This is a genomic window from Chryseobacterium sp. JM1, assembly GCF_000737715.1.
Lineage (GTDB): Bacteria > Bacteroidota > Bacteroidia > Flavobacteriales > Weeksellaceae > Chryseobacterium.
The window spans coordinates 1-53,886 of sequence record NZ_JPRN01000022.1; the positions used below are offsets into that span (position 1 = coordinate 1).

Below are 53,886 nucleotides of genomic sequence, written 5' to 3' on the forward strand. Positions count from 1 at the left end.
AATTCCATAAAGTTTTTCCAACTGAGGAACACTGTAGCTGCCTTTTTCAAAGAGAGAAACAATTTCACGTTTAAAATCTGCAGAATAAATCCTGTTCTTTTTAATAAGTCTGATGTTAGCTTTCATAATAAATTGATCTTTTTTTGGTCAACTTATTTCAGGGACGTACATGATTCTTGGCTCTTGATTCTTGATTCTTGATTCTTGATTCTCTTCCCTGTAACAAACTATCACTTTCACCGACATATCGAATAGTTTTTACACAGTGTTTAATAAAACTTAAATTATTTTCATACTTTTGAAGCATGATTTTTAAGGAAAGCAGAAATCTGAAGAATTTTATTTCCAAACTTTTGTTTGGGATTTACTTCATTGCGCTGTTTTCCCAAAGTTTTCACCATCATGATGCTGTCGATTATTTTAAAAGTTTCCACTTTAAAAAGACAGAAAATACAATTGCTAAATCTTCAGCTAAAGAAAAGCCGGGCGACTGTCTGGCGTGTCACTTCTTAGCGACAGGAAATACATTAGTTCCGGACGAGTACAGTTTTACATTCGATCATTTTTCGCATGAGGTAAAACAGGTTATTGCTGTTCAGGAAAAAATATGGTCTCAGACCAAATTTACTTTTCAACTTCGGGGGCCTCCCGCAGTTTCATAAATCATAGATTTTTATGGGCTTTAATTGATGTTAAAGTTCAGTACTTTGGGTTTAAAGCTAATGGCTGATAGATGAGAATTTCGAGTTTCCGAATTCTGGTTTATCGAGGTTCAGGATACAGGTTTTGAGTTCGGTTTTTAAGACTGGAGATGGAAGAGGGAAGACAGAAGTCTCCGCAGGTCTTAAATGAAATATCATTTCTTGTAAACGGATTCAGGATGCGGAATTTGGGATTCAGGATTTAGGATGCGAGTTTTGAGTTCGGTTTTTAAGACTGGAGATGGAAGAGGGAAGACAGAAGTCTCTGCAGGTCTTAAGTGTGAGTATCATTTCTTGTGAACGGATTCGGGATTATCGAGTTAGGCGGTTTGAGATTATATGAGTGTAGAGTTGAGTTGTTGATTCAAAGCTCACCAAAACTTTATTACGGCAAAAGTCTCATGTCTCTAATCTCACGTCTGAAATCTAAAATCTCATCACTTACCATATCAGTCATTCCTACATTTTACATTGTACTTTTTACAATTTAAAATAAACCCCTTTAATAAATTTTTTACGAAAAAATGTACCTGAAACGGTACACAATCAATCTATAGACAATGAAATTGATATATAGTCTGATGTTGGTCTTTTGCGGACTGGCATTGATAAGTGCACAAAAAACGTACTCGGTGGAAGGAACCGTTCAGGATTTTCACGATAAAACCATGCTGGAAAATGCGGTGGTGAACATCGGCGGATTCACTGCGAAAACAGACACTAAGGGTAAGTTTACGTTTAACAAAATTCCTGCGGGAAAATATATACTCATTGCCAAACATCCTGATTGTAATGATTATACTGAAAATATAGCAGTTACTCAGGATGTACACTTGGTCATTACCCTGGAGCACCATATTAAAGATATTGAAACGGTTACGGTTCACGGCAGCCATAAGAACAATGGAAGTATGGTTGTGAAAACTATTGACAAATCCATGATTTCAAGGAATGTTAGTGAAAACCTGGGGAATCTATTAACAAATATTTCAGGTGTTAACGTTCTCAAGACGGGGAATAATATTACAAAACCTATTATTCATGGGCTTTATGGTAGTAGAGTTTCTATTCTTAATGATGGGGTAAAACTGGCCGAACAGGAATGGGGTGTAGAACATGCCCCTAATGTTGATGTCAATAATTTTGAACATATTGATGTCATAAAAGGCGCATCTGCCCTGAAATATGGTGGTGGAGCTGTAGGTGGAGTGGTTGTTTTACAGCCTCAGATCTTACCTAAGAAAGATACGATAATGGGAAGTATTTCTCTTTCAGGAATTTCCAACGGAAAAGGAGGTGATCTTAATGTAAAACTCTCTAAAACCTGGGAAAATGGCTGGGCCGTTAAAACCAATGGAAGTTTTAAAAAATTGGGGGATCTTGAAGCTCCGGATTATGGCTTGATGAATACAGGGCTTGAGAGCTCCGGATTTAATTTTGGAGTTCAGAAGATGACATTTGAGAAAGGTATTTCTTTTGATTATTATCTGACGAAGAGTACAATAGGGATTCTCAGAAGTTCTCATGTAGGGAACTCTGAAGACCTGCGTAATGCACTTACGGCACCGGAACCTATTTATCAAAGGAATTTTAGTTATGATATTGATAATCCGAAACAGGAAATCGAGCATCATATTGCTAAAGTTTCTGCTTACAAAAGGTTTGAAAATTTTGGAAAGATTACGGCGACTTACAGCTTCCAGTACAATCATAGAAAAGAATATGATATTAGACGTACCGATGAACTCAGTAAAAAACCGGCATTGGATCTTGAACTGATAACCAATGATCTGAGTGTGAATCACCTGATAGAAAGAGCGAAATGGAATCTTGAAACAGGAATTAATGCAGGATATCAAAACAACTATTCCAATACCCAGACCGAGGCAAGACGTCTTGTTCCAAATTATGACAGATATTATGCGGGAATTTATTCTGTATTTAAATATAAGATGACACCCCATTTGGATCTTGAGCTGGGAGGCAGATATGATTATGACCGTTATGAAGTCACAAAGTGGTATGATCTGAGTGACTGGAATAAAATGTATGCAGCGGATTATTCAGATTTTGTAGTAAGAACCAACCAAAACAGAATTCTGACAAACCCATCTTTAAGCTATAATAATATTTCGGTAAACGGAGGGATTGTCTATCATCCATCAGAATATTTTGATCTGAAATTTAATTATGCCAGAGTTTCAAGATCTCCGAATGTTGCAGAGCTTTTTGCAGACGGACTTCACCATTCTGCAGCTATTATTGAAAGAGGGGATATGAGAATGAAAAGTGAAACAGGAAACCAGTTTAATTTAGTTGCTGATGTAAAAGCAAATGTTTTAAAAGGATTGAATATTTCAGTAAACCCATACTTCTTTTATACTCAGAATTTCATCAATCAGATTCCTACAGGATACCAGAATACCCAATGGGGAGGGGCTTTTGTAGTCTATAATTATCAGCAGATCAATGCAAAAATGTATGGAGTGGATCTTGATGTTCAGCTTAATATTACAGATCATCTTACTTATAAGGGAAGCGGATCATATGTTTACGGACAGGATACAACGCATGATGTACCGCTTATTCTGATGATGCCTCCGAATTTTAATAATTCATTGGAATTCAACAAGAAAGAATGGAAGAACTTTTATGTTACGGTAAGTAACAATACCTATTTGAAACAAACAAGATTTCCGATTTATAATGTTCCCATCAGATTATTTGATTCAGATGGAAATGCTTATAATGAAGAAGTGGATATTTCTACACCTCCAAACGGATATTCGCTTTGGAACCTTCAGACAGGGGTGAATTTGTCTAAAAATTTCGGAATTGACTTTTCAGTCCGGAATGTATTGAATACGTCTTACAGAGATTATCTGAACAGGCTTCGTTTCTTTTCCAGCGAGATGGGAAGAAACTTTATTTTAACTCTTAAATATCAATTTTAATTACTTAAAATCAAAAAAATGAAAAATATTTTTAAAAATACTACATTTATTCTTGGACTTTTATTCCTAACAGTTTCTTTCAGTTTAACTTCATGTAACAGAAGCGATGATGAAGCGGATGACCTTCCTCAGGAAGAACTTTCAGATGTTCTGCTAAGAGTAACAGATGAGGCTACCGGAGTTCCTGCAGTGTATGATTACCAGGTGAATAGTACGACTAACCCGAATGTTAAACTAATCAACGGTCATACTTATAATGTAGAAGTCATTTTCAAAAATGGGAATGAAGATGCCACTCAGGAAATTAAAGATGCTAAAGATGAACACTTCCTGGTGTACAACTTTCCAAACTCTGATATTACTTTAACACGTACAGATGATGCGAGCTCAACAAGAGGAGACGGAAAACGTGTTGGACTGAAAACAAAATGGGTAGTAAATACTGCTGTAAAAAATGCTTCTGCAGCCAGCCAGTTGGTTCTTACATTATTCCACGAGCCGGTAACCGTTTCTGAAGCTTCTGCAGTAAGTGGAAACGGAGTCATTTATGGAACTCATACAGGAGGTGAAACAGACGCACAGGCAAATTATAATATTATTAATTAATATATCCTTTAATCTTGTAAACAAAAAACCACTGATATATTCAGTGGTTTTTTATTTATAGACATTTGAAGACTAAGAATTGATTAGAAGTAGGTTATTCTCATAAAATTTTCATATTTTTGCAACCTAAAATTTTAATCAATAATGAAGGTTACCGCACAAAACCATGATGACGTAAGTGCATTACTTACAGTGACATTGGAAAAATCTGACTACAAAGAAAAAGTAGAAAAGCAGTTGATTAATTATGCTAAAAATGCGCAAGTTCCTGGTTTCAGAAAAGGGAAAGTGCCTTTGAGTATGGTTAAAAAACAATATGAAGCAGGTATTGCATTCGAAGAAATCAACAAACAGGTTTCTGACGCATTGAACAACTACGTTAACGAAAACAAGTTAAGATTAGTTGGACAGCCTGTTCCTCAGCCAGTAAACCAATTGGACTACAACGCTGAACAAATTGAAGTTGGTTTCGAGGTAGGATATGAGCCTGAATTCACTATAGATTTAGCTAAATATGAAGCTCCTCATTATAAAGTAGAGGCTTCTGACAAGGAAATCACGAAGAGCATTGAGAACATGCAGAGACGTTTTGCGGAGCAGGTTCCTCAGGATAAAATCGGTAAAGATTCTTATATCGCTTTAGAGATTTCTCAGGTTGTAGAAGAAGATGCTGAAGGAGAGCACCACCACCACCCAAAGAATGCTACCATTACAGCTGAAAACAAAGAAGCTTTCAAATTGGTAAAAGCTTTGAAAATGGACGGTTCTGTAAAAGTATCTAAAGAAACTCTTGCATCTGACGAAGAATTAGCTAAAGAATTAGGATTCACTAAAGAAGAAGTTGAGCACTTACACCATGCTGAAGTAGAAGTTAAAGTAAAAGATTTCTATGCATTGAACTTAGCTGAACTGAACCAGGATCTATTCGACAAAGTATACGGAGAAGGAACAATCACCTCTGAAGAAGAGCTTAAAGAAAAAGTAAAATCTGAATTGGATGAGTACTTCCAGCAAAATGCTGACGTTCACTATGTGAATAAAGTATTGGAGCAGGTTACTGAGAAAGAAGAAGTGAAACTTCCTGAAAATTTCCTGGTAAAATGGTTAATATTCTCTAACCAGAATATTCAGTCTGAGGCACAGGCTAAAGAAATCCTTGAAGCAGAAAAAAGCCAGTTAAGATACCAGATCATTGAAGGTAAATTAATGACGGATAATGAGATCAAATTAGACTATGCTGATGTATTGGCACAGGCTGAGCAGTTGGTGAAAAACCAATTGGCGATCTACGGAATCCACCACCTAGGTGACGAAGAAATCCAGAAATACGCTGTTGAGATGTTGAAAGACCAGGAGCAGGTAAGACAAATTTCTTCTGAAGTAGCTATGGCTAAACTGAAAGATGTAATCCTTGAAAAAGGAGGAAAAAAAGAAACTAAAATCTCTCACGACGAGTTTTTAGAAGAACTTAAGAAATAATTTATTTCGATATAAATATTTGAAAACCTCTGGGAAACCGGAGGTTTTTTTATGTCCCATTTAAAGGAGTTTTTGTTTATTTAATCACAATGCAGGATAAGAGCTTTTTGTTTTAATGAGGATAAGAAAGTTAGAGATTATCCGGATTTGAGTGGTTCTGTTAACCAAGATTCAAAATCTTCACATGGTTACTTAAAGGTACAAAAGGAACTTCTGCCTTTCAGTAAAATCCCAATTTTCACCGGCTGTGATTCTATTTCGCAGCATCTTTTCACAAGCTTGTTTTCTTAAAAAATCCTAATGTATTATAATGTATTCCAATAAATATTCTTTGGCTTATTTCTTGTGACCATTATTCCTATATTTACATTTTAAAACTTATTATAGATATGAAAAAGATCATCATTCCGTTTTTCTGTGCCGTATTGTTTTCAGTTCCGGCAGCAGCTCAGCAGACCAGCGCAGCTCCCGCAAAGACGGAAGTCGTGAAATCTAAACTGACACCCAAAGAAATTGTTGACAATTACTTCAAAGCTTTGGGGGGTAAGGCAAAATTAGAAGCTGTAAAATCTACAGTGATTGATAACAGCCTTAGCGTTCAGGGGATGGATATCACCATGAGCACAACAAAAATGGGTAATAAATTCAAGTCTGTACAAACAGCAATGGGACAGACCATAAGCCAGGTTTTTGACGGTGAAAAAGGATATATAGACAGAGCGGGACAGAAAACAGATTTCCCTGCCGAGAATATTGCTGAACTGAAAAAAGGAACAACCGTTGAAGCTTTAGGCTTTAATGCTGCTAACTTTCAGACCGCTACAGTAGAGAAACTGGACGCTAAAGATTATAACGTATTATCTTCAGATAAAGGGAAATTTTACTTTGACGCTGCAACGGGACTTTTATATAAGTCTACGGTTGGACAGGGAAATGTCATTGTAAAAAATTATACTACAGTAGAAGGATTGAAATTCCCTTCTGAAGTAGATATTGATGGAAATGGCCAGAAAGTGACCATTAAAACGACAAAGGTTGTTTTAAATGCTCCCGTTTCTGATGCAGATTTTAAATAGAAACAATTATTTTTATAAGATTAAAGCCGGATATTCTCCGGCTTTTTTTTGGTCTGAATAATTTTAACTCAAATTTAACTATAATGAAAATTTTAGCATTTCTTCACGTGGTGAATAATTGATATTTTTAGCACGAAAATAAATTCAAATTATATGAAGAAAGTTTTATCATCATTTGCGGTCATCTTCCTGATGTCTTCAAATGTTTTCGGGCAGAATATCCCTGTGGATTCTTCCGTGAGAATCGGTACCCTTTCCAATGGAATGAAGTACTACATCAAAAAAAATACATTACCTGAAAAGAAAGTGGATTTCCGTCTGGCAATCAATGCCGGATCTATTCTTGAGGATGAAAACCAGAGAGGTTTGGCTCACTTTATGGAGCACATGAACTTCAACGGAACCAAGAATTTCCCGGATAACAAACTTGTCGATTTTCTACAGTCTATCGGGGTGAAATTCGGGCAACACCTGAATGCTTACACAAGCTTTGACGAAACCGTTTACATGCTTCCCGTTCCATTGGATAAACCCGGAAATCTGGATGCAGGACTGAAAGTAATGGAAGACTGGGCTTTTAATGCTACGCTTTCTGATGCTCAAATCAATAAAGAAAGAGGGGTTGTTCTGGAAGAACTGAGATTGGGTCTTGGGGCAGATAAAAGAATGGCAGATAAATATCTTCCTAAATTATTATACAAATCACAATACGCAGATAGACTTCCTATCGGTAAAAAAGACGTGTTGGAAAACTTCAAACCGGATGTGATCAGAAAATTCCACCAGGACTGGTACAGACCGGATCTGATGGCGATTGTAGTGGTAGGAGACATCAACGTGGATGAAGTTGAAAAGAAAATCAAAGATAATTTCAGCAAATATAAAAATCCATCCAAGCCAAGAGAAAGAAAAGTATTTGACCTGCCTAACCATAAAGAGACATTAGTAGCGATAGAAACTGACCCTGATGCTACCAATTCTATGGTTCAGTTCATTATGAAAGATGCTGATGCTTACAAGCCGGACGTAACGGTTGAGCAATACAACCAGACGATCGTCGAAGGCCTTTCTACAACGATGTTGAACAACAGACTGAAAGAACTGATCAATTCAAACAATCCGCCTTTTACATTCGGATCTGTATATCATGGAGGAACTTATGCCAGAAGCAAAGAAGCTTTTCAGGGATTTGCCATGGTAAAAGAAGGAAACCAGCTGAACGCTTTGAAAGTTTTGTTAGAAGAAGTAGAAAGAGCAAAGAGATTCGGATTTACACAAACTGAACTTGACAGAGCAAAATCGCAGATGTTATCCAATCTTGAAAGATCTTACAACAACCGTGACAAGACAGAAAGCGATATGCTGGTAGACGAATATGTAAGAAATTTCCTGGAGCAGGAACCGATGCCGGGAATCGCCTGGGAATATGATGATACGAAAGCTTTCCTTCCTAAAGTTACTTTGGCACAAACCAATGACGTTATCAAGAAAATGGTGAAGGATGACAGCAGAGTTATCGTGATCACCGGACCTAAAAAAGATAACGTGACAATGCCTACAGAAGCAATGGTTCTCAATACCTTTGAATCAGTAAAAATGGCGGATCTTAAGCCTTACGAGGAGAAAGCAGCCATCAAAAACCTGATCAAGCCTTTCAAATCTGAAGGAAAAATTGCTAAAACGGAAACCGATGCGAAATTAGGAACAACCACCTGGACATTGAGCAACGGAGCTAAAGTGACTTTCAAAAAGACAGATTTCAAAGATGACGAAATTGTATTTTCAGCAAGAAGCTTAGGAGGAAACTCTCTGATCTCTGATGCTGATTTTATCAAAACTCAGTTCGCTTTCGGAGCATTATCCGAAGCAGGCGTGGGCGGATTGTCAAAAGCGGATCTTACCAATTATCTTGCAGGTAAGCAGGTGAGTGTAAATCCAATGATTGGACCTTACTTTGAAGGGATTTCAGGAAGAACTTCCCAGAAAGATTTAGGAACTGCTATGGAGCTTACATATGCCTATTTTACGGGATTAAATTACAATCCTGCCGCATTCAATGCTTACAAAGAAAAGCAGTCTGCCATGCTGGATAACCTTCTGTCTAATCCTCAGGCGTATTTCTCCAACGAGCATGCAAAATTCATGAACCAGAAGAACCCGAGATTCATCGGACTGTTCCCAATGGAGAAAGACTGGGCGAATACAGACTATAAAAAAGCATACGATATCTATAAAGAGAAATTTGCCAATGCCGGAAACTTCCAGTTCTATTTCGTTGGAAATATAGACGAGGCTACGTTCAAAGAGCAGGTACTTCAGTACATCGGAAGCCTTTCATCAGCCGGTAAAACAGCAACGTTTAAAGATACAGGCTACAGACAATTGACCGGAGATTATTCGAAAGTGTACAAAAAAGGAAAAGATCCTAAGAGTATGGTAACGATCTCTTACAGCGGAGAAACACCTTACAACGAGAAAGAAGCCTTAGCTCTTGCAGCACTTGGAGAAGTAGCGACCATCAAAGTGATCGAAAAACTGAGAGAAGATGAAAGCGGAATCTACGGTGGTGGAGCGAGAGGAAGTATGAATAAAATTCCTTACAGCACTTACAATTTCAGCATTAGCTTCCCATGCGGGCCTGAAAATGCTGACAAGTTAACGAAAAGTGCCATTACCGAACTTCAGAAACTGATCGACAAAGGTCCGGAGCAGAAAGACCTTGACAAATACAAAGAAGGGGAATACAACGACAATAAAACAGAACTTAAGGATAATATGTTCTGGTTGAGTTCTCTTGCTAAAAACCAGTTAGATGGCAGCGATAAATACGACATCCTGAACTATCAGGAAAAAGTAAAAGCGCTTACCGTAAAAGATCTTCAGGATGTTGCCAAGAAATACCTTGCTAAAGGAAAAATTACAGCAACACTGATGCCGGAAGACGGATGGGAAAATACCAAAAAAGCTGATGCCAAACCTGCAGTGGTAGGCGCATCAGTCACTAAATAATATTTTTCAGAATAATTGATAAAAGAAAAACCGCAGATCAGTCTGCGGTTTTTTTGTTGTGTGATACTGTCAGTTCCTTTCTCTTCTGTTTCAATTAAATACGTCAAGTTCTGTCGTAATCAACGGCTAGCTTCGCTTCAGAGACATTTGAAAAAAAATAGTAATTGATAAAAACACAGCTTATGAAAAAATTATTTGATGATGATTGGAGTGATGATTTATCAGGGTTTAAGATCATTTCCACAGAAGATCTGAATAAAGGATTTGTGGGAGATCATAGTATTTTGAAAGATACTATAATCAACAATGATGATTCTCCTGATTACAGAAGTGTTTTCCATGATGACAGAAACACTCCTTTAGGTTATTCTTATCTCACGGATCATCCTGTATCCGTATTTGCTTCAACCGGTGTCAATGAAAAAGGCGAAAAAGGATATGAATATTATGCAGAAGTTCTGTCTTGTGAAACGGGCTCTCAGGTATATGGAAGCTATAAGGCTAATGAAAGAAAAAAACAGGCATTATTTCTGTTTTATGAGAAGCCGGATTCCAAAAAATCAAACTTTTCAGGAAATTTCTATATTGCCAAAATGGGAGATTATTTTGTAGATCTATTCAAAAGATTTCCCCAGCCATTATCTTCTAAAATAAACGGTCAGTTTTTCAGGGATATCACCTCTATGGAAGATGAAGCAGCTTACCTCACGCAGTTGGCGTATACTTTTGAAAAAGATAAGATTAATGCTGCTCTTGTTCATCAGGCTTTGATGAGAGAATATCAGTTTTATACCGGAGACAGAAGGTTTGAAGAGATCATCGGAAATATTTCTTCTATTCCGGCTGATGCTATCGGATGGTGTGCAGAACAGCTGGACAAATTAAAACCTGCGGAAAAGAATTATAATCCTGGATCTAAAGATTATGCACCATTAATTCCTTTTATCGGAGGGATTCCGGTTCCCGTTAATATCAATAAGGCAACACTGTTCTTTGAGGGGTTGGGAGATCATCCTTTTGTTCAGGGAGCCGAGGCAGCTTTTACAAAAGTATGGTCAATGGTCGAACGGGCAGCCGGAAAGATTGCAAATGCTTCGATAGACCACCTTCCGGATGCTTTTAAAAAGATGCTTAATAAAATCTCAGGAGTTATTACAGATATTAAATCTTTTCTCAGCAATGTAAAAGACGACCTCGATGACCTCGTCAAGTCGGGTTTGGAAATCCTTAAGCTCTTCAATGCTTTTTATTGTGGCATTCACAGTGGTCTTATCAGTCTTATACAGTGTCTGCTCTATATTTTAGAATTTCTTTTACAACCTACCACAGCTTTTTCGTACCAGCAATATCTGGAAAGAAGAGACCTGATGGAAAAAGCAGAAGATGTACTGGACTGGGTAGCAGAAAATGGTCCTAAATTCTTACAGGGAGTTAAAGATCTTTTCAAATCAAGTAGGAACCTTTCAGTCTCTGATATGGAAGGAATGCTGGATAAGATGAAGGAATATTTTGGGGATATTTCCCGTTACACCATAGCTTTTTTTACAGGTATTATTGCTTTTGAAGTACTGATTAATATTCTGCTTATCACCTTTACAGGAGGTGCCGGGAATATTGTAAAAGGGGAAACTTATCTGGCTAAAATAACGAGTCTGCTAAAAGTTATGGCCCGGGAAACTTTTTCTGTGGTCACGTTGGGAATTCCGGACCTGCTGGCTTTTCTTTCAAGATTTATTATTAGATTTGGAAAAGCTTGTACCAATGGCTTCAAAGGTTTTTTCAGGTTTATAGAGGAACTGATGCAGGGGGCGAAGAATGGTGCGAAGGCGGAGGATCTGGCAGATGAAGTTCATGATCTGGAAGAAGTAATCATCAGAGGAAGAAAACTTCAGAGAGGCGGCGGCGATCCAACTAAATCTTTTGCTGAAAATGCAGGAATCAGAATTGAACGATGGATAAGTGAAAATAAGGTCTTTGGACAATCTATGGATTATACATGTGTTTCAACTTCTTTAAGAATGGTATTGGATGATAAAGGAATTATTAAAAGTGAAAAGTATCTTGCTAGTGCTTTAAACACCACCACAGAAGGAGCAAGAATTAAAGACATTCCAGATGCACTATATAACAGCTATTTGGATGATGTGGTTGCTATAGCAGAAAATAAAATAGTTTTACCTAGGTTATTGGAGAAACTAAAAGATGGAGATAAGGCTATTATTAGTCTATATCAAAAAGAATTTGGTTATCATGCAGTAGTACTGGAAAAAGTTGAGAATGGACAAGTATTTTTACGTGATCCCTTGCCGATGAATCAAGGCACTTCTTATTCTATGAAGATAGAAGATTTTAAAAATATATTTAATAAGAAAGCAGTAATTATTAAAAAATAAAGTCATGACAGAATCAGGAAACATAAAATATAATACAAAAGGAGAGAAGCCATCAAAAGGCTATGAGGTAGTTAGAGTAAGAAATATAGTTAATGCAAAAGAGGTTTTAGATAATTTTAAAAATGCAGTATTAACATTCTTAAAGAACAAGAATATTCACTATGAAGATCCAAAGTGGAAAGAATTACTTCCTCAGGGAATTGTAAACAAAGTCAAACAGTTAGATGATGATGATTATGGATATGATGAATTGTTAGATGACATAGATATGGCTATCTATAACTTCCAAGATATTAAAAAATGGGAATGGTACAGTTCATTAGAAACCGAAAAAGGATTTGATATTATTGTAAAAGGTGATTTTAATGCTATGTTCATCAGCTTTATCCACTGCCAGAATGTTCCATTAGACAATATCAGGATCATAGATGCAGATAAAGAAGAAATTTATGAGTTGAAAACGATTAAAGATTATACCACCTATAAGATTTTGAAATAATAAATTCAAGCTACTCATGAGTAGAATATCAATCTGATAAAAGAAAAACCGCAGATCAGTCTGCGGTTTTTTATTGTTTTAAGAGCCATAAGCTTTTTTCCATTCATCGGCAGCTTCACTTAAAACACCGTAGAACGCTTCACCGTATTTTCTGGTGAGGGGCGTTTTCAGGAATTTATAGATAGGAACCTGCAGTTCTTTTCCCAGAGCGCACGCATCACTGCATACACTCCATTCGTGGTAGTTCAGGGCTGTGAACGTAGAATATTCTGTAACACGGATAGGGTAGAGGTGGCAGGAAATCGGCTTTTGCCAGTCTATAGCACCGTCTTCATACGCTTTCTCAATACCGCACTTCGTGATTCCTCTTTCATCAAAAGTTACATAAGCACATTCTCGGTCTTCTACCATAGGGGTCACATACATTCCGTCTTCCGGATCTGTAGTCCATGTTCCCTGTTCTTCAAGGGCTTTGATGCCTTCCTGGGTGAGATAAGGCTTTATTTTATCTAGAATACTGTCTAAAATCTCAAGTTCATCCTTATCCAGGGGAGCACCTACATCTCCTTCCACACAGCATGCACCTTTACATTTCGTAAGGTTGCAAACAAATTCTTCGGAAAATATATCCTCTGAAATCAATTTATCGTCTATCTGAATCATAATCTTTAAAATAAATCAAAATACGTACCTGCTTTAAAAGCAATCAAACTTATAATGATAAGCCATAAGCTTACCTCCTGCATCCAGTATTTAGGCAAGAATCTCATCATCCTGCTCAGGATAATGCTCGACGGAAATGCCAGAAGCAGTAAATACTCATAGTTTTTATTCATGTACAGAATAATAGTCACCAGCTGAGCCAGTGAGAAAACAAGCAGAAATGTATATTTATATCTGCTTATAGGGCTTTTCTTGTTATAGTTTGTGAAGTGGTCGTATACCGCATAAATAAGCATCAGCAAAATAGGAATCAGTGGAAAAAGATCCGTATAATCCGTCATCGGTTTCATTTTTCCAAACGGGAAATAATCTATATTCCACGTCGTAAAACTGAAAAAGAACATGATGGAAAAATAACTGAATGCAATTAATATAGTTCCTAAGAGAAATCTGAAGAGATTTAAGCTTATTTTTTGAGAAGTAGCGATCACGTGAACAATCACGAAAAGGGCCATGGGCCAGGTGGTGGGAAGGAAAATAAAATTCAAAGCTACAATAGCTCCTACCAGAACATACGACTTCTTTCTGATATCTTCATCCGCACTGGTGAGGAGCAGAAGCAGAAACGAATTGGTAAGCAGCGAAACGGCAATTCCGATGTCCAGATTTCCCGGATAAAGTCCGAAAATAAAAAATGTATACAGGAATAACGGCAGATGCGTCTGATAATTAAGCGCAATGCTGTGAAAACAAAAATATCCCAAAGCAATTCCCAGGAAAGTTACCCCGGCAATAATGGCTTCATAAGTATTGAAATTCAGTATGTTAAATATTATAACTACTAATAGAAGAAAACCAATATAAACAGGAATTGAAAAAATATTGCTTTCTTTTGAAAGTAATTTAAACATTTTTTATAAATTTGTACAAAGTTAATTTAAAAAAGGAAAATAATGACGTCTTTCTGGTTATTCTTAAGTAAAGTTTTCAAATGGGCCTTCGGTTTTTTTGATGCATTTGGAAATGTTCTGAACTGGATTTTATTTATCGTTTGCTGTGTACTGTTTACTTACTGGTGCTATGTATTGGTAGTAACTCTTGGTGGTGATAAAGATAAAGACTATTATTCTCCGACTGAGGGTAAGAACCCTTACTACGATCCTAAGATCTATAAAAAAGAAGGTTAATTAATTGGTTATATAGTAAAAAACCGATCGGACTTAGGTCTGATCGGTTTTTTTATTAACAGTTAAAATTTAATTTCTTCTAGTCGTGGATGGGAAGTACCAGCACCGGCACGGGTGAATCTTTTGTAAGCCCCTTCGTTAAGCTTCCTACAAAAACATCATAAATTCCACTTCTTCCGTGGGATCCCATGACGATATAATCTGCGTTTTTAGCCTTGGCATAGTCCAGAATGGTATCTTTGGCTATTCCCTGTTTTAAAAGATGCTCACAATCCACATCCTGTGCTATAATGCGCTGCTGAATTTTATTCAGCTCCACCAGTTCACCTCGGATTTCGTTGGCTTCTACCTCAGGAAAATATTGATATCCCATATCACCGATCGCAAAACCAATATCCGTTGGCGCTACGTGAATCAGAAAGATTCTGCCGTTTAACTGTTTTGCAAATTTTACGGCTCCTTCTACAAGCTGTTCTGTTTTGTCCCCAAAATCTACGGGTAGTACAATATTTATCATGACCTCTAATTTTGTTATTCTAAAGGTAAGAAAAAAATGCCAAAATTTTATGTTAAATACTTATAATATTCGGATGTCAAGAATTTTTTCTTCTTTCAGATAAGCTTCCAGAACGTCGTTTTCATTTACTTTCCCCACCCCTTTTGGAGTTCCTGTAAAAATAAGATCACCCACTCTCAATGTGAAATACTGGGAAGCAAAAGCAATGATGTCATCAATACTGAAAATCATATCTTTTGTATTGCCATCCTGAACTTTTTCTTTGTTTTGAAGAAGTGAAAACTGAAGTCCTTCCAGATCATAGCTCTCTTTGCTGAAAAAGTTTCCTACTACTGCAGAACCGTCAAAACCTTTGGCAAGTTCCCACGGAAGACCTTTGGATTTAAGGTCAGTCTGAAGATCTCTCGCTGTAAAATCTATCCCTAAGCTGATTTCCTCATAATGCTTGTGAGCCACTTGTTTCTGAATGTATTTCCCACCTTTTGAAATCTTTACAACCACTTCCAGCTCATAATGTACGTCATCTGAAAATTCAGGAATGTAAAAATCATTTCCTTTCAAAACCGCCGTGTCAGGCTTCATGAAAATAACCGGTTGTTCAGGAATTTCGTTTCCTAATTCTTTCGCATGCTCGCTGTAGTTTCTTCCAATACAAATGATTTTCATAACTCTTAATTATTGATGTTTTATGTGTAAAGATGAAGTAATCTCTAATTATTTTAAATCTTAAATCCTATTGATGCGTAAACTCATTCCCACAGTAGTAGCAGACAAACTTCTGACTGGACAAAATGGAGATTCCAAAGAAGCTCGTCGCTCTGTCGTCTCTGTAGATATGATTTGAACCACACTTCGGGCATACAAAATCAAATGCCGGATCCTTGATGGTATGTTCTACCTCCAGTGAATACGCCTCATTGTCATTGTAATCCTGCAGAATCTGTTTCGCTTTTTCCAGATCATCTTCAAAAACCTGAAGCTGAATGCCGCCCACAGCCTGTGAAAGCAGCCAGTCAGACTGGATGAGCTGTTCGTTCGCAATGAAACCGTTCACTCCGTTTTCGGCAAGGATCTGTTTGTCCCTGTTGGCTTCAAGAGCGGTTTCGTAAAATTTAAAACGGACCAGATCTGACATATATTAAAACTTGCTTGATAGTTGAATTTTGGTGAAGACTTTCTTCGTGTACAGCGGGAAATCCGCATTCTGAAGCCATCCGTAATAGCCTAAATCCTTCTGGAATACAGCTTTTACCACCTGACCTTTATATTTTCCGAAGTTGAAAACAGCTTCCGTTTTATCATTATACCCGATAAATCCGGCAAGGTCAGCATTTTTATTATGGAAGGTGAACTCGCTTAAAGGAGCAATCTCATTCGGGATATCGTCATATTTTCCAACCTGTGCATCCAGTACCTCGAAAGTTGCCATCACATCAGCTTCTGCAGAGTGGGCGTTTTCCAGAACCTTTCCACAGTAAAACTGATAGGCAGCTCCCAGGTTTCTTGGTTCTTTTTTGTGGAAAATAGTCTGTGCATCCACCAGTCTGAATTTACTTAAATCAAAATCAATTTCAACTCTCAGAAGTTCTTCAGCCAGAAGCGGAACATCGAAACGGTTGGAATTAAATCCTCCCAAATCGCTTCCTGCAAGCATTTCCATCACCTTTGGAGCGATATCTCTGAATGTTGGAGCATCTTTTACATCTGCATCATAAATTCCATGGATTAAACTGGATTCGTTGGGAATAGGCATTTCCGGGTTTACACGCCAGGTTTTGCTTTCTCTGGAAGCATCCGGGTTTACTTTTAAAATGCAGATTTCTACGATTTTGTCTTTTCCGATATTCGTTCCTGTCGTTTCAAGGTCAAAAATACAAAGGGGTTTATGGAGTTTTAAATTCATTTCTTTAATTTGAAAATAGGTTAATTTAATAATGTGCTGATGTGCTGATTTGATGATATGTTGATTTGATGATGCTGATGATATACTAATTTCTAACTTCTAGCCTCTAATTTCTAACTCAGCTGTCTTTGAAAAACCAGCGATACTAATATATAATAAATAACAAGCATCGGAATCCCTACAATCTGAAATATAATCAGAATAGCAATTCCGCCGCCTAATAAAATAACTTTCGGGTAATTGTCCTGCAGCTTTTTCGATTTGAATTTCATCGCCATCATCTTGATCGGGCTGATCAGAAGCCATGATGTGATAACCGTTAATACTACCAGAAACAATGAATTGTCAAATAAGAATCCAAATGTTCCGGTTTCTTTGAAAGCATAATACAGTCCAAACAGCAATACCGTGTTGGTAGGCGTATTCAGACCTTTAAAATAATAACGCTGCTCCTCATCAAGATTAAAAATCGCTAGTCTTAAGCATGAGAAAGTTGTCACGAGAAGACCTACATAACTGATGTCAAAAGGAAGGTGAAGTCCTAAAATTTCATTTCCGAACGGTTCCAGAGCTTTATACATTGTAAGACCGGGAATCAGTCCGAAACTCACCATATCCGCAAGAGAATCCAGCTGAAGTCCCAGATTGGAGTTTGATTTTACAGCGCGGGCCACAAACCCGTCAAAGAAATCGAAAATGGAAGAAAGAATGATACAGATGGCCGTTGTCTGGTAATCGCCCAGAATAAGATGTATCACCCCTATACAGCCCGCAAATAAATTGGCAAGGGTCAATAAATTGGCAAGATTATTTTTTATGAAATTCATGTCACAAAAATACAGTTTTTCCAAACTTTATACCGAAATATTAGGAAGGAAAAAATACATTAATCGGTTTTTGATGTAAATTTGCCGAATGAAATTTTTTAAAGAATTTAGAAAACAGGAAGTTCTGGCGCTTTTGTACCGGATTTTCTTAGCATACGTTTTTTATCAGATTGCCCGGCTTTTGTTTTGGTATTTCAATAAAGAACTCATCAAAGTGGACTCTGTTTCAGATTATTTCAACCTCGCGTTTCACGGGACGGCCTTTGATACCACGGCGATTCTATATGTGAACGCTTTGTTTATTCTGTTAAGCCTTGTTCCCATTGTCATCAATACAAAGAAAGGCTATCAGGCTGTTTTGTTCTGGCTGTATTTTATCACCAATGGTATTGCTTATGCGATGAATTTCGGGGATTTTATCTACTACAAATTTTCACAGGCAAGACTGACATCTACCGCTATGGAGGTGGCAAAACACGAATCCAATGTCTTTAAAGTATTCACAGTTTCTGTAGGGCAGCATCCATTTGTTCTGATATGGTTTGTTGTGCTAATGGCACTTTGGGTCTTCCTTTACAAAAAGGTGAAGGTGACAGAACAGAAACCTTTAAAACTTATTCCATACTTTATCTGGTCGGTACTCGTTCTTTGTGGGACCGCTGTTTTGGTGGTGGGAGGAATCCGTGGTGATTTCAAGCATAGCACAAGACCTATCAATTTGGTGGACGCCAACCGGTTTGTAGTCAATCCGCTTCAGGGAAATATCGTCTTGAACAGTACATTTTCGTTTTTCAGAACATTAGGAACCAATAATTTTAAAGAAGTTCATTTTGTAGACGAAAAATTTATTGCAGACAATGTTCAGCCTTATAAAATATATGACAGAAAGGTAGAAAACCGTCCCAATATTGTCATTTTTATCGTTGAATCTTTTGGGAGAGAATACTCAGGAGCTTTTAATAAAGATAAAAACATCAACGGTTACGTTTCCTATACGCCTTTTATAGACAGCCTTGCGGGACAGAGTTTAATTTTTCCCAATACTTTTGCTAATGGACGACAGTCTATTCATGGGATGAGCAGCGTATTGGCGGGAATTCCAAGTCTTACGGATGCATTTACAAGTTCGCCGTATTCCAACCAGAAAATCCAGTCTATTGTTTCGGTTTGTAATGATCTGGGCTATGATACCTCTTTTTATCACGGAGCTCCGAACGGATCGATGGGCTTCCTCGGATTTGGAAATATCTTAGGATTTAAGCATTATTTCGGAAAAAATGAATACAATCATGATGAAGATTTCGACGGAATGTGGGCTATTTGGGATGAACCATTTCTTCAGTATTTTGCAAAGAATGTAGGAAAGAAACAGCCTTTTATGACAACGGTGTTCACAGCTTCGTCACACCATCCGTTTAAAATCCCTGAAAAATATAAAGGGAAATTTAAAAAAGGAACGATAGAAATGCATGAGCCGATCCAATACACGGATTACTCTATTAAAAAATATTTTGAAACGGCGAAAAAAGAACCTTGGTTCAATAATACCATTTTCGTGTTCACAGGAGACCATACCAACCAGATCGCTTACGGCGAATATGAAAAAGCGATGAACCGTTTTGCCGTTCCGCTGATCTTCTATTCTCCAAATCCGGAATACAATCTGAAAGGCGTAAATCCTGAAACCGCTCAGCAAATCGATATTTATCCTACACTGGCAGATCTTATCGGATACAACAAACAGATCAGAAGCTGGGGGAGAAGTCTCGTGAGCGATAAAAAATACCCTTCTATTGTGGTGAATTCTGACGGAAGTTCAGAACAGTTCATCATCGGAAATCATATGTACCGCTTCGATGGAAAGCAGATCACAGGGATATACGATAAAAATGATCTCGGCTTTGAAAAGAACCTGATGGGCCAGTTGAAAACCCCCGAAACAGAAAAAGAAATGCAGACGGCAAAAGCCTGGTTCCAGGATTATATGGACAGGGTGATCAACAGGAAACTGAAATAAGTTTGAGAGTGGGAGGGTTTTAGAGTTTTAGAGTTGAGTTGCTGGTTGATAGTTGCTGGTTCGTACCCCGCATCGCGAAACCCGAAACTCATACCCCGCATTCCGGAACTTTGGCCTATCATATGCTTTGTATAATAAAAGTTTTTGCCTGTTTAAAATTTAATTTATACTTTTAGCAATAGATACATAACAAAAAACGTATATCGGAATTAAAACTATAAGAAATATGAAAAAATTATTATTAACATTCGTACTCTCTCTGTTTGGCGTATTATCGTTTGCACAGATTGAAGGGAAATGGAAGACTATAGATGATGAAACGAAGCAGGCTAAATCTGTGGTAGAAATCTTTAAAAAGTCAGACGGAAAGTATTACGGAAAAGTTTCCCAGTTGCTTATAAAGCCTGCAGATCCAAATTGCACGGGATGTAAAGATGACAGAAAAGGAAAACCAATCTTAGGAATGGAAATCATCAGAGGTCTTAAAAAAGATGGCGATGAATTTACAGGAGGAACTATTACAGACCCTAAATCAGGTAAAACGTATAAGTGTACCATCACAAAAAGTGGTGACAAGCTTAATGTAAGAGGATATATGGGCGTTTCTGTATTTGGAAGAACTCAGACATGGGATAAAGTAAACTAATCAGGTTTAAATAAAATGATAAGGCGGCATTTCAGCAATGAGATGCCGTTTTTTGTTATATGCTGATTATTTTTACAGGAATTTGGTAAAGAATTTACGGTAAAATTCTGTCCGATCTCAGAAAAAACTACAGAGAACTGAGCCAGGCGGAAGAAAAAGCTTTTTAATTCAATAGATATTAAGGCTTCTCATTCAATGAGATGCCTTTTTTGTTATGTTAGTAATAAAAAAACACTATTTTTGTAGTCTAAATTTTTCAAATAAATATGGCAGAATATACTTTTCGTGAGGTAATTGCACAAGCAATGAGCGAGGAAATGCGTAAAGACGAATCCATCTTTTTAATGGGGGAGGAAGTTGCAGAATACAATGGTGCGTATAAAGCTTCAAAAGGAATGTTGGATGAATTTGGTCCTAAAAGAGTAATCGATACACCCATTGCTGAGCTTGGTTTTACTGGGATTGCTGTAGGTGCTGCGATGAATGGTAACAGACCAATTGTAGAGTATATGACGTTCAATTTCTCTTTGGTAGGTATTGATCAGATTATTAATAATGCGGCTAAGATCCGTCAGATGAGCGGTGGTCAGTGGAACTGTCCTATCGTTTTCAGAGGACCTACTGCTTCGGCAGGACAATTGGGAGCTACACACTCTCAGGCTTTTGAAAACTGGTTTGCCAACGTTCCCGGATTAAAAGTAGTGGTTCCTTCAAACCCTTACGATGCGAAAGGATTGTTGAAAACAGCTATTCAGGATAATGACCCGGTGATCTTCATGGAATCTGAGCAGATGTATGGTGATAAAATGGAAATCCCTGAAGAAGAATATTACCTGCCAATAGGTAAAGCAGATATCAAAAGAGAAGGTACAGACGTTACTTTGGTTTCTTTCGGTAAGATCATGAAGCTGGCTATTCAGGCTGCTGAAGATATGGCTAAAGAAGGAATCTCTGTAGAAGTGATCGACCTTAGAACAGTTCGTCCTCTGGATTTTGATACCGTTTTAGCTTCCGTTAAGAAAACAAACAGATTGGTAATCCTTGAAGAAGCATGGCCATTTGGTTCAGTATCTTCAGAAATTACTTATATGGTACAGCAGAAAGCATTTGATTACTTAGATGCACCTATCAAGAGAATTACTACTCCTGATGCACCTGCGCCGTATTCAGCTGCATTATTTGCAGACTGGTTCCCTAAGCTTGAAAAAGTGAAAGAGGAAATTAAAAAAGCGATGTACGTAAAATAACTATTATAGAGAAAAACTTCCGAAAGGAAGTTTTTTCATTTATTCTATTCATGAAGAATAGTTCTTGCCCTCATAAAATTAGTATAAATTTGCGCGTTTAAAAAAAATAAGCTGACATGGCAGACGTTACAGAAGATGGTTATCATTTTGACATAAAAAAACTTTCCTTTATGGGAGTTTTAGTCTCTCTCGGAATTGTTTTCGGAGATATCGGGACATCACCGCTTTACGTAATGAAAGCGATTGTGAATGCAAGAGATGGCGGTAGTAATATGCCTTTCAACGAATACATAGAAGGAGCTCTTTCCTGTATTATCTGGACCCTTACTCTTCAGACTACGATAAAATACGTAATCATCGCTCTAAGGGCAGACAACAAAGGAGAAGGAGGTATTTTGGCTTTATTCTCATTAGTTAAAAACCTCAAAAAAGGATGGCTGTATCTTATTGCCATCATTGGGGCAGCAGCACTGGTTGCAGATGGTGTCATCACGCCTTCGCTTACCGTGATGTCAGCTATTGAAGGTCTTGAAATATATAATCCTCATACACCTGTTGTTCCTATTACGATCGGAATTCTGATTGTCATATTTGTGGTACAGCAGTTTGGAACCAGTTTTATCGGGAAATTTTTTGGCCCTGTAATGGTAGTTTGGTTCCTGGTTTTAGGAGGTTTGGGAGTAATGCATTTAAGTGAAAACTTCGAAATTCTGAGATCTTTCAATCCTTATTATGCGTACAAGCTTATTGTCAATTCTCCAAGTGCCATTGTTATTCTTGGTGCTGTTTTCCTGTGTACAACCGGAGCTGAAGCTCTTTATTCAGATTTAGGACACTGTGGGGCAAAAAATATCAGAGTAAGCTGGGGATTTGTTAAAGTGATGCTTATCTTAAACTATCTTGGACAGGGAGCGTGGCTTTTAACCAATCATGCTAAACCCGGATTTTCTGTGGTGAACCCATTCTTTGGAATCATGGAAGAATGGATGATTGTACCGGGTGTAATTATGGCGACTGCGGCAGCTATTATTGCAAGTCAGGCCTTAATTACGGGTTCTTTTACCATCTTTTCTGAAGCGATGTCACTTAATTTATGGCCTAATCAGAAAATTGATTACCCTTCCGGAGTTAAAGGACAAATGTATATTCCGAGAATCAATTGGGGACTTTTGATCTTATGTATTATCGTAGTACTTCATTTCAGAGAATCAGGAAAAATGGAAGCCGCCTACGGATTGTCCATTACAGTAACAATGCTGATGACAACAGTCCTGCTGGTTTTCTGGTTATTAAAACATAGAGTAAGCAAAGTATTGATCGTGTTTTTTGCCTTAGTTTATATGGCGATTGAACTAGGATTCTTCAGTGCCAATATCATCAAGTTCATGGAAGGTGGATGGATTACTGTAGTTTTAGCAGGCTCTATCGGTATCTCTATGTATGCATGGTACAATGGACGACTGATAAAAACAACATTTATCCAGTTTGTAAAAATAGAGAAATACGTATCGATCATCAAAGATATGAAGCTGGATGAAAGCATTCCAAAATATGCAACCAACCTTGCTTATCTGAGCAGAGCTAAGAGAAATGATGAGGTAGAATCTAAAATCATCTATTCTATCATCAAAAAGCAACCGAAACGGGCAGATCATTATTTTATATTAAGCATTGTCAATCAGGAAGATCCGTATACATTTAAATATACCGTAGACGAGATTCTGCCGGGAACCGTATACAAAGTCAATTTCCTTTTAGGATTTAAAGTAGACAGAAGAATCAATGACTATTTTAATATGGTATTGAAAGATCTTATGGCCGATGGAACCATTCCTTCAAGAAGCAGCCATCCGTCTCTGAGAGCCCATAATATCCCGCCGGATCTGAAATATGTGATTATAGATAATACGTATATTAACGATATACTTTTAACGGTTAAACAGAAGATTGTACTCAATATCTACAACTTTGTGAAGTACATCGGAAGCGATGATTTCAAGGCCTGGGGAGTATCCTCACACAACGTGGAAGTGGAGTCTGCGCCTATCACAGAACTTACGATTTATGACAACAAGATTGAGCAGTCTGGCTTCATCCGTCACAACTCCTAAAAGTCCGGGTTGCAAACCATGAGGTCTATTTAAATAAAAATCAATAAATTTGTAGATAATTTTTTTGATGGATACAATACAAAAAGAAAAAAATATTGCCTTGATCAAGGATGTTTTAAGAAATTACCTGCTAGAAAAGGGTTTCAGAAACACGCCTGAACGATATACGATATTAGAAGAGATTTATAATATGGATCATCACTTCAATGTGGATGATCTGTATCTCCTTATGATGCAGAAGAAATATCATGTTTCAAAAGCAACCATTTACAACACTATTGAAATTTTCCTTGATGCAGGATTGATCCGTAAGCATCAGTTTGGAGAAAAAACATTGACCTCTTCATCTTATGAGAAGTCTTATTTTGACAAGCAGCATGACCATTTGGTGATCTACAAAAAAGGCTCTGATAAAGAAATTGAAGAAATCATCGAATTCTGCGATCCAAGAATCCAGGGAATAAAAGAAGCAATTGAAGAAGCATTTGGCGTAAATATTGATTCGCATTCGCTGTATTTCTATGGTACTAAGAATGATTAATCAATGAGAATAATCCTTTTTCTGTTAATTTTTATTTCTGCGTTCAGTTCCGCACAGGACAATAAAACGACGCAGGTGGATCCTTATGTTCAAAATAAAGGGAAAGCTTCTCCGGTAGTGCGCCCTGAAGATAAGGTGAAAATCATCCATTCCGATGAATTTAACAAAGATACCAAGTACGAAGGAAACCAATATTTGGTAGGTCATGTTCAGATAGAGCATCAGGGATCTATTCTTTATGCAGATGAAGTTATTCTTTACAACGATCAAAGTATTGTAAAAGCTATTGGTAATGCTAAGTTGCAGAATGCAGACGGTTCTGTAATTACTGCCCATGAAATGGAGTACAACGGAGCTACCCAGAAAGGGGTTGCCAGAAAAGATGTTGTTCTTACCGATCCTAAACAGACCATTAAAACAGATATCCTTTATTACGACAAGCTTGCCAATCAAGCTTATTTCAATACAGGAGGGACAATCAGTGACGCACAAAATGTGATGTACACGAAATCAGCGACCTATTTCCTCGATACCAAAATGATTGATTTTGTTGGGAATGTGAAAATAGACAGTCCTGATTATATCATTGAAGGTCCCAATATCAAACAGAACCAGAATACAAAAGTAGCTGAGTTCTTCGGACCTACTACGATCACCAACCGTGCCAATCCTAAAAACAGAATCTACACCGAAAGAGGAACCTATAGAATGGAGACTAAGGAAGCTTTCCTTAACAAAAACTCCAAGATCTTTTATAACGACAAGATCCTGACCGGGGATGATATGTATTTTAACAATATCACAGGTTTCGGAAAAGCAACCGGAAATGTTACATTAGACGATCCCAAAGAAAGAAGATACATCAAAGGAGGGTATGGAGAAGTTTTCCAAAAGAAAGATTCAGCCATGATGACCAAAAGTCCTTATGCTGTTAAGATCATGGAAAAAGACTCTATCTATTTTGCAGCAGAAAAAATCCTTTCTTACCAGCGACCGGATTCAGCGGATATTACCATTAAGAAAAGTTTTTTAAGAGCTTATAAAAAAGGACGTATCTACAAATCCAATGCACAGGGAAGAGCAGATTCCATCGCTTTCAATGAAACAGACGGGATCATGCATATGTATACCAACCCAATTCTTTGGAGCGGTGAAAAACAGGTAACCGGAGACAAAGTAGAAGCCTATTTCAATACAAAAACTGAAAATATAGATTCACTGAAAGTAATCGGAAATGCCTTCGCCATCAGTAAAGTGGATTCATTGAACCTTAAAGATGAATTCAACCAGGTGAAAGGAAAATTCATGACCGTTTACTACCAGAATAATGAGATCAAAGAAGCGAGAGTAGTTGGGAATGCCCAATCCATTGCTTACGTAGACGATGTGGATCAGGAAACCAAACAGCCGCAGAGAATAGGAATTACCCTTTCTACCTGTGGAATCATCGGAGCTTTATTTGAAGAAACCGGATTACAGATTATATCGTGCAGCATAGGTGCCAATTCGGATACCTATCCCATGAGTATGATAGAACCGGACAAAAGAAAGTTCTCCGACTTCAATTGGAATACCAAAGACCGGATCAGAAAATGGCAGGACATCCTTGTCGACAGTCCCAATTATGAGGAAATTAAATATACTTCTGATAATGAGTTGTTTAATAAGGCTCAGGAGGCTGTAGATAAAGAAAGAGCCAAAGAAGAAGCCAAAAAGCCGAAACGGGTACGAAAATAACAGCAGGAATTTTCAACGAAAAACAATAAATCACCATTTTTTAGTAAGAAATGGTGATTTATTTTGACCAAAAAAGTGGACTTATTCTTAATATCTAGTAAAATTGTAGACTTTTATCTTAAAAATAAGCATATCGGTGACTCGCGAAATACCTTATGAAATCTAGGTTTTTATCCTTTGTTTATATTATTAATATTAATTTTTTACTAAGGTTGTTCTTTGAATGCTAATATTTTATAAATTTAATACACCTAGAATGATAAAAAAATTTTAAAAATGAAAATCAATTATTTCCTCTTGGTTCCTATTCTTTGCTTTATAGGGATCAGCGCACAGGTTGGGATTGCAAAAGCGCCCGGTTTCCAACCTGACGAAAGAACACTTCTGCATGTAAAACAAGACAACAATGCAGCACGGATGCCCAGGTCCAACACAGCTGCAGTTCTCCCAACCTCTGTTACCGGTACCACAGGAAACGGTACCCAAAGTTCCATTATCTTCAACAGAGAAACCGGAAGTATTGTACAGAACGATGGTACAACCTGGAAAATTTCAGATCCCATCGTGACGACCTTGAAGAACAACAAAATGGCACGTTTTATAAGAAGTGCTGCCATCACTGCAGATTGCGGAACCTGCGGATTGGGGTGTGGAGGTGTCAACCGGCTTTGTCCGCAGACCGGAGGAGCAGTGGATGTTCCTTTTACAAGTTCCAGCCCGAGTTATAATGATATTACAGCAGATGTTTCGCTTGCCGCTGCTACCAGTAATGTCATTAATATCAAAACAAAAGGATTGTATAAGATCTCCTTTAAAAGTGGTGCGATTGATGTAAAAACACCTTCTCTCTGCGTAGGCGTAACCATTAATCTATACTCAAAGGTTGATTTGGAAACAAGTACAGCCGCTGCTCCCACTACCTGGAAACCTATTACAAACAATTCCACAAGCTCTACCAGCGGTGCGTTATCCTTAGGAAGTTTATCGCCTGGATCTATTGATGTAGGACAGTCATTGGTTCTTACGTACATAGGCAGTTTTGAAGCTGGGGATAATTTACGCCTAAGGTTTTATGGAAACCAGAACATTGGTTCAGGTGTTTGTACCGGTATTATTGGAGGGAATGTACTGTCTTTCTCAATGAATACTACAGGAAATGCCGTGTCAGAAATTATTGTCGAAAAAATAAATATGCAATAAGATGAAAAAGATTCTATTAATTGTAGTGCTTTTATTTCAATATGGCATCAACGCACAGGTAGTGATTGGGGGTAATATGATCAGCAATCAGAATATAGTAAAAGTAAAGGATGGAACGAAAGGAGTCATACTTCCATATTCCACGACCTTTACCGCTTTTCCCAAATATGACGCTGCATCATCAGATCTCTTTAGCGACTATCCCAATCTTGTAGGTGGTCTTATCTACAATAAAGCTGATGACCAATATTATAAGTATGACGGTTTTGCCTGGAATCCGGCAAGACAGATACAGGGAATTTTTCAGCCTAAAGGTTCAAGACTGGGCATTTCTTCAGGAATTACCATTCCATGTTTAGCTTTCGGTCTTGGAATATGTCTTTCTCTGGGGGCTCCGGTTTATCTTGCTCCTGATAATAAAAGCCAGGTGCTTGTAGATAATCTGCTGCTGAAGAATGCAAGCTCGGTAACGATAAAACAAAACGGAATGTACGATATAGCGGCAGCTCTAGGCTTTACAGGAGGCAGTGTGGGCGCTCAGTTGGGAGTTACCGAATTTAAATTGACATTACAGGTAAAATATACGCCGGCTTCAGACTGGGAAACCATCGTTACCAAGACGAACTATTCTCTGGTATTTATCATCGATACTCAGGGTAGTAAAACATCCAGCTTTGCGCAGACCGTATCTTTACCTGCCGGTGCTGAACTGAGAGTTGTTCCTACCATAACAACTGTTGGAGGCTCAGGCGGGTCTCTGTCTGCTTACGGGACAGATACCAATTCTATAAACTCATATATCGGAGCACGTTTAATTAAAGCCTACTAATCATGAAAAAATATATATTCTGCCTGTTCATGTTTTCATTAACGGTGTACAGCGCACAAGTCAATTTCACCAATATACCCAATCCTGATTCCAATGCCAATGGCAATGATCAGGTAATGATGTATATCACCAATACAAGTGAAGCGACAGGAGTTAAAGGTTTTGGATTACCTGCTGTTGATACTCCTACAGATTTGCCTAACACGGGCGTAAATGCACCTGCAACCAGAATAGAAGCTTTGCGAGGAATGCTCCTGTTTGTAAAAAGCACAGGCGAGGTCATGGTATTTGATGGGCTCGTTTGGAGTAAAGCTTTTGAAATAGAATCTGATAATGTTTCCAGATTTGCAATAAATCCGGTCAATACCAGTTCAGGTTCCGTGATGCTTCCCATCAGTTCTTTGATTGATAAGCCTAATTTTTTAGCAGATCCGTTAAAGCTTAAAACCAATGCTGCAACAACAGGTGCTGATCTGAACAGACTCTATATCCGCCAGAGCGGTTTGTACAGAGTGAACGTAAGTCTGAATTTTACCGGAGCAGCCGGCGCATTCAGCAGCAGATTAGGGGCAAGTTTATATGTTAACGATGCCAAGAGATTTCAGCTTTTGGAAAACACAGTGAATTTCGACGGTACAATTCGGAAAATCAGCTTAGATTTCTCAGTGTACATCGTTCAGGGACAGTACATCACCCTGGAAGCGATTTCTGAACTTGGAGGTACAACCGCCTATAACGTTATTAACAACAGTTTTGTTACGGTGGAAAAAGTACTTTAAACCAGCTTTCTACTTTTTATTATTTATATTGAATTGCCCTTGAGATCATCAGGGGTGATTTTTTTATTCCCTACAGATAATTTCTGCATGTGCCGAATCTTTTTTAGCTTTGCTGAAAATTTCGCGACAATGGAGATGCACAAGGACTTTTTTATATATCAGGCACAGACTACAAAATTTGCAGCAGGTTTTGAAGTTGAAAAAGCAGAAGGAAGCTATATCTACGGAACAGATGGGAAAAGATATCTGGATTTTGTAGCCGGCGTTTCTGCCAATACTTTGGGACATTCGCATCCTAAAGTAGTACAAGCTATCAAAGAACAGGCAGACAAATACCTGCACGTCATGGTGTACGGAGAATATGCACAGGAAAAACCGATCGCATTGTGTAAACTGCTGGCAGAATCTACGCCTGATCCTTTAGAAATCACTTATCTGGTGAATAGTGGAGCAGAGGCGATTGACGGCAGTCTGAAACTGGCCAAACGCTATACCGGAAGAGAAGAAATTGTTTCCTTTAAAAACTCATACCACGGGAATACACACGGAGCTTTGAGCGTATCAGGAAACGAAACCCATAAAAGAGAATTCCGTCCGTTACTTCCGATGGTCAGCTTTATTGAATTCAATAATGAAAATGATCTTGATCAGATTACAGAGAAAACAGCATGCGTCATTCTGGAAACCATTCAGGGAGCAGCAGGATTTTTAGTTCCTGAATGGGATTATCTGATTAAGCTGAAAAAAAGATGTGAAGAAGTAGGAGCGCTTCTTATACTTGATGAAATTCAACCCGGATTCGGTAGAACAGGGAAATTATTCTCTTTCGAGCATTTCGGAATTGTTCCGGATATTCTTGTCATGGGTAAAGGAATGGGAGGCGGAGTGCCGGTAGGTGCTTTTATGAGTTCCAGAGAAATTATGGAAACACTGTCACATTCCCCTAAATTAGGACATATTACAACGTTTGGAGGGAACCCTTTGATCGCAGCAGCCAGCCATGCTACTTTGAAAGAAGTTCTGGAAAGCGGGTTGATGGAAGAGACCTCTGAAAAAGAAAAACTATTCAGAGAACTTCTGGTTCACCCGAAGATTAAAAATATCAACGGAATGGGGCTGATGCTGGCCGTTAATCTGGGAACACCCGAGTATACCCTTGCCGTTGCTAAAAAATGCATGGAAAAGGGCCTTATTGTATTCTGGCAGCTCTATAGAAATGAGTATATGAGAATCTCCCCACCGCTTACCATCTCATCAGAAGAAATCAGGCAGGGATGTCAGATCATTCTGGATGTTCTGAACGAAGATTAAATGATACAGTCTCTCCACTCCGGAGAGATTTTTTTATGCATCACATGGCTTTTTTTATGCTGAAAATCATATTCTACAGCGTTTTAAAACCAGTGATAAATATCATGAAGATTCTTTAAAAAAGTAATTGCTTTTTTGTGTAATAAAAAAATTAATTTATATATTGCGGGACGATAAAAACAAAGATTATATGGCGAAACATAAAGTCCATTACGAATTTCCAATGCATTGTTTATCAGAGATTTTATATGAATATCTGGCAACAGCGGAGGGGTTATCTGAATGGTTTGCGGATGAGGTTACAGAGAAAGGCGATGATTTCTTTTTTAGCTGGGGCGGAGGACCTGCCGAAAAGGCCACTTTGATTAGATATAAGCCGGAAGGTTTCGTACGTTTCAGATGGGAAGAAGATGAGGGGACTAAAAATTTCTTTGAAATGACTATCACAATAGACGATATTACAGAAGATCTGGCTCTGAATATTACAGATTTCTGCGAAGAAGGTTCTGAAGAAGAGAATGCATTGTACTGGGAAAACCTGATAGAAAACCTTAGAATAAAATTAGGTGCGGCATAAGCCGGACGCTATTAAATGGTAAAACTGATGAACGATTTATCGTTCATTATTTTTTTATAAATAAATCACATCAAAAATTGGAAAATCAATATTTTACATCAGACGGATTAAATGTAAAGAATAGAGCGTTCCTTTTGGGCGACGCAGTGAAGGTTTCTTTCTTCGTAAGAAACGGAGGACTGATCATGGATGAAGAGTGTTATTTCTTCCTGATGGCTTCCATGAGAAAGATGAGAATGAATATTCCGCTTACCTATACGCTGGAGTTTTTTCAGACCCTTTTTCATAAAGATGTTATCGATGGTAAAGGAATTAAAAACGGAATTATCAATTTTCAGGTTTTCAGGAATCATGATGCTGTAACGGTTTCGAAATCTTCAGTGTCCTATTTCTATGAAGTAACAGAGTCGGATGATGTGCTTACTGTTCATCAGAGACCTCTGGAAATGGACCTTACCAAGGAAATCAATGTCAATAATAATTTATTAAGCAATATCAGGGTTCACTCCCCGGAAAATATTTACGGAGGCATCTATGCGGAAGAAAATGATCTGGATGATGTGATTCTGCTTAATCCCAATAAAAGAATTGCACGTACCACTTCAGGAAATCTATTGTTCCTGGAAGGCAATGTGATCAAAGTTCCCAAGCAGTCTGAAGGCGCATACATTTCTCCTTTGATGGAAAATTTTGTCACTTTCCTGCATAAAAATAACCTTGCGGATATTCAGGAACACGAAATTATTGCTTTTGAATCACAAAAAGCCGAAGAGATTTTAATGATCTCCGACGAGAAAGGCATATTTTCTGTACGTAAAATAAGAAATAAGACTTTTGAAAGCTCCCGTTTTATAGAAATGGTGGAAAGCTGGAAAAATAGTTTTCAATAAATTGACAAACCCGGTAAACAACAAAGTACCCAAGTCCTTTACCGGGTTTTATTCTGAATAGATCAGAAATTGTTTCTTTATTTAGTATTCACGGATGATATCTGTGAATTTTTGTGCGATTTCTTTCTGTCCCTTTTCACTGGTGACATACTCCCTGTCCTTGGTATTATTCATAAAGCCGAGCTCTACCAGAACCGCAGGCGCTTTCGTCTCTCTCAGCATGTGGAGATTGCGTTCCTCGATTTTAGCAACATTAAATTTCTTTGAAATTTTTTCAGCAAGTTTTTTTGAATGGTCAGTATTCTGAATATATACCTCAGTTCCCTGTTTTGGAGTTTCCTTCTCAGGGTTGCTGTTCATATGAAGAGAAATAACGATCTCCGGATTCAGCTTATTGATCATAGCTGTTCTCTCCTGAAGAGTAGGATAAGCATCAGAATCTCTGGTGAGAATAACTTCGTACTGGTCCTGATTCTCATTAAGCTTCTTGATCTCCTTAGCAATATTTACAGTGATCTCTTTTTCGGAGACTTTCCCATAAACAGATCCCATGTCATTCCCGCCATGTCCGGCATCTATAACGATGTATTTTTTGTTGACTGGGGTGAATGATAGAAATGAAGCGGAAAAGGCTGATAAAGCAAGTAGTTTAAATCCTCTCATGGTAGTGATTTTTGGTTGTTCAAATAACGTGAATTCTTTCTTTAAAATTGGTTAACATAATCTTAAAGTTTGTTAATGTTTTCACATCTATTAAAAACGAATTCAGTTAGTTAAGCGAAATGTCCTCGGGTGAGTTGGCCCAAAGCAGATATTCTCCGCCCAGGTTCTGCATAATAGATTTCCAAAGCGTTTGGTCATTGGGAAGCGTATAGTCCAGATTATATACATCCACCACCGTCCAAAGCTTTCTCTGAACTTCCTCATCAAGCTGTCCGGCAGCCCATCCTGAATAGCCGGAAAAGATTTTCACATCATTAATGCTCAACTCCTTATTAAGAACTGCACTGATGATGCTTTCAATATCTTCCGTGATATAGAAATCCTTGCTGATCTCAGAATAGATTTCGGTAACCTTCTTTTCTTTAACGATAAAAAAGACTTTATCGTTCTCTACAGGTCCGCCGTCATAGACCTCTATTTTGAAGTCAAAAAAGTTTTTGAACTTACTACTCATCTGGCTGTTTTTCTTGTTTAAAATCAACCCAAATGCGCCGCTTTCATTATGCTCAACGATCAGCACGACGGATCTCGAAAAAATATCTCCGGAAATGTCAGGGGTGGAAATTAATATTTTACCTTTGTATGAGTAATTCATACTCAAATTTAATAAAAAATATTTATGGAAAACCTGCACGACAAAAGAAAAGTGTATGAGAAATCCCAACTTATTGAAAGTGAGATAAAACAAAATCCCATTGAACAGTTTAGAGACTGGTTTTTGGACGCCAGCAACAGCCCGACGGTCTCTGAAGCCAATGCTATGGCGGTTTCTACTTTAGAAGAAGACGGATGTCCGAGGACAAGAATGGTGCTGCTTAAAGAATATACCTACGAAGGCTTTATTTTCTATACCAACTACGACAGCAAAAAGGGAAAAGCAATAGAAAACAACCACAAAGCCTGCCTTCATTTTTTCTGGCCCAATCTGGAAAGACAGATCATTATCAAAGCTGATCTTGAAAAAATTGCTGAAAACCTCAGTGACGGATATTTCCACTCAAGACCGAAAGGAAGCCAGCTGGGGGCTGCTGTATCTCCACAAAGCCACGTAATCCCGAATAAAGAATACCTGGAAGAAAAATTAAAAGAACTCGAAAAACAATACGAAAACAGCGAAGTGCCAAGACCTGCCAACTGGGGCGGATATATCGCAAAACCTTATGAAATTGAGTTCTGGCAAGGCAGACCCAACCGTCTCCACGACAGGATTATTTATCAGCTGGAGGATGTGGACTGGAAGATTTCACGACTGGCACCATAGGAATTAAAGCTAGAGATTGGAAGTTAGAAGTTAGAAATTGGATACCGGAAGTTCTGGTAGAGAAATTGGTCTTTGTGGTCTTTTCTATCCATCTATTGAGTCTGATTTTCTATATCTAAAGAGATGTCATTTAAAATTCAATAGGAGTGGGCTTTAGTCCGCTTTCCCTTTATATACATTTCAGCAGCTTCAGCCAAAACCTAAAAATGATAAAAACATTAAAGGAATCTGTAAATGCCTTCCGGATTCTACGGATGATGCTATTTCAGGGTAGCTGAGATTCTCGAAGCCACCTATGCCCACAAAAAAAGCCGCTTCCTAAGAAGCGGCCCTTGATTTTTTTTAATCTGAATGATTATTTTTTCTTAGCACCAGAAACTGCATTAGATAAATCAGCTCCTGCTTTGAATTTAGCAACTTTTTTAGCAGCAATTTTGATCGGTTTTTTAGTTGCAGGGTTGATACCTTGTCTAGCAGCTCTCTCAGCTACTGAGAAAGTACCGAAACCTACTAAAGAAACTTTTCCGTCTTTTTTCTTTAGAGTAGTAGTTACATTACCAATGAATGATTCTAAAGCAGCTTTAGCTGCAACTTTAGTGATTCCTGCATCTTTTGCGATTGCGTCGATTAATTCAGACTTGTTCATAATTTTTAATATTAAAGTTAGTTCGTAATTATAGCAAATATAATACTATTTTCTAATTGTGCAATTATTTTATTAAAAGTTATAAAAAAATTTTGCTTTTCGGTGAAAACAGTTAAAATATGATAATTTGACTTTTCACGTAAAATCTACGTTACGGCTCACTAAAATCATGCCAAATGCTTATGAGTATTGACTTTAGCAAAAAATTAATATTATTTCCTTCATTTATTAAATCCTGAATTTCGTATAAACTATTAATATTTTTAAGGATATGTTTGCATAATTTATAATTAATGACTTGAAAACTTGTGTAATACAAAATTAAATAGCTGGATTCGTGGGAGTTTTAAATTGATTTCAAAAGGCGGATTTATTAATTTTTATTAATAAATTTGCAACATGTTAATAGAAGTTTTCAAGTCTAAGATCCATAGGGTACGGGTTACGGCCTCAGACCTTAATTATATTGGGAGTATAACGATCGACGAAGATCTTATAGAAGCTGCCGGTCTGGTAGTGGGAGAAAGGGTCTATATCGTCAATGTGAACAATGGAGAGCGTTTTGATACCTACGTTATCAAAGGGAAAAGAAAATCCGGAGAAGTATGTCTGAACGGGCCTGCCGCAAGAAAAGTACAGCGTGATGATATCATTATTATTATTGCTTACGCGCAGATGACACCTGAAGAAGCTAAAGTCTTCCAGCCGAAGATTGTTTTCCCGGATGAAAAAACCAATCTTCTAACCTAATCCATGGATAAAAAATCAAAAAATCCTTTAAAATCAATACTAACAATAGTAATATCGCTTGCTTTTGCAGGCTTTTTTTTATGGCTGGCCTTAAAAGGTCTTGATTTTAAAGTGATTAAAGCATCTTTGGCGAAAGCTAATTATCTCTGGGTACTTTTCGCATCTGTATTTGGTATTCTGGCTTACTGGTTCAGAGCCGTGCGTTGGAACCTGATGCTGGAACCTATGGGACATAGGATTTCAAATTCAAACTCACTGTGGTCTATATCTTTCGGATATCTGATGAATCTTACCATCCCAAGAAGTGGTGAGCTGGCGAGAGCTACTGCTTTATATGGTGTGGAAAAGGTTCCGGTTGACAAATCTTTTGGGACCATTATTCTGGAAAGAGTGGTAGACCTTATATGTATGATGGGTTTTCTGGGGCTGACATTACTCTTTAAATATGAAGCGATTCTGTCTTTTTACGAAAATTCAGGCGTTAATATTAATCCAAATAAGGTATTGCTGGTTCTTTTGATACTGGCTGGAGGTACGGTGGGATTCTTTATATTCAGAAAGAAACTTGCAAACGTTCCGTTTTTAGGAAAGATCGTGAATTTTATTGACGGAATTTTCGAAGGACTGGCAACCATATTTAAACTGAAAGAAAAAGGGAAATTCATTCTGTATACATTAGGAATATGGATTTCTTACTACTTTGCAGCGTACTTAGTATGCTTTGCACTTCCTGAAACCTCTGATTTTACCATTGCTGACGGCTTCTTCATTATTGTGGTCGGCACCCTGGGAATGATTATTCCTGCCAGTGGCGGGATTGGGGCTTTCAATCTGGCGATGAAGTTCGGTTTTATGGCTCTTTTTATCTCTATGGGTAAAAGTGCGGAATTAGGAGGCGAAATGGGACTGACCTATTCATTTATTTCACTTCCGCTGCAAATTACCATCATGCTGGTCATGGGATTGATCTCTATTCCGATGCTGGCTAAAGCAAGAGCAAAAGCTGTTTCCGATCAGGAATTTAAAAATTAATTGTACAGAATTTTTTAATCTATAGAAGTCCGGTTTTTTAGCCGGATTTTTTTTATGCCATTTTTACGCCCATTAACAACCTTATAGGTTTCCAAAACCTATAAGGTTTATTATTTTCTCCCGTTAGAAAAAACTGAATAATATGCCACAGTTAGAAGGTCTTGTTTTGAATCAGCAGCCGTATGTTAAAACCCTATTAAAATTAGACATTTATACTATTGATCGCACGCCATTTATTTTTTTATCAATAAATTTGGTCAGTTCACAAATCAAATTTATCTTAAACAAAAAATAATTAATAATCTAAAACACTATGGCAATTAATTTACAGAAAGGACAAAAGATCGATATAGGGCTTACAAAAATGACGATAGGACTGGGCTGGGACCCGAATGAAGGAACAGGTTTCGACTTCGATCTGGATGCTTCTGCTATCATGATTGACTCCGACAGAAAATTAATCAATGAGGAATGTTTTGTTTTTTATAATAACCTCCAGTCTCCCGATGGTGCACTGACTCACACAGGAGATGATCCGAGCGGTAAAAACAGTGATGGTGACGATGATGAGGCGATTATTGTAGATCTTGAAAAAGTAGATTCGAAAGCAGAAGAAATACTTTTTGTGGTCACTATTGAAGATTTTGAAAGAAGAAAACAGAACTTCGGACAGGTGAGAAATTCATACATCAGAATTGTGGATAACAGCACCAACCAGGAGATCGCAAAATATGAACTGGATGAGGATTTCTCCATCGAAACCGGCGTAGAATTCGGAAGACTGTACAAAAGAAACGGAAGCTGGAAATTTGAAGCTTCAGGAATCGGTTACAGAGCAGACCTGGCTTTCTTCCTTGAGAAATACTACAAAGGACAGATCATTAAATAATTATATTTTCAAATACACAAAACGATAACTATGGCAATTAATTTACAGAAAGGTCAAACGATTGATTTAAGAAAAAATGACCGTGGAGAAAGTGTTTACGATCTTTCAAAAGTAACGATCGGTTTAGGATGGGATGTAAGAAAGCAGGGCGGTTTTTTTGGGAAACTGTTCAGCAAAGAAGCGGAATATGATCTTGATGCCGTCGCATTTCTTTTAGACGGAAACGGTAAAGTAGCCAATCTTGGAAAAACAGTACAGACGAATGACGGAAGACAGATCGCGCTCTACCAGGGTGATGTGGTTTTCTTTAATTCCATGCAGCATCCAAGCGGAAATATATGGCTGACCGGAGACAACAGAACCGGTGCCGGAGATGGTGATGATGAGCAGATCATCGTTAAACTTGACCAGCTGGATGAAAGCTATCAGAAAATATTATTCCTGGTGACTATTTATCAGGGAAAACAAAATAACCAGCATTTCGGAATGATCGAGAATGCCTTTATCAGAGCCGTAGATGCGAAAGGTAAAGAGATTACAAAATACAGTCTTTCAGGTGATTCCAGTATGAATGGTAAATGTGCAATGGTTTTTGCCGAAGCTTACCGTCACAATGGAGACTGGAAGTTCCGTGCTATCGGAGAACCTCACCAGACGGATAACTTTATAGAAATCCTGAAGCAATACGCGTACAGCAATTAAACCTGAATATTTATCAAACTCAAAAGCCGGCAGGGAAGTTTTCAACTTCCGCTGCCGGCTTCAGAATTAATACCATACCATGAGCAGGAGATTATTAGCATACTTTTTACTGGATACTTCAGGTTCTATGAACGGAGAGCCCATCCAGGCACTCAATAACGGATTTAACGGGCTGATAAGCATGCTCCGTGCAGATCCGCAAGCGATGGACAGTCTCCATCTGAGTGTGATTACTTTTGACCGTGAGGTTAAAAATATCATTCCATTAACGGATCTGGCCAGTTTTTACCCTATGGAAATCACCTGTCCGGACAGTGGACCTACCCATACCGGTGCGGCATTGGAGATGGTTTCGGAGCTGGTGAAGAAAGAACTGATCAGAGGTTCTTCGGATGAAAAAGAAGACTGGAGGCCGTTACTTTTTATATTTACCGACGGAAAACCATCCGATATCCAGAAATACAGACAGATGATCCCTGTGATCAGAGATCTGGAATTTGGAGCTATCGTAGGCTGTGCTGCAGGTCCAAAAGCAGATGAACAGTTTCTGAAGGAGCTTACAGACCATGTTGTAAAACTGGATACCACTGATGCGATCACGCTTTCCTCATTTTTCAAATGGGTAAGTTCATCCATCACAATGGGAGGGAAATCGCAGGGAACGGGAGAAAGTACACCGTTGCCGCCGCCGCCATCCGAGCTTAATATTATTATCTAAATCACTTGTCTTACTATACATCATGAGAAGACTTCCCATTTATTTTTTAGTCGATGTCTCCGAATCTATGGTTGGAGAGCCTATTGAGCAGGTACAGGAAGGTATTGCCAATATCATCAGAGAATTAAAGAAAGACCCGTATTCCCTGGAAACGGTCTATATTTCCATTATAGGTTTCGCGGGAGAGGCTGAGGTCATTACGCCGCTTCAGGATATCATCAGTTTTTATCCTCCGAAGATCCCGATTGGAAGCGGAACGTCGCTGTCTCAAGGTTTAATTAAAGTCATGGACTGCATAGACCGGGATATTGTGAAAACGACTTACGACAGAAAAGGCGACTGGAAACCTATCGTTTTTCTTTTTACAGACGGCGTTCCTACCGACGATGCCACAAAAGCGATTGAAAGATGGAACAATAAATACCATGGAAAGTCCAATACGATCGCAGTGTCGATAGGAGAAAATACCAATTATAAACTGCTTGGGACATTGTCTGACAACGTTTTGCTGTTTAATAATTCTGATGAAAATTCCTATAAAGAGTTTTTCAAATGGGTGACAGATTCCATTAAAACAACCAGCCAGAGCGTTACCGAAGCCAATAAAGAAGGCATTAACCTTTCCAAGATCGATTCTATTATTCTCGAAAAAGTAGATCCTGAACTGGAACAGAAGTTTCCGGACAATAATTTTGTTGTTTTGAACGGGAAATGTTCAGAAACGGAGAAACTGTATTTGATGAAGTTTAAAAAAACATTCGCCGAGTCCAGTATACCGGGAATGTCTACCAGATATTACCGACTGGATGGAGCCTATAAAATTGACGAAAAATCCTATTACAGGCTTTCCGCTTCCCAGAAAAATAATCTGAAAATTTCGATTGAAGAACTACAGGGAGGAACATCTTGTCCTCACTGTGCCAATCCCATCGCATTAGCAACCTGCTCATGTGGCGGAATTCACTGCCTGAAAGGAGAAGGGTACAACAAATGCCCATGGTGCGGAACTTCGGATTATTACGGATTTTCCAGCGAAGGATTTGATATTAACCGAACTTTGGGATAACGAAAAGAAATCCTATTGCCGAGACCCAACACAAAACCATGGAAAAAGCTCTTATTTACAGAGAAAAAGAAGAATTTAAAGAAGTTCATCTGGTGCTTAAAAATGCCAGTTCAAAGCAGTTCTATGAATACCATTTTGAGCTGGATGATTTTCCGAATATAAAGATTAAAAATATCGGCAATCTTCAGGAGACAGGACTTACTTTCGAAAACAATACAATATCGGGAATTCCATATGTAAACAGTGTCCATGATCTGGATATTGAATTCTATCATATCCATGATGAAAATAGTACGGAGATCAAGAAAGTGCATCTGTTCATTAATGCAGATCCGAAAGACCTTTGGAAGAACATTCCATCTGATACCAACGATGTCTATCATAAACCTGATGAAACATCTTACCAGGGGAAATTTTTGGATAAAAAAATCACTGTTGTTTCGAAAAGAGGACGTTCCCATGCCCATGAAGGAAAATTCAGAGATGATGATTTTGCTGTAGACGAACTTCCTGGTGGCTGGAATATTGTTTCAGTGGCAGATGGTGCCGGTTCTGCTGTTATGGCCAGAGAAGGTTCAAGACTGGCGGCAGTTTCAGTGAACAGCTTTTTCAATTCAGAAGAAGTTTTAACCAGAATCGAAAGAAATGTTGAAATCGTTTACACTAGCTCTGAACCGTCAAAAGAAATACAGTCTGAAGCCAGAGAAAATGTCCTAAAACTTCTGTATGAAGGAGTTTTGAATGTATACCATGTTTTGGATCAAACGGCAACAGAGCATTCATTCTCGATAAAAGATTTCCACACGACTTTGATTTTTGCCCTGACAAAAAAGTTTGACTTTGGTTATGTTATCCTCACGTTCGGAGTGGGAGATTGTCCGATCAACCTGATCAGTCCTGATTTTTCTGAAGTAAAGCTTCTGAATCAAATGGACGTTGGAGAATTTGGTGGTGGAACCCGTTTTATCACGATGAATGAGATCTTCAGCGATGATCCGGCTTCAAGATTTGGAATGACCTGCGTGAATGATTTTTCCTACCTCGTTTTGATGACAGATGGTATTTACGACCCAAAATTCATGACCGAAAACAAACTTGAAGATATCGACAGCTGGAAAGCATTCTTTAATGATCTGGCCGGAAACAATGATGACCGGACGAAAGTAGATTTTATTAACGATACCGACATTGACCAACAGCTTCTTACCTGGACCGATTTCTGGAGCCGCGGAAATCATGATGACAGAACACTCGCCATAATCTATTAAACATGAAAAAAACCGTTACAGTTGCTTCTATTCTGGATAACTCAAAATCCTATGAATATGTAGATGAAAGCCCGATTCGCGGCGGAGTGAAAGATGTCTATTTTTCGCCGGACAGGGAGTATGTGGTGGCATTTTACCGGACTCCTCTGGATGCCGGACAGAAAGAGCGTATCATGAGGATTGTTTCCACTTATCTTGGGAATATACAGAAAGGAAATTCATCAGATTACTTTCTGAATGAAATATTCAGGTGGCCGTATGATATCGTAGAAAAAAATAAACTGACTGGAATTGTGGTTCCCATTTACCATAAAAAATTCTTCTTTGCAAAAGGGTATATCGGATCAGATAATATTCAGGGGCAGGATAAAGTCGGGAAATGGTTCACTGCTCCGATGTTCAGGAATCAACAGTATCCGCTCAGGCTGGATCATTCGGAACTTGGGGATTGGCTGAGCTATTTTCAGATCACCATAAATATCAGCAGAGGCGTGAAAAAGCTTCACCAGATGGGGCTGGCGCATTCCGACCTTTCCTACAACAATATTCTGATAGATCCGGTGACGAAATCTGCCTGTATCATTGATATTGACGGATTGGTTGTCCCGAAACTCTTCCCACCGGAAGTTATCGGGACGGCGGATTTTATCGCTCCCGAAGTATTAAAGACCAAGCATCTCAGCATGCAGGATCCGGGAAGGCATCTGCCCAACCAGAAAACGGATCTTCATGCTTTGGCAGTGCTGATTTACATGTATCTGTTCAGAAGGCATCCTTTGAGAGGCGGAAAAATCTGGGATCTGGATTCCGAAAAAGATGAAGTGATTTCTATGGGGGAAAAAGCATTATTCATAGAACATTTCAGGGATCCATCCAATCAGGTGAAAGCAGATCATCTCAGAAAATGGGATGCGTTCTGGGGCGATCCTCAGAAAATTCCTTTTACGGCTGCGGGTCCTTATCTTTCCGAACTGTTTAGAAAAGCATTTATAGACGGACTCCACGATCCGATCCGACGTCCAACCGCCAATGAATGGGAAACCGCCCTGCTAAAGACGGCTGATCTGATTCAGCCCTGCCATAATACGGAATGTACCGAGAAATGGTATGTTTTCGACAATAGCAGCAATCCTAAATGCCCTTTCTGCGGAACACCACACCGGGGAACGCTTCCCGTACTGGATCTTTATTTTAAATTTGATGATGAGGTTTGGAAACCTGAAAACCACCGGCTGATGGTTTACAACAACCAGTATTTATTCAAATGGCATGTGTCAAGAAAGGTCATCAGAAATGAAAATCTTACGATGCAGGATAAAATGCCTGTCGGATATTTCACTTTTCATGAAGGGAGGTGGGTGCTGGTGAATCAGAGTCTGACTTCGATGAAAGATGTGACGGAGCAAAAAGAAATCCCACCCGGATCTATGGTGGAACTGACAGATGGAAAGAAAATACTTCTGTCTGCTGAAGAGGGCGGAAGGCTTATTTTTGTTACTTTGGCGAATCAATCATAATTTTTTTTATGGTTAATATTCTTTTTTAACCACAGATTGGACAGATTTTCACAGATGTTTGCGCATATTATCCAGCATAAAATCTTTGATTTTTTAGAACTTATGTGTACCTCTTATCCACGAAGTATGTAGCTTAAAAAATCACTTAAGTGTTGAAAGGCTTTTGTGACTTTTGTCGTTGATATTTTTTAACCACGGATTGCACAGATTTTCACAGCTGTTTGCGCACATTATCCAGTATAAAAATCTTTGATTTTTGAGAACTTATGTGTACTTCTTATCCACGAAGTATGTAGCTTAAAAAATCACTTAAGTGTTTAAAATCTTTTGTGACTTTTGTGGTTTGAAAAAAATTAGGGTGGGGGCTTCGAGAGCCTTAGCCCCCTCCAGAAATGTTTGTCATTAATGATTTTGTCGTCGGAGAGCTTAGTCATTAATGGTAGGCTACTGCAATGAAGTAAGTATCCTCTAAAGGTGGCTGAGGTTATCGAAGCCACCTTGAAATTCCATAAAAAAAGAATGCTCATCCTCGTCCACAGTCTTAAATCCCAGACTTGTATATAAATACTGAGCCTTATTGGTTTTTAGTACGCTTAAGGCTACTGTTTTTCCTGCAGCGGAAGCTTCCTCCAGAATATCTGTTAAAATCGTTTTTCCGAGTCCTTTACCCTGCTGGCTGGGATCTATCTGCAGTTGCAGTACTTCAGTTTTATCATCAGCTTTGTTGATCTTCAGTAATCCGGCTGGTTCATTGTTTAAAAGGATAATGTGAGCCTTGTCAAACTGATATTGTATTCTCTGAAGTGTTGTTTCCTTGTCCGTTGGGAGGTTTGAATCTGCGTAATGCGGATTCATGGTTTTTATTCTTAGATCAAGAAGGTAACCGATATCGTTTTCTGAGGCTTTTCTGTAGGTGATGATCGTATTCATAAGTTGTTGATGAGCTCCGGTTTATTAATAACCGTCTGGAATTAATAGGAATCTAAGATAACGATTCTTGCATTTTTTTCTGTATCAATTCTCAGTTTCATTTCAATGGACTGTTTAAAAAAAGCATAAGCATAGTAGATGGTCTGTGCGTAAGGACCCTTTTCATCAGAGGAACAGTCTTTTATAAAATCACATTCACTTTCAATTTCTTTGAACATGATCAGATTATTCTGATGGTCTGCCGTTATACGCTGGATGATGTCCTCTTCGTTTTTTGTAAAGTCATATTCATAACCATCCATTTTTCTATCCAGGATCATTTTCATCAGCAGGATCATATAATCATTGAATTTTAAAAAATCTGTTGAATCTATATTAACGCCGCCGTCACTATGCTTTAATCCATAATTCTCCAGTTCGTAGATAGGGAAATAATGGGTGTAGTTCCCATATTGAAACATATAGCTGGTGCAAACCGTTGAAGTAGGAAGCTCATAAAGCAAAATAATTCCATACCGGTTATACAAATCCCCGAGATGTTTTTCCATTGCGGAATAATTGCTCCCTGTAGAGTCTGAATATACCTCTTCACTCAGAAAAAGATTGATCTCAAACAGTTCATCGGCCGTGATGGTATTGATGTCACTTCTGACCTTTTCAAGTACTTTTTCAAAGGTGACATAATACGTACCTATTTCTTTTTTTCTGCCTTCCAGAAAGGTTTTAAATGTTCTGGTGTGGAATCTTTTGTGCTGCAGATCATCATGGAGACGGACAGATGCCTTCTCCTTATCGAACATATAAATTTCAGTATTTCTTCCCACGTGATTGTATGATCAGCTATTTCAAACCTATTTTCAGACCCATTTCTTTTTTCATATACAGCAGAACTTCTGCATTTCCTTTGGCATCGTCTATAGGATGATGCGTGTGTGCTGTTTTACGGAGATGTTTCCATTGGGCAAAAGTGTCTTTTTCCAGCCCGCAATATAGGTCAGAAAGTCTTCTTGATGAATAGCCGAATGGATTTTTCCCGGTAAAATGATGAAAATACCAGCAGATAAACATCCAGTCGAAACCGTTATTGTCGCTGATGAAAATAGGTCTTCCTTTGGAGTTTTTCTCAATCCATTCTTCAAATTCCAGCATGACTTCTTTTGGATCATCAAACTGTATCGTTTCTTCCCTGCTGAAGCCCGAAACAGCCAAAGCATCGGGATTGAATTTTTCCGAAATAGGTTTCAGTTTTCCATAGAACGTAGTATCCAGCTCCTCATTCACAAGGACTGCTCCAAAGCAGATCATCGAGAAATCTCCGGGAATCGGGCCATCCGATTCAATATCCACCATGATATAGCTCATCACTTTTATTTAATGAAACGAAGATATTGAAAATTACCTCACGAATCTGAAGATTTAAACGAGTTCAAAAAAATCTCTTCTTCCGATTTTTACCTTTGTCGCTGGGAGTAATTCAATTTCTTCATCAGGTTCCGTTATTTTGATATGATTAATCTGAATGCCTCCGCTTTGGATCATTCTTCGCACCGCTGATTTGCTGAGGTCACTTTTAAGCGCACTGCAGAGTTCCACCAGTGTGATCAGGTTTTCTTTATGATGAAATGAAGCTAAAGAAACGGGTTCATAGACTTTCTCCTCAGAATTTTTGCTCTGAAACTGACTGCTGAAAAATTCTTCTGCAAGTTCTGCCGCTGCATGATCATGGTATTGGGTGATGATATTCTTAGCGATCAGCTTCTTAATGTTCATCGGGTTTTCGCCGTTTTGTAATTTTAATTGTAAATCAGCCTTCTCCTCAGCAGAAAAATCAGAAGCAAGGTCAATAAATTCATCAATAAGGCTATCCGGGATCGACATGGTTTTTCCAAACATATCATTAGGCTCATCCGTCAGTCCGATAATATTGTTCAGTGATTTGCTCATTTTTTCTTTACCGTCAAGACCTTTAAGCAGAGGCATACACATCACCACCTGCGCCGACATCTGGTGAACCTCCTGAAGCTGTCTTCCCATCGTACAGTTGAAAAGCTGATCTGTTCCGCCCATCTCGATGTCGCATTCAATCTGTACAGAATCGAAGCCCTGAAGAATTGGGTACACAAGTTCATGCATCGCAATCGGTGTATTTTCTGTAAACCTTTTATTGAAATCATTTCTGTGCATCAGTTGGGCTACGGTTACCTTTGACATCAGCTGAATGACCTCTGAAAAATTTAAAGTGTCCAGCCAATCGGAATTAAAGACAATTTTGGTTTTTTCTACATCAATAATCTTCGAAAGCTGATTGATGTATGTCTGGGCATTATGATTCACATCTTCAACGCTTAACGGTTTCCGTGCCTTGTTTTTTCCAGTCGGATCACCAATTCTGGCCGTAAAACTTCCAACTACGATCACGATCTGATGTCCCAGTTCCTGAAACTGTTTCAGTTTTTTAAGCACCACCGCATGACCCAGATGTAGATCCGGAGCCGTAGGATCAAATCCCAGTTTGATAATTAATTTCCTGTTTTCCTGTTCAGCTTGTTTAAGTTTTTGTTCCAGACCGTTTTCCGGGAGGATGATGGCTGCATTTTCTTGTAATGTGTTGATCATAATAATTGAGTTTTTAAAACAAAAAAAGCCCGGACAATGCTGTCCGGGCTCTATATATAAATTAGTTGTTCTTGTTAAATTACAGATATAGAAAGTCTTCCCGAACGGTTCGCCGGGGAGTAATACTCACTGAAAAAAGGAAGACGCAATATGCTGTTTAATTGTTTCATTGATAATGTAAATATAAAAGCTTTTTGATGATAATCCAATATCTAAACCATTAAGACCCGCTGTAAAGTTCCATATCAGTTAGGATTTTAAAAAAAAACTTACTGTTCTTAACAGTTTATTTGTCCTAATGGTTTAAAATAAAGGTTTCAAAACAATTTTACTTACCGCTCTTGAAGCTAATTCCATGCCATAAATCCCTCATAAGCAAAATAAAGAATCGTTATAAATAATGCATATTTAATGACTTATTTTTTTCATCAGTTCTTTTGTCTTGAAATCAAAGATTCGACGTAGTCAAACAAAATGAACCAAAAATTCAAGGCTGGAATCTTTCACTAAAAATTAAAATTTGATCCTAAAATCCCCAAAACTCGTGCGGATTTGCTGTAACAGTTTCAGTTCGATATGCTACCCGCACTCAGACAGTGGGAATTTTTTAACGGATCAAATTTTAATTTTTTTAACGCTCAAGCTTCCGAGGCCGATGAGCGAGAAAAGTAATCCGTAAAAATTTTAAAGGTTAAAAACCGGCTGTGAATACGTATTTCTGATCTGTTCTTTCCAAATATCCACTTCCTCGGGAGATGCTTTATCCGCTTTATCAAAAAAGAAGTGTTGGATGATTTCAAAACCGCTGTACAGGAAAATTCCGTTGTCGGAAGTCAGGGTGAGTGCTTTGTCCATGCCCATGCGTTCATATTCTTCGTGAGATTTTCCGTGGGTATTGATAATAACCGCTTTTTTCCCTTTTAACAGTCCCTTCTGTACACCCTGATCATATCGGTAGGCGAAACCATAACTGAAAACCCTGTCAATGTATCCTTTGATGATGGCAGGCATTCCGGTCCACCAGATGGGGTAAATGAAAGTAATCTGTTCTGCCCAGGAAATATAATCCTGTTCTGTTTTTACATCGTCTGCAATTTTCCCGGCAAACTGTCCCTGCATGTCTTCGAATGAAAAAACCGGATCAAATCCTATTTTGTTCAGATCTCTTATCTGTAGGTCGTGATGGTCTTTTTCCAGGCTTTCGATAACGGTTTGAAGTAAACCGTTGTTCAGGCTGTTTTCATTGGGATGTGCGTAAATGATTAAATGTCTCATCGTTTTTATTGTTTAAATTAATAAGACAAATGTAGCGCAGCAGGAACTGCAGAAATTGTAAGAAAACGAAACGGAATCAGTCTGATCCGGAGCGGCAGATGTCCTTTTGGAATTTTACGTATTTAGAAGGAGAAATATTAATGAAATGTTTGAAATCATGGATGAGCTGGCTTTGATCATAGTAACCACATTGGTCAATAACGCTGAACCATTCTATTTTGTTGCCACTTTCCTGTTCTTTTTCAATAAGAGTAATTGCTTTGAGAAAACGGCTGTATCGGGCGAGTTCTTTGGAAGAATACCCAAACTGTTCTTTCTGCTTCAGCTGGATATTTCTTTCACTTTGGTGGGTATGTTCGGCGATGGTTTTGACAGGGTTCAGACTGATGTTTTCAAAATTGCTCAGCAGGCGGCTTGTTTCATCCTGATCCTGAAGATAAGGACGGCAGAATTCAAGAATATGCGCGGTTTTTTCCTGTGGGGAAGCAAATTCAGAGATCTGATGCCAGAGTTCCGTAAAACAATTGTCTTTCAAAAGTTCATCGGGATGAGTGCCCTGAGTGGAAATCATTGCTTTTCCAAAGAAACGGTAAAAAGCATCGTCTTTAAAATTAGCCACCAGAATAGAACTTCCCGCAGGAAGTGTATAATCAAAGGCTTGCCGTACGGGTCCCAGCACAACACATTTGTCCACTTCAGCGATGGTGTTTTCCTGAGTGGTCATAAAAACATTCTCCCCAAAACAGAAGAGCATAATCGTTTGATAGGAGGGAAGCAGGGTTTTCGTAACAGAATCGGAAGAGCCATTTTCAGCAAAATAAAAATGCGTAAATACACTTTCAAATTCCTGTGGAACCGATATTTTGAGCTGATGATATTCCGGGTGTGATTCCTGCATGGTAAAGATTTTTAATAAGTCAATGGTGAATTTTGCTTCGCAAGTGAATGGTGAATTTTAGCATCGGGATGCGGGTTTCGTGGTTCAAACCAAGAGTTACCTGTTACATCCATATACTTTCAATCCCAAATTCCCTACCTCCAAAACTCATAACTTATAATTTATAACTCATAACTCTAATTTAAGTCTTTCTCCATTTTATAATTGGTGAGATCAATTCCTTTTACATTGACGGTTTGCTCTTTGATGACTTTAAAACCCATTTTTTCAAAGAAAGGTCTGGCTGTTTTACTGACATCAGCGGCCAATGTTTTTTCTTTCCGGAGGGTGGCTTCCTGTTCGATAAAGGTATACATTTTCCGGGCAATTCCCTGATTTTGAAAATCCTTATGAACGAAAAGCAGATCAATATAATTTCCCCGATCCAGAGTGCAAAATCCCGCCATTTGGCCATTAATTTTAGCTATAATGACTAACTGACTATCTATTACCCTGAGCCATCTTTCTTCATTTTCCGCTCCGGATTTCCATGCATTAATCTGATCGCTGCTGTAATCGTTTTGGCAGACCGTCGTAACGGTATCTGTAAAAAGGGTGCGCATTTCTGTCAGGTCGCTGGAGTTGCCTTTTCTGATGATCATAATTAGCTGATATATTTTAATTCATAAATTTTTTGCTGTTCTTCGGTAAGCAGCGGATAAAAAAGATTCATCTGAATCAATGCATAATGCTTTACCGCCTCCTCTTTGTTGAGTTTAAAAGAAAGGCTGTTGTGGATGAGCCAGTTGTCTGCAATAATGAAAATCTGTGTGGTGAGGCTTCCCAGGATAAAATCCGGAACATTGTTTCTGAAAATATGGTCTTTCTGAAAACCTTTGAAAATCTCCCTGAACTCGTCCTTTCTGGTGATATTAATAGATTCATACTGTGATTCTATGACCGGAATTTTTTTAAGAATATCAAAGAAATTCATGAAGATAAAACGGAAAGAATAAAAAACCTCATAGGTTGAAAAAGTAAAGTGATAAAGATCTTCCAGTGTTTTATTTTCTATTATCCGGAGATCATTCATTAAAGCATCCATTTTAAGGATCAGTTCAGAAAAAAGGATCTTGATAATATCTTCCGAATGTTTAAAATGATAATGCAGATTTCCCGCACTGATGTTCAGATCGGCTGCAATATGCCTTGTGGTGATATTGTTGTAGCCTTTTTCATTGAATAACTCCAATGCTTTCGATAAGATTTTATCCTTGGTTTTCATGATCCAAATATAAGAGACTTTAAATCATATTTCAAAATTAGAACATTTGTTCTAGTTTTTATATCTTTGCCCTATAAAATCTACCGGGATGGAAGGGAAAGAAATATTCAATTATGAAACCGCCGAAAACAGAGACTCCAAAAAAGGAAAAGAGATACAGGAAACGCTCGTGAAAATCCTACAGATCATTATCGGATTCATCATGGCCATACTTCATATGTGATGAAAAATAAAATTTCATACTGGTTTTTGCTCGGGATTGCCGCCTGGCTGTTGATTATTTTTCTGAGAAAGAAAGGAATTATCATTCCGGTGATCAGCAATCATCTGACTGATTGTATCACGGTTCCCATGTACACTTATCTGATAGAATATCTGATGAATAACATTCTGGGCTATCACTGGAAACCCGATTTTAAATTTATTTTGTCTTCAACATTATATCTTTCAATTTTGTTTGAAGTAATCTGTCCAATGCTTTCGGAAAAATTTACAGTAGATATTTTGGATGTTGTCGCTTATCTCGCGGGAGGTATCGTTTATTATTTTATCAGAGCTGGATTAATTAGGCTTTTTAAAGGTGATGATATGTAGAAAACCCATTGTTTTCTGATATTCAATCATGAGTCGCTCTTTTTGAAAATAATATTTAAATGAATATATAGCATCTCCTGAATTGAATGTTATTTTATTAGGTTTCGCACTGTACTCAAATACTGAGGTTTTTGCTGCATTATGGATTGAAAATGTATTATAATTAAAATTTAGTGAACTTATCTCCTTTAAACGGATATTAATTATTTCTTCATCCTGCAGGTATCCAGCCATGATTTTATTTTCAGGTGAGTCTGATAAGGGAATTGTCTTAAAATCAACAGTCTTCCATTCTCCAAGTAGTTTTTTTCGTTGCTTTTCCGTTTCTTCAGCCTTTGATACTTCTTTTTTCATATCATCCAGCTGGAAATCATTTCGAAAAAAGCTTCCGTAATAATCTTTTCCTTCTACAATAATCTTGTTGGAATCTAAAACCTTTATTTGAAATAAGGCCTTGTCCCGGTCATACATTTCCAATCCTTTTAACTGAAGATTCTTATTGAGCAGATACTTTTTACCCCAATAGGTTGTTCGTGCTGCATGACCGTTCTCAAAATGCAGAAATTCCCGCCAATGATCATTGTCTTTGGTGACCAGAGAGTCGGAAAGCCACTCACCGTTGAATAATTCAGGTTGATAGTCTTTATAGCAGGAGACCAGCAGAAATCCTGTACAAATCAGGAAACTGCCGGTCAGTATTTTTTGTAGCAGCATGGTTAAAATGTATCTGCTTCTAAATTATAAAATAAAGTTTAATTTCCTCCGCCTGCCCGCTTGGATTCTTCAAATTTCACTTCCTTCGTAGCTCCTTTTACATTATTGTTCCCGAATTTATACGTTACGGAAAGATAGAGATTTCGGGTAATGCCTTTATTATAATATTCCACATCATAATTCGGATAATATTCTATTCCCTTGTTTCGGTTGGTATTCAGAATATCATTCACATACAGGTTGATCAGAAGTTTTTTCTCCATCAGATTCAGTTTCATTCCGGTATAAACAGAGGTATTGGCAAAATAATAGGTATTTCCGTCTCTGTTCGGGAGATTGCTCCAAAGTCCCAGCATTAAAGTAAGGGTCTTGCTTTTATTCAGGAAGAAATTATTATCAACATTGAAATTCGCACTATATCCTTTAGGTGCAGCTATGGCCGTTGGATCGTAAGATTTTGTTTTGGAATAAAAAGCATTCACAAAAACATTGGATTCCAGCCATTTCAGCTTGTTATAATTATAACTGATGTTGATCCCGGTCTGATCTTCATTAAAGAAATTTTTCACAATACTGTATTTCGATTTCCCTTCCACTACCTGAATCCTGTCCCAGTCATCTTTCGTTTTGTTGTAATATAAAGTGACATTAAAATTATTATTTAAGACATATCCGAACTCCATATTATCTGAGAACGAAGGCAACAGATAAGGATTTCCCGTACTGTACTCCAGTTCTGAAACATAAAATTTAAACGGATTCAGATTTCCGAAATACGGCCTTGAAATTCTCCTTGAATAATTGATGGAAAACGCGTTACTTTCGTTCGGTTTATAACTGATATACGCAGTAGGGAATAGTTTTCCGTATTTGATTTTCGCGGAAGAATCATCATTCATAGAAATTCCTTCCAGGGTTGTATATTCGTAGCGAAGCCCTGCTTTAGCATCCCATTTATCATTGATCTTAAAATTGGCTGATGCATAAGCTGCGTAATTCTGTTCGTTGTAAAAGAAAGTATTTGTTCTTTTTGTGTTAAGAATATACTGGTCATTCTCAATATTGAAGAAATTAAATTCAGAATCATTTTTAATCTTCGTATACTTCAGCCCGGCTTCTGTTTTAATCTTACCGAAATTCTTCTCAAGATCCGCCTGACCTGAATAAATTCTGTACTCACTCACCGGGTTCGCAAAAGTAGAAACGATGTCCGAAGTAATGGTATTGTAAAAATTTCTCGCATTGGAATTATTAAGCATCATATTCGCCGTTAAGCTCAGCTTGCTTCCCGAAGAATCAATTTTCACATCATAAAACGCACTCGCATTATGAATATTTCTGCGGTTTCTGTTATTGAAATTTGACGCAACATCCAGATAGCCGTCCTTGTCGAAAATACTGGCTTTGCTTCCGCCCCTTTCTATCGGATTACTGAAAGAATAGTTGTAATTGAATCCTACCAGGTTTTTATCATTGATTTTATATTCACCTTTTAAGCCGCCTCCTTTATAGCGATAATTGTTGATGTTGGTACTGTTTGTTTTCCAGTAATTGTTGTCCGTAGTTCCGGTAAGATAGTTATAAGAGCGGTTTTCCCAATAATTGTCACCGATAGATAAATTGCTGGTAATCGAAAGTTTTTCTCCTTGGTAATTAAAAGTAGCACCACTTCTGGTTGATGTCGTAGGTCTTCCCCAATAAGAACTCCCCGAAGTCTGAATGGAACCGTTCCAGCCCAGACTCGAATTTTTCTTAAGGACAATATTGATCAGTCCGCTTTTTCCTTCCGCTTCATATTTGGCTGGCGGTGTGGTGATCACTTCGATCTTTAAAATATCGTCTGAACGGATGGTTTTCAAATAATTGATAAGTTCCTGGCCATTCAGGTTCAAAAGTCTGTCATTGATCATAACAGCGACATTACTTTTTCCGGCGATACTGATCGCATCATCCGTGGCACGAACCATCGGCGTTTTTGCAAGTGCTTCCACAGCATCAATTCCCTGTGAGGCTACAGAATTTTCTACATTGAAGACCAATCGGTCTACTTTTCTTTCAAATAATTTCTTTTTGGCAGTAAGAGTGACACCTTCCAATTTTTGTTCTACCGGAGCTTCTTTCAGTTGAATGTCTTTTTTCGAATTTCCTTTTACAGTAATATTTTCACTGTTGGTTTTTACCCCGTCTTTTATAATTTCAAGAATATAATTTCCGTCTTCTTTTAATGGAATTTTAAACATCCCATTCTCGTCTGTGATCGCAGAAAATTTGATATCTGCTTTTGTAATGAGGACTTCAGTTTCCGGAGCCGGTTTATTTTGTAGGTCGATAACTTTTCCTTCTATGCTTTGCGCGAAAAAGTAAGTGGATGAGACAAGGCTTAAAAGAAGGATAATCTTTCTGTTCATGGTTTGCTTTTCATATATAACAGTTCACCGGATGGTGGCATTACATAAAAAGTTGGAAAAAAAAGAGAAGCTTTCCGTAAATCAGGTTTTGTTTTGGCTATTTTTGTAATATATTCCGAAAAATATTTCATCATGCATGACAGGCTTTTACAGGAGATGAATTCTGATTTTAATTTCAGTTCTGATGAAATTGAAACGGTTAAACTGTACTTTGAACCAGTCAGTTATCCAAAAAATACACTTCTGGAGGAAGCCGGAAATATTCCCGGACATCTGTACTATATTGTTTCAGGATACCTCAGGCTGTTTTATATGGATGAGGGCGGCAATGAAGTGACGACACATATCAACTGTCCTCCCGGATTTTTCACGTCTTATACTCATTTTATCAGCCAGACCAGATCTGAAGATCATGTACAGTGTATCACGGACTGCAGCCTTTTAAGAATTACTAAAGAAAACCTTGATAAGCTGGTCAGCAGCAGTCGGACGATGAAAGATTTCAGTATTTCAGTATTTCAGAAATCCATTGCTTACAATGAAAACCGTTCCAGAGAACTATCCGTCCTGAATGCGGAACAACGTTATCTTCAACTGATAGACAATTACCCGGAGATCATTCAGAATGTTCCCATTCAGTATATCGCTTCTTTTTTGGGAATGAAGCCGGAAAGTCTGAGCAGGATTCGGAGAAAAATAATTAACTGAATAAGAGACAAGAACCAAGAACCAAGATGCTAGACATCTGTACGTCCCTGAAATAAGTTGACCAAAAAAAGATCAATTTATTATGAAAGCTAACATCAGACTTATTAAAAAGAACAGGATTTATTCTGCAGATTTTAAACGTGAAATTGTTTCTCTCTTTGAAAAAGGCAGCTACAGTGTTCCTCAGTTGGAAAAACTTTATGGAATT

53 protein-coding genes are annotated in these 53,886 nt (G+C 38.0%); 33 read left to right on the forward strand and 20 right to left on the reverse strand.

What is annotated here, in order from left to right; genetic code table 11:
• Positions 1–305 precede the first annotated feature (305 nt).
• From IW22_RS22190 to IW22_RS22225, 8 genes are all read left to right on the forward strand, one after another.
• On the forward strand, positions 306–662 hold the full coding sequence (locus IW22_RS22190; protein ID WP_034731487.1) for a hypothetical protein: 357 nt from the start codon (positions 306–308) through the stop codon (positions 660–662).
• A gap of 599 nt (positions 663–1,261) precedes the next feature.
• Entirely contained in the window at positions 1,262–3,655 is a 2,394-nt protein-coding gene (locus IW22_RS22195; RefSeq protein WP_034731490.1) for a TonB-dependent receptor, read from the forward strand.
• 18 nt (positions 3,656–3,673) lie between these two features.
• The gene (locus tag IW22_RS22200; RefSeq protein ID WP_034731493.1) at positions 3,674–4,261 is read left to right on the forward strand and encodes a hypothetical protein; all 588 of its coding nucleotides are present in this window, start codon (positions 3,674–3,676) and stop codon (positions 4,259–4,261) included.
• Positions 4,262–4,405: 144 nt separating this feature from the next.
• Positions 4,406–5,740, forward strand: a complete 1,335-nt coding sequence (locus IW22_RS22205) for a trigger factor (protein WP_034731496.1) — start codon at positions 4,406–4,408, stop codon at positions 5,738–5,740.
• Positions 5,741–6,129: 389 nt separating this feature from the next.
• A complete protein-coding gene (locus tag IW22_RS22210; protein ID WP_034731498.1) occupies positions 6,130–6,816 on the forward strand; it encodes a hypothetical protein in 687 nt (228 codons plus the stop codon).
• A 153-nt stretch (positions 6,817–6,969) separates the two neighbouring features.
• Positions 6,970–9,825, forward strand: a complete 2,856-nt coding sequence (locus IW22_RS22215; RefSeq protein WP_034731501.1) for a M16 family metallopeptidase — start codon at positions 6,970–6,972, stop codon at positions 9,823–9,825.
• A gap of 182 nt (positions 9,826–10,007) precedes the next feature.
• A complete protein-coding gene (locus IW22_RS22220) occupies positions 10,008–12,218 on the forward strand; it encodes a cysteine peptidase family C39 domain-containing protein (RefSeq protein WP_034731504.1) in 2,211 nt (736 codons plus the stop codon).
• Positions 12,219–12,222: 4 nt separating this feature from the next.
• On the forward strand, positions 12,223–12,717 hold the full coding sequence (locus tag IW22_RS22225; RefSeq protein WP_034731507.1) for a hypothetical protein: 495 nt from the start codon (positions 12,223–12,225) through the stop codon (positions 12,715–12,717).
• A 78-nt stretch (positions 12,718–12,795) separates the two neighbouring features.
• On the opposite strand, the gene IW22_RS22230 is transcribed toward IW22_RS22225, so the two are convergent.
• Together IW22_RS22230 and IW22_RS22235 are read right to left on the reverse strand one after the other, a co-directional pair.
• A complete protein-coding gene (locus IW22_RS22230; RefSeq protein ID WP_034731509.1) occupies positions 12,796–13,380 on the reverse strand; it encodes a DUF3109 family protein in 585 nt (194 codons plus the stop codon).
• 5 nt (positions 13,381–13,385) lie between these two features.
• Positions 13,386–14,291 carry a DUF6427 family protein gene (locus IW22_RS22235; RefSeq protein ID WP_034731511.1) on the reverse strand — a complete coding sequence of 302 codons (906 nt, stop codon included), beginning with the start codon at positions 14,289–14,291 and terminating at the stop codon, positions 13,386–13,388.
• 42 nt (positions 14,292–14,333) lie between these two features.
• On the opposite strand from IW22_RS22235, the gene IW22_RS22240 reads away from it, so the two are divergent.
• On the forward strand, positions 14,334–14,567 hold the full coding sequence (locus tag IW22_RS22240) for a DUF6341 family protein (protein WP_034731512.1): 234 nt from the start codon (positions 14,334–14,336) through the stop codon (positions 14,565–14,567).
• 79 nt (positions 14,568–14,646) lie between these two features.
• On the opposite strand, the gene IW22_RS22245 is transcribed toward IW22_RS22240, so the two are convergent.
• The 5 genes from IW22_RS22245 to IW22_RS22265 all read right to left on the reverse strand — a co-directional run bounded on the left by IW22_RS22245 (position 14,647) and on the right by IW22_RS22265 (position 17,814).
• Positions 14,647–15,084 carry a universal stress protein gene (locus tag IW22_RS22245; protein ID WP_034731514.1) on the reverse strand — a complete coding sequence of 146 codons (438 nt, stop codon included), beginning with the start codon at positions 15,082–15,084 and terminating at the stop codon, positions 14,647–14,649.
• 60 nt (positions 15,085–15,144) lie between these two features.
• Positions 15,145–15,750 (reverse strand): fumarylacetoacetate hydrolase family protein, encoded by a 606-nt coding sequence (locus IW22_RS22250; RefSeq protein WP_034731516.1) that lies wholly within the window; start codon positions 15,748–15,750, stop codon positions 15,145–15,147.
• A gap of 67 nt (positions 15,751–15,817) precedes the next feature.
• Positions 15,818–16,219, reverse strand: a complete 402-nt coding sequence (locus tag IW22_RS22255) for a putative signal transducing protein (protein WP_034731518.1) — start codon at positions 16,217–16,219, stop codon at positions 15,818–15,820.
• Positions 16,220–16,222: 3 nt separating this feature from the next.
• Entirely contained in the window at positions 16,223–16,987 is a 765-nt protein-coding gene (locus tag IW22_RS22260; RefSeq protein ID WP_034731520.1) for a 3'-5' exonuclease, read from the reverse strand.
• 113 nt (positions 16,988–17,100) lie between these two features.
• Complete coding sequence (locus IW22_RS22265) at positions 17,101–17,814, reverse strand: CDP-alcohol phosphatidyltransferase family protein (RefSeq protein WP_034731521.1); 714 nt, start codon at positions 17,812–17,814, stop codon at positions 17,101–17,103.
• 88 nt (positions 17,815–17,902) lie between these two features.
• Between IW22_RS22265 and IW22_RS22270 the strand changes: the two genes are divergently transcribed.
• The 12 genes from IW22_RS22270 to IW22_RS22325 all read left to right on the forward strand — a co-directional run bounded on the left by IW22_RS22270 (position 17,903) and on the right by IW22_RS22325 (position 31,699).
• The gene (locus tag IW22_RS22270; protein WP_034731523.1) at positions 17,903–19,831 is read left to right on the forward strand and encodes an LTA synthase family protein; all 1,929 of its coding nucleotides are present in this window, start codon (positions 17,903–17,905) and stop codon (positions 19,829–19,831) included.
• 226 nt (positions 19,832–20,057) lie between these two features.
• On the forward strand, positions 20,058–20,477 hold the full coding sequence (locus IW22_RS22275) for a DUF2147 domain-containing protein (protein WP_034731525.1): 420 nt from the start codon (positions 20,058–20,060) through the stop codon (positions 20,475–20,477).
• A 266-nt stretch (positions 20,478–20,743) separates the two neighbouring features.
• A complete protein-coding gene (locus IW22_RS22280; protein ID WP_034731527.1) occupies positions 20,744–21,724 on the forward strand; it encodes a pyruvate dehydrogenase complex E1 component subunit beta in 981 nt (326 codons plus the stop codon).
• A gap of 116 nt (positions 21,725–21,840) precedes the next feature.
• Positions 21,841–23,835 carry a KUP/HAK/KT family potassium transporter gene (locus IW22_RS22285; protein WP_034731530.1) on the forward strand — a complete coding sequence of 665 codons (1,995 nt, stop codon included), beginning with the start codon at positions 21,841–21,843 and terminating at the stop codon, positions 23,833–23,835.
• Between the two features lie 67 nt (positions 23,836–23,902).
• Positions 23,903–24,376, forward strand: a complete 474-nt coding sequence (locus tag IW22_RS22290; RefSeq protein ID WP_034731532.1) for a Fur family transcriptional regulator — start codon at positions 23,903–23,905, stop codon at positions 24,374–24,376.
• 3 nt (positions 24,377–24,379) lie between these two features.
• Positions 24,380–26,113: an OstA-like protein gene (locus tag IW22_RS22295; RefSeq protein WP_034731533.1), complete on the forward strand. Its 1,734-nt coding sequence runs from the start codon at positions 24,380–24,382 to the stop codon at positions 26,111–26,113.
• A gap of 276 nt (positions 26,114–26,389) precedes the next feature.
• Positions 26,390–27,313, forward strand: a complete 924-nt coding sequence (locus IW22_RS22300) for a hypothetical protein (RefSeq protein WP_034731535.1) — start codon at positions 26,390–26,392, stop codon at positions 27,311–27,313.
• Position 27,314: 1 nt separating this feature from the next.
• Positions 27,315–28,142, forward strand: a complete 828-nt coding sequence (locus IW22_RS22305) for a hypothetical protein (protein WP_034731537.1) — start codon at positions 27,315–27,317, stop codon at positions 28,140–28,142.
• Between the two features lie 2 nt (positions 28,143–28,144).
• The gene (locus IW22_RS22310; protein WP_034731539.1) at positions 28,145–28,921 is read left to right on the forward strand and encodes a hypothetical protein; all 777 of its coding nucleotides are present in this window, start codon (positions 28,145–28,147) and stop codon (positions 28,919–28,921) included.
• Between the two features lie 135 nt (positions 28,922–29,056).
• Positions 29,057–30,232, forward strand: a complete 1,176-nt coding sequence (locus IW22_RS22315) for an aspartate aminotransferase family protein (RefSeq protein WP_034731600.1) — start codon at positions 29,057–29,059, stop codon at positions 30,230–30,232.
• 190 nt (positions 30,233–30,422) lie between these two features.
• Positions 30,423–30,809, forward strand: coding sequence for an START-like domain-containing protein (locus IW22_RS22320; protein WP_034731603.1), 387 nt, complete (start codon positions 30,423–30,425; stop codon positions 30,807–30,809).
• Between the two features lie 77 nt (positions 30,810–30,886).
• Positions 30,887–31,699: an aminotransferase class IV gene (locus IW22_RS22325; protein WP_034731541.1), complete on the forward strand. Its 813-nt coding sequence runs from the start codon at positions 30,887–30,889 to the stop codon at positions 31,697–31,699.
• 81 nt (positions 31,700–31,780) lie between these two features.
• Here IW22_RS22325 and IW22_RS22330 read toward each other — a convergent pair whose 3' ends face one another.
• Positions 31,781–32,362 carry an N-acetylmuramoyl-L-alanine amidase gene (locus tag IW22_RS22330; protein ID WP_034731545.1) on the reverse strand — a complete coding sequence of 194 codons (582 nt, stop codon included), beginning with the start codon at positions 32,360–32,362 and terminating at the stop codon, positions 31,781–31,783.
• Positions 32,363–32,468: 106 nt separating this feature from the next.
• A complete protein-coding gene (locus IW22_RS22335) occupies positions 32,469–33,017 on the reverse strand; it encodes a YqgE/AlgH family protein (RefSeq protein ID WP_034731547.1) in 549 nt (182 codons plus the stop codon).
• 24 nt (positions 33,018–33,041) lie between these two features.
• Here IW22_RS22335 and pdxH point away from each other — a divergent pair, with 24 nt between their 5' ends.
• Complete coding sequence (gene pdxH / locus IW22_RS22340) at positions 33,042–33,683, forward strand: pyridoxamine 5'-phosphate oxidase (RefSeq protein WP_034731549.1); 642 nt, start codon at positions 33,042–33,044, stop codon at positions 33,681–33,683.
• Between the two features lie 355 nt (positions 33,684–34,038).
• Here pdxH and IW22_RS22345 read toward each other — a convergent pair whose 3' ends face one another.
• Positions 34,039–34,329, reverse strand: a complete 291-nt coding sequence (locus IW22_RS22345; protein WP_002976900.1) for an HU family DNA-binding protein — start codon at positions 34,327–34,329, stop codon at positions 34,039–34,041.
• 399 nt (positions 34,330–34,728) lie between these two features.
• Here IW22_RS22345 and panD point away from each other — a divergent pair, with 399 nt between their 5' ends.
• The 8 genes from panD (at position 34,729) to IW22_RS22385 (ending at position 42,271) form a co-directional block, all read left to right on the forward strand.
• Complete coding sequence (gene panD / locus IW22_RS22350; RefSeq protein WP_034706528.1) at positions 34,729–35,079, forward strand: aspartate 1-decarboxylase; 351 nt, start codon at positions 34,729–34,731, stop codon at positions 35,077–35,079.
• A 3-nt stretch (positions 35,080–35,082) separates the two neighbouring features.
• Positions 35,083–36,111, forward strand: a complete 1,029-nt coding sequence (locus tag IW22_RS22355; RefSeq protein WP_034731551.1) for a lysylphosphatidylglycerol synthase transmembrane domain-containing protein — start codon at positions 35,083–35,085, stop codon at positions 36,109–36,111.
• Positions 36,112–36,424: 313 nt separating this feature from the next.
• On the forward strand, positions 36,425–37,000 hold the full coding sequence (locus tag IW22_RS22360) for a TerD family protein (RefSeq protein ID WP_034731553.1): 576 nt from the start codon (positions 36,425–36,427) through the stop codon (positions 36,998–37,000).
• A gap of 30 nt (positions 37,001–37,030) precedes the next feature.
• Complete coding sequence (locus IW22_RS22365) at positions 37,031–37,702, forward strand: TerD family protein (protein ID WP_034731555.1); 672 nt, start codon at positions 37,031–37,033, stop codon at positions 37,700–37,702.
• A gap of 79 nt (positions 37,703–37,781) precedes the next feature.
• A complete protein-coding gene (locus tag IW22_RS22370; RefSeq protein ID WP_034731558.1) occupies positions 37,782–38,420 on the forward strand; it encodes a vWA domain-containing protein in 639 nt (212 codons plus the stop codon).
• Positions 38,421–38,442: 22 nt separating this feature from the next.
• Positions 38,443–39,486: a TerY-C metal binding domain-containing protein gene (locus IW22_RS22375; protein WP_034731560.1), complete on the forward strand. Its 1,044-nt coding sequence runs from the start codon at positions 38,443–38,445 to the stop codon at positions 39,484–39,486.
• 38 nt (positions 39,487–39,524) lie between these two features.
• Positions 39,525–40,754 carry a PP2C family serine/threonine-protein phosphatase gene (locus IW22_RS22380; RefSeq protein WP_051891356.1) on the forward strand — a complete coding sequence of 410 codons (1,230 nt, stop codon included), beginning with the start codon at positions 39,525–39,527 and terminating at the stop codon, positions 40,752–40,754.
• A 2-nt stretch (positions 40,755–40,756) separates the two neighbouring features.
• A complete protein-coding gene (locus tag IW22_RS22385) occupies positions 40,757–42,271 on the forward strand; it encodes a helix-hairpin-helix domain-containing protein (protein ID WP_034731563.1) in 1,515 nt (504 codons plus the stop codon).
• Positions 42,272–42,739: 468 nt separating this feature from the next.
• Here the strand turns inward: IW22_RS22385 and IW22_RS22390 are convergent, their stop codons facing one another.
• The 8 genes from IW22_RS22390 to IW22_RS22425 form a co-directional block, all read right to left on the reverse strand.
• Positions 42,740–43,201, reverse strand: a complete 462-nt coding sequence (locus tag IW22_RS22390; RefSeq protein WP_034731565.1) for a GNAT family N-acetyltransferase — start codon at positions 43,199–43,201, stop codon at positions 42,740–42,742.
• Positions 43,202–43,242: 41 nt separating this feature from the next.
• A complete protein-coding gene (locus IW22_RS22395; protein ID WP_131401781.1) occupies positions 43,243–44,025 on the reverse strand; it encodes a hypothetical protein in 783 nt (260 codons plus the stop codon).
• Positions 44,026–44,041: 16 nt separating this feature from the next.
• Positions 44,042–44,563 carry a 3'-5' exoribonuclease domain-containing protein gene (locus IW22_RS22400; RefSeq protein ID WP_034731571.1) on the reverse strand — a complete coding sequence of 174 codons (522 nt, stop codon included), beginning with the start codon at positions 44,561–44,563 and terminating at the stop codon, positions 44,042–44,044.
• A gap of 54 nt (positions 44,564–44,617) precedes the next feature.
• A complete protein-coding gene (tyrS, locus tag IW22_RS22405) occupies positions 44,618–45,817 on the reverse strand; it encodes a tyrosine--tRNA ligase (protein WP_034731573.1) in 1,200 nt (399 codons plus the stop codon).
• Positions 45,818–46,501: 684 nt separating this feature from the next.
• Entirely contained in the window at positions 46,502–47,092 is a 591-nt protein-coding gene (locus IW22_RS22410; RefSeq protein WP_034731576.1) for an NAD(P)H-dependent oxidoreductase, read from the reverse strand.
• Between the two features lie 76 nt (positions 47,093–47,168).
• The gene (locus IW22_RS22415; RefSeq protein ID WP_034731580.1) at positions 47,169–47,990 is read right to left on the reverse strand and encodes a helix-turn-helix domain-containing protein; all 822 of its coding nucleotides are present in this window, start codon (positions 47,988–47,990) and stop codon (positions 47,169–47,171) included.
• Positions 47,991–48,166: 176 nt separating this feature from the next.
• Positions 48,167–48,631, reverse strand: coding sequence for a GNAT family N-acetyltransferase (locus IW22_RS22420; protein ID WP_034731583.1), 465 nt, complete (start codon positions 48,629–48,631; stop codon positions 48,167–48,169).
• Between the two features lie 2 nt (positions 48,632–48,633).
• Positions 48,634–49,254: a TetR/AcrR family transcriptional regulator gene (locus IW22_RS22425; protein ID WP_034731586.1), complete on the reverse strand. Its 621-nt coding sequence runs from the start codon at positions 49,252–49,254 to the stop codon at positions 48,634–48,636.
• A gap of 88 nt (positions 49,255–49,342) precedes the next feature.
• Between IW22_RS22425 and IW22_RS24745 the strand changes: the two genes are divergently transcribed.
• Together IW22_RS24745 and IW22_RS22430 are read left to right on the forward strand one after the other, a co-directional pair.
• Positions 49,343–49,477 carry a hypothetical protein gene (locus IW22_RS24745; protein WP_262483643.1) on the forward strand — a complete coding sequence of 45 codons (135 nt, stop codon included), beginning with the start codon at positions 49,343–49,345 and terminating at the stop codon, positions 49,475–49,477.
• On the forward strand, positions 49,477–49,848 hold the full coding sequence (locus IW22_RS22430; protein WP_034731589.1) for a hypothetical protein: 372 nt from the start codon (positions 49,477–49,479) through the stop codon (positions 49,846–49,848). Before IW22_RS24745 ends, IW22_RS22430 begins: the two co-directional genes overlap by 1 nt.
• Here IW22_RS22430 and IW22_RS22435 read toward each other — a convergent pair.
• Positions 49,816–50,562: a hypothetical protein gene (locus IW22_RS22435; protein ID WP_034731592.1), complete on the reverse strand. Its 747-nt coding sequence runs from the start codon at positions 50,560–50,562 to the stop codon at positions 49,816–49,818. The two genes, IW22_RS22430 and IW22_RS22435, sit on opposite strands and share 33 nt — an antisense overlap.
• Positions 50,563–50,600: 38 nt before the next feature.
• A complete protein-coding gene (locus IW22_RS22440) occupies positions 50,601–52,970 on the reverse strand; it encodes an outer membrane beta-barrel family protein (RefSeq protein WP_034731595.1) in 2,370 nt (789 codons plus the stop codon).
• A gap of 132 nt (positions 52,971–53,102) precedes the next feature.
• Between IW22_RS22440 and IW22_RS22445 the strand changes: the two genes are divergently transcribed.
• Positions 53,103–53,678, forward strand: coding sequence for a Crp/Fnr family transcriptional regulator (locus tag IW22_RS22445; RefSeq protein ID WP_034731597.1), 576 nt, complete (start codon positions 53,103–53,105; stop codon positions 53,676–53,678).
• The last annotated feature ends 208 nt before the right edge of the window (positions 53,679–53,886 follow it).

What these genes read in the sequence shown, in the direction of transcription:
- IW22_RS22190 (WP_034731487.1), top strand. Translation starts at nt 306, where the DNA reads ATGATTTTTAAGGAAAGCAGAAATCTGAAGAATTTTATTTCCAAACTT.
- IW22_RS22195 (WP_034731490.1), top strand. Translation starts at nt 1,262, where the DNA reads ATGAAATTGATATATAGTCTGATGTTGGTCTTTTGCGGACTGGCATTG.
- IW22_RS22200 (WP_034731493.1), top strand. Translation starts at nt 3,674, where the DNA reads ATGAAAAATATTTTTAAAAATACTACATTTATTCTTGGACTTTTATTC.
- IW22_RS22205 (WP_034731496.1), top strand. Translation starts at nt 4,406, where the DNA reads ATGAAGGTTACCGCACAAAACCATGATGACGTAAGTGCATTACTTACA.
- IW22_RS22210 (WP_034731498.1), top strand. Translation starts at nt 6,130, where the DNA reads ATGAAAAAGATCATCATTCCGTTTTTCTGTGCCGTATTGTTTTCAGTT.
- IW22_RS22215 (WP_034731501.1), top strand. Translation starts at nt 6,970, where the DNA reads ATGAAGAAAGTTTTATCATCATTTGCGGTCATCTTCCTGATGTCTTCA.
- IW22_RS22220 (WP_034731504.1), top strand. Translation starts at nt 10,008, where the DNA reads ATGAAAAAATTATTTGATGATGATTGGAGTGATGATTTATCAGGGTTT.
- IW22_RS22225 (WP_034731507.1), top strand. Translation starts at nt 12,223, where the DNA reads ATGACAGAATCAGGAAACATAAAATATAATACAAAAGGAGAGAAGCCA.
- IW22_RS22230 (WP_034731509.1), bottom strand. Translation starts at nt 13,380, where the DNA reads ATGATTCAGATAGACGATAAATTGATTTCAGAGGATATATTTTCCGAA.
- IW22_RS22235 (WP_034731511.1), bottom strand. Translation starts at nt 14,291, where the DNA reads ATGTTTAAATTACTTTCAAAAGAAAGCAATATTTTTTCAATTCCTGTT.
- IW22_RS22240 (WP_034731512.1), top strand. Translation starts at nt 14,334, where the DNA reads ATGACGTCTTTCTGGTTATTCTTAAGTAAAGTTTTCAAATGGGCCTTC.
- IW22_RS22245 (WP_034731514.1), bottom strand. Translation starts at nt 15,084, where the DNA reads ATGATAAATATTGTACTACCCGTAGATTTTGGGGACAAAACAGAACAG.
- IW22_RS22250 (WP_034731516.1), bottom strand. Translation starts at nt 15,750, where the DNA reads ATGAAAATCATTTGTATTGGAAGAAACTACAGCGAGCATGCGAAAGAA.
- IW22_RS22255 (WP_034731518.1), bottom strand. Translation starts at nt 16,219, where the DNA reads ATGTCAGATCTGGTCCGTTTTAAATTTTACGAAACCGCTCTTGAAGCC.
- IW22_RS22260 (WP_034731520.1), bottom strand. Translation starts at nt 16,987, where the DNA reads ATGAATTTAAAACTCCATAAACCCCTTTGTATTTTTGACCTTGAAACG.
- IW22_RS22265 (WP_034731521.1), bottom strand. Translation starts at nt 17,814, where the DNA reads ATGAATTTCATAAAAAATAATCTTGCCAATTTATTGACCCTTGCCAAT.
- IW22_RS22270 (WP_034731523.1), top strand. Translation starts at nt 17,903, where the DNA reads ATGAAATTTTTTAAAGAATTTAGAAAACAGGAAGTTCTGGCGCTTTTG.
- IW22_RS22275 (WP_034731525.1), top strand. Translation starts at nt 20,058, where the DNA reads ATGAAAAAATTATTATTAACATTCGTACTCTCTCTGTTTGGCGTATTA.
- IW22_RS22280 (WP_034731527.1), top strand. Translation starts at nt 20,744, where the DNA reads ATGGCAGAATATACTTTTCGTGAGGTAATTGCACAAGCAATGAGCGAG.
- IW22_RS22285 (WP_034731530.1), top strand. Translation starts at nt 21,841, where the DNA reads ATGGCAGACGTTACAGAAGATGGTTATCATTTTGACATAAAAAAACTT.
- IW22_RS22290 (WP_034731532.1), top strand. Translation starts at nt 23,903, where the DNA reads ATGGATACAATACAAAAAGAAAAAAATATTGCCTTGATCAAGGATGTT.
- IW22_RS22295 (WP_034731533.1), top strand. Translation starts at nt 24,380, where the DNA reads ATGAGAATAATCCTTTTTCTGTTAATTTTTATTTCTGCGTTCAGTTCC.
- IW22_RS22300 (WP_034731535.1), top strand. Translation starts at nt 26,390, where the DNA reads ATGAAAATCAATTATTTCCTCTTGGTTCCTATTCTTTGCTTTATAGGG.
- IW22_RS22305 (WP_034731537.1), top strand. Translation starts at nt 27,315, where the DNA reads ATGAAAAAGATTCTATTAATTGTAGTGCTTTTATTTCAATATGGCATC.
- IW22_RS22310 (WP_034731539.1), top strand. Translation starts at nt 28,145, where the DNA reads ATGAAAAAATATATATTCTGCCTGTTCATGTTTTCATTAACGGTGTAC.
- IW22_RS22315 (WP_034731600.1), top strand. Translation starts at nt 29,057, where the DNA reads ATGCACAAGGACTTTTTTATATATCAGGCACAGACTACAAAATTTGCA.
- IW22_RS22320 (WP_034731603.1), top strand. Translation starts at nt 30,423, where the DNA reads ATGGCGAAACATAAAGTCCATTACGAATTTCCAATGCATTGTTTATCA.
- IW22_RS22330 (WP_034731545.1), bottom strand. Translation starts at nt 32,362, where the DNA reads ATGAGAGGATTTAAACTACTTGCTTTATCAGCCTTTTCCGCTTCATTT.
- IW22_RS22335 (WP_034731547.1), bottom strand. Translation starts at nt 33,017, where the DNA reads ATGAATTACTCATACAAAGGTAAAATATTAATTTCCACCCCTGACATT.
- pdxH (WP_034731549.1), top strand. Translation starts at nt 33,042, where the DNA reads ATGGAAAACCTGCACGACAAAAGAAAAGTGTATGAGAAATCCCAACTT.
- IW22_RS22345 (WP_002976900.1), bottom strand. Translation starts at nt 34,329, where the DNA reads ATGAACAAGTCTGAATTAATCGACGCAATCGCAAAAGATGCAGGAATC.
- panD (WP_034706528.1), top strand. Translation starts at nt 34,729, where the DNA reads ATGTTAATAGAAGTTTTCAAGTCTAAGATCCATAGGGTACGGGTTACG.
- IW22_RS22355 (WP_034731551.1), top strand. Translation starts at nt 35,083, where the DNA reads ATGGATAAAAAATCAAAAAATCCTTTAAAATCAATACTAACAATAGTA.
- IW22_RS22360 (WP_034731553.1), top strand. Translation starts at nt 36,425, where the DNA reads ATGGCAATTAATTTACAGAAAGGACAAAAGATCGATATAGGGCTTACA.
- IW22_RS22365 (WP_034731555.1), top strand. Translation starts at nt 37,031, where the DNA reads ATGGCAATTAATTTACAGAAAGGTCAAACGATTGATTTAAGAAAAAAT.
- IW22_RS22370 (WP_034731558.1), top strand. Translation starts at nt 37,782, where the DNA reads ATGAGCAGGAGATTATTAGCATACTTTTTACTGGATACTTCAGGTTCT.
- IW22_RS22375 (WP_034731560.1), top strand. Translation starts at nt 38,443, where the DNA reads ATGAGAAGACTTCCCATTTATTTTTTAGTCGATGTCTCCGAATCTATG.
- IW22_RS22380 (WP_051891356.1), top strand. Translation starts at nt 39,525, where the DNA reads ATGGAAAAAGCTCTTATTTACAGAGAAAAAGAAGAATTTAAAGAAGTT.
- IW22_RS22385 (WP_034731563.1), top strand. Translation starts at nt 40,757, where the DNA reads ATGAAAAAAACCGTTACAGTTGCTTCTATTCTGGATAACTCAAAATCC.
- IW22_RS22390 (WP_034731565.1), bottom strand. Translation starts at nt 43,201, where the DNA reads ATGAATACGATCATCACCTACAGAAAAGCCTCAGAAAACGATATCGGT.
- IW22_RS22400 (WP_034731571.1), bottom strand. Translation starts at nt 44,563, where the DNA reads ATGAGCTATATCATGGTGGATATTGAATCGGATGGCCCGATTCCCGGA.
- tyrS (WP_034731573.1), bottom strand. Translation starts at nt 45,817, where the DNA reads ATGATCAACACATTACAAGAAAATGCAGCCATCATCCTCCCGGAAAAC.
- IW22_RS22410 (WP_034731576.1), bottom strand. Translation starts at nt 47,092, where the DNA reads ATGAGACATTTAATCATTTACGCACATCCCAATGAAAACAGCCTGAAC.
- IW22_RS22415 (WP_034731580.1), bottom strand. Translation starts at nt 47,990, where the DNA reads ATGCAGGAATCACACCCGGAATATCATCAGCTCAAAATATCGGTTCCA.
- IW22_RS22420 (WP_034731583.1), bottom strand. Translation starts at nt 48,631, where the DNA reads ATGATCATCAGAAAAGGCAACTCCAGCGACCTGACAGAAATGCGCACC.
- IW22_RS22425 (WP_034731586.1), bottom strand. Translation starts at nt 49,254, where the DNA reads ATGAAAACCAAGGATAAAATCTTATCGAAAGCATTGGAGTTATTCAAT.
- IW22_RS24745 (WP_262483643.1), top strand. Translation starts at nt 49,343, where the DNA reads ATGGAAGGGAAAGAAATATTCAATTATGAAACCGCCGAAAACAGAGAC.
- IW22_RS22430 (WP_034731589.1), top strand. Translation starts at nt 49,477, where the DNA reads ATGAAAAATAAAATTTCATACTGGTTTTTGCTCGGGATTGCCGCCTGG.
- IW22_RS22435 (WP_034731592.1), bottom strand. Translation starts at nt 50,562, where the DNA reads ATGCTGCTACAAAAAATACTGACCGGCAGTTTCCTGATTTGTACAGGA.
- IW22_RS22440 (WP_034731595.1), bottom strand. Translation starts at nt 52,970, where the DNA reads ATGAACAGAAAGATTATCCTTCTTTTAAGCCTTGTCTCATCCACTTAC.
- IW22_RS22445 (WP_034731597.1), top strand. Translation starts at nt 53,103, where the DNA reads ATGCATGACAGGCTTTTACAGGAGATGAATTCTGATTTTAATTTCAGT.